40 protein-coding genes (2 of these 40 running past the window's edge) are annotated in these 57,671 nt (G+C 60.6%); 15 read left to right on the top strand and 25 right to left on the bottom strand.

The window, feature by feature from the left end:
• The 6 genes from ccoO (J1D76_RS05085) to ccoN (J1D76_RS05060) form a co-directional block, all read right to left on the bottom strand.
• Window positions 1-475: the 5' portion of a cytochrome-c oxidase, cbb3-type subunit II gene (ccoO, locus tag J1D76_RS05085; protein WP_421137315.1), read on the bottom strand. 134 nt of this gene lie to the left of the window's left edge; 475 of the gene's 609 nt are visible here — the first part of the coding sequence; it begins with the start codon at window positions 473-475; its stop codon lies off the left edge, out of view.
• Entirely contained in the window at window positions 475-1,917 is a 1,443-nt protein-coding gene (gene ccoN / locus J1D76_RS05080) for a cytochrome-c oxidase, cbb3-type subunit I (RefSeq protein WP_421137314.1), read from the bottom strand. Before ccoN (J1D76_RS05080) ends, ccoO (J1D76_RS05085) begins: the two co-directional genes overlap by 1 nt.
• 482 nt (window positions 1,918-2,399) lie before the next feature.
• A complete protein-coding gene (gene ccoP / locus J1D76_RS05075; protein ID WP_421137313.1) occupies window positions 2,400-3,353 on the bottom strand; it encodes a cytochrome-c oxidase, cbb3-type subunit III in 954 nt (317 codons plus the stop codon).
• Entirely contained in the window at window positions 3,350-3,541 is a 192-nt protein-coding gene (locus J1D76_RS05070; RefSeq protein ID WP_421137366.1) for a cbb3-type cytochrome oxidase subunit 3, read from the bottom strand. The genes ccoP and J1D76_RS05070 overlap by 4 nt, the downstream gene beginning before the upstream one ends.
• Before the next feature lie 18 nt (window positions 3,542-3,559).
• The gene (gene ccoO / locus J1D76_RS05065) at window positions 3,560-4,168 is read right to left on the bottom strand and encodes a cytochrome-c oxidase, cbb3-type subunit II (protein WP_421137312.1); all 609 of its coding nucleotides are present in this window, start codon (window positions 4,166-4,168) and stop codon (window positions 3,560-3,562) included.
• Between the two features lie 10 nt (window positions 4,169-4,178).
• Window positions 4,179-5,603 carry a cytochrome-c oxidase, cbb3-type subunit I gene (gene ccoN / locus J1D76_RS05060; RefSeq protein ID WP_421137311.1) on the bottom strand — a complete coding sequence of 475 codons (1,425 nt, stop codon included), beginning with the start codon at window positions 5,601-5,603 and terminating at the stop codon, window positions 4,179-4,181.
• A gap of 94 nt (window positions 5,604-5,697) precedes the next feature.
• Between ccoN (J1D76_RS05060) and J1D76_RS05055 the strand changes: the two genes are divergently transcribed.
• A complete protein-coding gene (locus J1D76_RS05055) occupies window positions 5,698-6,375 on the top strand; it encodes an alpha/beta family hydrolase (RefSeq protein WP_421137310.1) in 678 nt (225 codons plus the stop codon).
• 130 nt (window positions 6,376-6,505) lie between these two features.
• Here J1D76_RS05055 and J1D76_RS05050 read toward each other — a convergent pair whose 3' ends face one another.
• Window positions 6,506-8,071 (bottom strand): methyl-accepting chemotaxis protein, encoded by a 1,566-nt coding sequence (locus tag J1D76_RS05050; RefSeq protein WP_421137309.1) that lies wholly within the window; start codon window positions 8,069-8,071, stop codon window positions 6,506-6,508.
• 387 nt (window positions 8,072-8,458) lie between these two features.
• Here J1D76_RS05050 and J1D76_RS05045 point away from each other — a divergent pair, with 387 nt between their 5' ends.
• Both J1D76_RS05045 and J1D76_RS05040 read left to right on the top strand, forming a co-directional pair.
• The gene (locus J1D76_RS05045) at window positions 8,459-16,021 is read left to right on the top strand and encodes an SDR family NAD(P)-dependent oxidoreductase (protein ID WP_421137308.1); all 7,563 of its coding nucleotides are present in this window, start codon (window positions 8,459-8,461) and stop codon (window positions 16,019-16,021) included.
• Between the two features lie 8 nt (window positions 16,022-16,029).
• Window positions 16,030-17,379 (top strand): aminotransferase class I/II-fold pyridoxal phosphate-dependent enzyme, encoded by a 1,350-nt coding sequence (locus J1D76_RS05040; protein ID WP_421137307.1) that lies wholly within the window; start codon window positions 16,030-16,032, stop codon window positions 17,377-17,379.
• 712 nt (window positions 17,380-18,091) lie between these two features.
• On the opposite strand, the gene J1D76_RS05035 is transcribed toward J1D76_RS05040, so the two are convergent.
• The 7 genes from J1D76_RS05035 to J1D76_RS05005 all read right to left on the bottom strand — a co-directional run bounded on the left by J1D76_RS05035 (window position 18,092) and on the right by J1D76_RS05005 (window position 26,449).
• The gene (locus tag J1D76_RS05035; RefSeq protein ID WP_421137306.1) at window positions 18,092-18,550 is read right to left on the bottom strand and encodes an REP-associated tyrosine transposase; all 459 of its coding nucleotides are present in this window, start codon (window positions 18,548-18,550) and stop codon (window positions 18,092-18,094) included.
• 298 nt (window positions 18,551-18,848) lie between these two features.
• Entirely contained in the window at window positions 18,849-20,255 is a 1,407-nt protein-coding gene (locus tag J1D76_RS05030; protein ID WP_421137305.1) for a capsule biosynthesis protein, read from the bottom strand.
• 11 nt (window positions 20,256-20,266) lie between these two features.
• The gene (locus J1D76_RS05025) at window positions 20,267-20,878 is read right to left on the bottom strand and encodes a GNAT family N-acetyltransferase (protein WP_421137304.1); all 612 of its coding nucleotides are present in this window, start codon (window positions 20,876-20,878) and stop codon (window positions 20,267-20,269) included.
• Window positions 20,871-22,376 carry an LTA synthase family protein gene (locus J1D76_RS05020; protein WP_421137303.1) on the bottom strand — a complete coding sequence of 502 codons (1,506 nt, stop codon included), beginning with the start codon at window positions 22,374-22,376 and terminating at the stop codon, window positions 20,871-20,873. Before J1D76_RS05020 ends, J1D76_RS05025 begins: the two co-directional genes overlap by 8 nt.
• A gap of 4 nt (window positions 22,377-22,380) precedes the next feature.
• Entirely contained in the window at window positions 22,381-23,157 is a 777-nt protein-coding gene (locus J1D76_RS05015) for an SDR family NAD(P)-dependent oxidoreductase (protein WP_421137302.1), read from the bottom strand.
• Window positions 23,154-24,416 carry a capsule biosynthesis protein gene (locus tag J1D76_RS05010; protein ID WP_421137301.1) on the bottom strand — a complete coding sequence of 421 codons (1,263 nt, stop codon included), beginning with the start codon at window positions 24,414-24,416 and terminating at the stop codon, window positions 23,154-23,156. Before J1D76_RS05010 ends, J1D76_RS05015 begins: the two co-directional genes overlap by 4 nt.
• Window positions 24,416-26,449 (bottom strand): capsular polysaccharide biosynthesis protein, encoded by a 2,034-nt coding sequence (locus tag J1D76_RS05005; RefSeq protein ID WP_421137365.1) that lies wholly within the window; start codon window positions 26,447-26,449, stop codon window positions 24,416-24,418. The genes J1D76_RS05010 and J1D76_RS05005 overlap by 1 nt, the downstream gene beginning before the upstream one ends.
• A 403-nt stretch (window positions 26,450-26,852) precedes the next feature.
• On the opposite strand from J1D76_RS05005, the gene J1D76_RS05000 reads away from it, so the two are divergent.
• Together J1D76_RS05000 and J1D76_RS04995 are read left to right on the top strand one after the other, a co-directional pair.
• The gene (locus J1D76_RS05000; protein ID WP_421137300.1) at window positions 26,853-27,788 is read left to right on the top strand and encodes a KpsF/GutQ family sugar-phosphate isomerase; all 936 of its coding nucleotides are present in this window, start codon (window positions 26,853-26,855) and stop codon (window positions 27,786-27,788) included.
• A 155-nt stretch (window positions 27,789-27,943) separates the two neighbouring features.
• A complete protein-coding gene (locus J1D76_RS04995; RefSeq protein WP_421137299.1) occupies window positions 27,944-28,573 on the top strand; it encodes an acyltransferase in 630 nt (209 codons plus the stop codon).
• 160 nt (window positions 28,574-28,733) lie between these two features.
• Here the strand turns inward: J1D76_RS04995 and J1D76_RS04990 are convergent, their stop codons facing one another.
• From J1D76_RS04990 to acnA, 7 genes are all read right to left on the bottom strand, one after another.
• Window positions 28,734-32,204, bottom strand: a complete 3,471-nt coding sequence (locus J1D76_RS04990; protein ID WP_421137298.1) for an HAD family hydrolase — start codon at window positions 32,202-32,204, stop codon at window positions 28,734-28,736.
• 219 nt (window positions 32,205-32,423) lie between these two features.
• A complete protein-coding gene (locus J1D76_RS04985; protein ID WP_421137297.1) occupies window positions 32,424-33,506 on the bottom strand; it encodes a polysaccharide biosynthesis/export family protein in 1,083 nt (360 codons plus the stop codon).
• A gap of 40 nt (window positions 33,507-33,546) precedes the next feature.
• Window positions 33,547-34,653 carry an ABC transporter permease gene (locus tag J1D76_RS04980; RefSeq protein ID WP_421137296.1) on the bottom strand — a complete coding sequence of 369 codons (1,107 nt, stop codon included), beginning with the start codon at window positions 34,651-34,653 and terminating at the stop codon, window positions 33,547-33,549.
• A gap of 48 nt (window positions 34,654-34,701) precedes the next feature.
• Window positions 34,702-35,355 carry an ABC transporter ATP-binding protein gene (locus tag J1D76_RS04975; protein ID WP_421137295.1) on the bottom strand — a complete coding sequence of 218 codons (654 nt, stop codon included), beginning with the start codon at window positions 35,353-35,355 and terminating at the stop codon, window positions 34,702-34,704.
• A 13-nt stretch (window positions 35,356-35,368) separates the two neighbouring features.
• The gene (locus tag J1D76_RS04970; RefSeq protein ID WP_421137294.1) at window positions 35,369-36,163 is read right to left on the bottom strand and encodes an ABC transporter permease; all 795 of its coding nucleotides are present in this window, start codon (window positions 36,161-36,163) and stop codon (window positions 35,369-35,371) included.
• A gap of 237 nt (window positions 36,164-36,400) precedes the next feature.
• Window positions 36,401-37,192 carry a CPBP family intramembrane glutamic endopeptidase gene (locus tag J1D76_RS04965; protein WP_421137293.1) on the bottom strand — a complete coding sequence of 264 codons (792 nt, stop codon included), beginning with the start codon at window positions 37,190-37,192 and terminating at the stop codon, window positions 36,401-36,403.
• An 854-nt stretch (window positions 37,193-38,046) separates the two neighbouring features.
• Window positions 38,047-40,788: an aconitate hydratase AcnA gene (gene acnA / locus J1D76_RS04960; protein ID WP_421137292.1), complete on the bottom strand. Its 2,742-nt coding sequence runs from the start codon at window positions 40,786-40,788 to the stop codon at window positions 38,047-38,049.
• 221 nt (window positions 40,789-41,009) lie between these two features.
• Here acnA and rlmM point away from each other — a divergent pair, with 221 nt between their 5' ends.
• Both rlmM and tusA read left to right on the top strand, forming a co-directional pair.
• The gene (gene rlmM, locus J1D76_RS04955) at window positions 41,010-42,083 is read left to right on the top strand and encodes a 23S rRNA (cytidine(2498)-2'-O)-methyltransferase RlmM (RefSeq protein ID WP_421137291.1); all 1,074 of its coding nucleotides are present in this window, start codon (window positions 41,010-41,012) and stop codon (window positions 42,081-42,083) included.
• A gap of 175 nt (window positions 42,084-42,258) precedes the next feature.
• Entirely contained in the window at window positions 42,259-42,510 is a 252-nt protein-coding gene (gene tusA, locus J1D76_RS04950) for a sulfurtransferase TusA (RefSeq protein ID WP_421137290.1), read from the top strand.
• 109 nt (window positions 42,511-42,619) lie between these two features.
• On the opposite strand, the gene J1D76_RS04945 is transcribed toward tusA, so the two are convergent.
• Entirely contained in the window at window positions 42,620-44,023 is a 1,404-nt protein-coding gene (locus J1D76_RS04945) for an MATE family efflux transporter (protein ID WP_421137289.1), read from the bottom strand.
• A 321-nt stretch (window positions 44,024-44,344) separates the two neighbouring features.
• Between J1D76_RS04945 and pdxB the strand changes: the two genes are divergently transcribed.
• On the top strand, window positions 44,345-45,487 hold the full coding sequence (pdxB, locus tag J1D76_RS04940) for a 4-phosphoerythronate dehydrogenase PdxB (protein WP_421137288.1): 1,143 nt from the start codon (window positions 44,345-44,347) through the stop codon (window positions 45,485-45,487).
• 172 nt (window positions 45,488-45,659) lie between these two features.
• Here pdxB and J1D76_RS04935 read toward each other — a convergent pair whose 3' ends face one another.
• Window positions 45,660-45,839 carry a PA1571 family protein gene (locus J1D76_RS04935; RefSeq protein WP_046041374.1) on the bottom strand — a complete coding sequence of 60 codons (180 nt, stop codon included), beginning with the start codon at window positions 45,837-45,839 and terminating at the stop codon, window positions 45,660-45,662.
• 256 nt (window positions 45,840-46,095) lie between these two features.
• Between J1D76_RS04935 and J1D76_RS04930 the strand changes: the two genes are divergently transcribed.
• On the top strand, window positions 46,096-47,877 hold the full coding sequence (locus tag J1D76_RS04930; protein WP_421137364.1) for an ABC transporter transmembrane domain-containing protein: 1,782 nt from the start codon (window positions 46,096-46,098) through the stop codon (window positions 47,875-47,877).
• A 99-nt stretch (window positions 47,878-47,976) separates the two neighbouring features.
• Here J1D76_RS04930 and J1D76_RS04925 read toward each other — a convergent pair whose 3' ends face one another.
• Window positions 47,977-49,905 carry a transglycosylase SLT domain-containing protein gene (locus tag J1D76_RS04925; protein WP_421137287.1) on the bottom strand — a complete coding sequence of 643 codons (1,929 nt, stop codon included), beginning with the start codon at window positions 49,903-49,905 and terminating at the stop codon, window positions 47,977-47,979.
• Window positions 49,906-50,118: 213 nt separating this feature from the next.
• On the opposite strand from J1D76_RS04925, the gene J1D76_RS04920 reads away from it, so the two are divergent.
• Entirely contained in the window at window positions 50,119-52,038 is a 1,920-nt protein-coding gene (locus J1D76_RS04920; protein ID WP_421137286.1) for an ATP-binding cassette domain-containing protein, read from the top strand.
• Window positions 52,039-52,187: 149 nt separating this feature from the next.
• On the opposite strand, the gene J1D76_RS04915 is transcribed toward J1D76_RS04920, so the two are convergent.
• Window positions 52,188-52,628 carry a universal stress protein gene (locus tag J1D76_RS04915; RefSeq protein WP_421137285.1) on the bottom strand — a complete coding sequence of 147 codons (441 nt, stop codon included), beginning with the start codon at window positions 52,626-52,628 and terminating at the stop codon, window positions 52,188-52,190.
• Window positions 52,629-52,732: 104 nt separating this feature from the next.
• Between J1D76_RS04915 and J1D76_RS04910 the strand changes: the two genes are divergently transcribed.
• The 5 genes from J1D76_RS04910 to topA form a co-directional block, all read left to right on the top strand.
• Window positions 52,733-53,170, top strand: coding sequence for a hypothetical protein (locus J1D76_RS04910; RefSeq protein ID WP_421137284.1), 438 nt, complete (start codon window positions 52,733-52,735; stop codon window positions 53,168-53,170).
• A 604-nt stretch (window positions 53,171-53,774) separates the two neighbouring features.
• Entirely contained in the window at window positions 53,775-55,922 is a 2,148-nt protein-coding gene (gene fadB / locus J1D76_RS04905; RefSeq protein WP_421137283.1) for a fatty acid oxidation complex subunit alpha FadB, read from the top strand.
• 32 nt (window positions 55,923-55,954) lie between these two features.
• The gene (gene fadA / locus J1D76_RS04900) at window positions 55,955-57,130 is read left to right on the top strand and encodes an acetyl-CoA C-acyltransferase FadA (protein WP_008023006.1); all 1,176 of its coding nucleotides are present in this window, start codon (window positions 55,955-55,957) and stop codon (window positions 57,128-57,130) included.
• Between the two features lie 98 nt (window positions 57,131-57,228).
• The gene (locus J1D76_RS04895; protein ID WP_421137282.1) at window positions 57,229-57,465 is read left to right on the top strand and encodes a DUF1653 domain-containing protein; all 237 of its coding nucleotides are present in this window, start codon (window positions 57,229-57,231) and stop codon (window positions 57,463-57,465) included.
• 114 nt (window positions 57,466-57,579) lie between these two features.
• Window positions 57,580-57,671 carry the 5' portion of a type I DNA topoisomerase gene (gene topA, locus J1D76_RS04890; protein WP_421137281.1) on the top strand. The gene runs 2,536 nt beyond the window's last position, so only the first 92 of its 2,628 coding nucleotides appear in the window; its start codon is at window positions 57,580-57,582; the stop codon falls past the right edge of the window.

Genomic DNA, 57,671 nt, shown 5'->3' with positions numbered 1-57,671 from the left:
AGACTTCCATTTTCTTGGCGGTGTCTTTGCCGTCGAGCTTGTTTTCCACGAGGAACGGGTAGGCCGGCATTTTCGACTCGGGCACGACGTTGCGCGGGTTGTACAAGTGCGCACGATGCCAGTCATCGGAGTAACGACCGCCGACACGGGCCAGGTCCGGACCGGTGCGCTTGGAACCCCACAGGAACGGGTGGTCCCAGACGCTTTCACCGGCGACCGAATAGTGGCCGTAGCGTTCGGTTTCAGCACGGAACGGGCGGATCATCTGCGAGTGGCAGCCGACACAACCGTTGGCGATGTAGACATCCCGGCCTTCCAGTTCAAGGGCGGGGCGCGGCTTCATACCCTCGACCGGCTTGTTGGTGACATCCTGGAAAAACAACGGAACGATCTGGGTCAGGCCGCCGATGCTGACGGCAATGACCATGAAGAAGGCCAGCAGGCCAATGTTCTTCTCGACTGCTTCATGCTTCATCAGTGAGCTCCAACTACGGCAATCTGGGCGGCGGCTTCGGCTTCAGCCGGATCCGAGGCACGTACGGTACGCAAGACGTTGTAAGCCATGAACAACATGCCGGTGGCGAAGAACGCACCCCCCAGGGCGCGGACGATGTAGCCCGGATGGCTGGCTTGCAGCGCTTCGACGAACGAGTAGGTGAGGGTGCCGTCGTCGTTGATTGCACGCCACATCAGGCCCTGGGTAATGCCGTTGACCCACATCGAAGCAATGTAGAGCACGGTACCGATGGTCGCGAGCCAGAAGTGGGTGTTGATCAGGCCGGTGCTGTGCATCTGCGCACGACCGAACAGTTTCGGGATCATGTGGTAGACCGCGCCGATCGAGATCATCGCTACCCAGCCCAAGGCACCGGCGTGTACGTGGCCGATGGTCCAGTCGGTGTAGTGAGAGAGCGAGTTGACGGTCTTGATCGCCATCATCGGGCCTTCGAAGGTCGACATGCCGTAGAACGCCAGCGATACCACGAGGAAGCGCAGGATCGGGTCGGTGCGCAACTTATGCCAGGCGCCCGACAGGGTCATCATGCCGTTGATCATGCCGCCCCAGCTTGGCGCCAGCAGAATGATCGACATTGCCATGCCCAGCGATTGCGCCCAGTCCGGCAGCGCGGTGTAGTGCAGGTGGTGGGGGCCGGCCCAGATGTACAGGGTGATCAGTGCCCAGAAGTGCACGATCGACAGGCGATAGGAGTAGATCGGACGCTCGGCCTGCTTCGGCACGAAGTAATACATCATCCCCAGGAAGCCGGTGGTCAGGAAGAAACCGACGGCGTTGTGGCCGTACCACCACTGGATCATCGCGTCAGTCGCACCCGAGTAGGCGGAGTAGGACTTGAACAGGCTGACCGGCAGCGACATGTGGTTGACGATGTGCAGCATCGCGGTCACGACGATGAAGGCGCCGTAGAACCAGTTACCGACATAGATGTGCTTGGTCTTGCGCTTGACGATGGTGCCGAAGAACACCAGCGCGTAAACGATCCAGACAATGGCCAGCAAAATGGCCAGCGGCCATTCCAGTTCGGCGTATTCCTTGGTGGTGGTGTAACCCAGTGGCAAGGTAATGCCTGCACCGACGATCACCGCTTGCCATCCCCAGAAGTGGAAGGCCGCGAGGCTGTCGGAAATCAGTCGCGTTTGGCAGGTTCGCTGCACGACGTAGTAAGAAGTGGCAAACAGTGCACATCCACCGAAGGCAAAAATCACCAGGTTGGTGTGCAACGGGCGAAGGCGTCCAAAGCTCGTCCACGGCAAACCGAAGTTCAACTCCGGCCAGACCAGTTGCGAGGCGATGAAGACACCAAGCCCCATGCCAAGGATCCCCCAGACCACCGTCATGATGGCGAACTGGCGGACTACCTTATAGTTATAAGCAGTCGGACTGATTGCTGTGCTCATTCTAAGGTTCCACGGTTTGGGTGTTTTATTAGGATTAAAAATCGGCCGCAAGTATGTAGAAAGCAGGGGGTCATTGCAACGCGCCATGACCTGGGTCAATGCTTTCAAATGCTGATTCTGCGGCCTTTCCATGCGCCGCGTAAGGACAAAAATGCCCGTGGGCAAAATGTCCCGGCGAACTAAAAAGGCGAGGGGTTCAGGTCACATGTAACGGGGTGTGTTCAAACGCAACGATTGGCTGACCAAAGGCAATTAGCGCGACAGCCGGTATTACCGGCCTTTGCGGCCTGTCATCGGGCAGAATCGTCGGGCACCTCGCTTCTGGTCGACCTGGAACCGGTGCTTGCCGGTCCGCATCGGGGGAAGCTTAGACCCGAATCCGGGGAACCGAAAGGAAGAGTCTCAGAGGGTGCGACAATGCGTCGCAAAGAGGCAGGGAGGCTGCCGCATTCGGGTGAATGCGGCAGTAGAGCGGTCGAAATTTATTCGCCCTGGCCTTCGTTCGGCGAATCCTTGGCGCCGGCCGCGTGCGACAGGCTGTAAACGTAAGCGGCCAGCAGTTGCACCTTATCGTTACCGAGCAGTTCGTTCTGCGCCGGCATATGGCCCTGGCGGCCATGACGAATGGTTTGTTCAAGCTGCGTCAGGCTGGTGCCGTAGATGAACCCCGCCGGGTGCGTCAGGTTCGGCGCGCCCATGGCTTGCGTGCCCTGGCCGTTTGCCCCATGACAGGCGACGCAGGTGGTGTTGAACGCTTGTTGTCCGGCCTGCAAGTCAGCTTTGTTGTCGGCGGGCAGCGGCAGGCCGGCCAATTCGTGACGCACATAGGCGGCGACATTCTTCACGCCGTCTTCACCCAGGACTTCACCCCAGGCCGGCATCATCGCGATCCGGCCACCCATGATGGTGGTCTTGATGGTGTCGGCATTGCCGCCCCAGCGCCAGTCGCTGTCGGTCAGGTTGGGGAAACCGTACGCACCCTTGGCGTCCGAGCCATGGCACACCGAGCAGTTGGAGGCAAACAGGCGGCCGCCCATTTTCAGCGCTTGCGGGTCCATCGCCACTTCTTCCACCGGCATCGCGGCGAATTTGGCGAAGATCGGCCCGAACCTGGCGTCCGCCTTGGCCATTTCCTTTTCCCATTCGTGCACGCCGGTCCAGCCGTTCTCGTAGCCGGGCAGGACGCCTTTCCAGTTGCCCAGGCCCGGGTAAAGGATCAGGTAGCCGACGGCAAACACCAGTGTGCCGGCGAACAGCATGAACCACCATTGCGGCAGTGGGTTGTCGTACTCCTCGATGCCGTCGAAGCTATGGCCCATGGTCTGGTCGACGCTGCCCTTGGTTTCGCCCTTGCGGGTGGCGATCAGCAGCCAGGTCAGGCCGATCAGGCTGCCGAGGGTCAGTACGCAGATCCACGTACTCCAGAAGGTGGTCATGGCCGGGTACTCCTTGTGTCTTCGGTGATATCGGGTTGCGGTTCGTCGGCGAACGGCAGCAGGCGTGCTTCGGCGAATTGCGCACTGCGCTTGCCGCTGAACACCCACAGGGCCAGGCCGACGAAGGCGATGAAGACGACGACTGTGCCCAGACCACGGATCATTCCAGTGCTCATTTCACTCTCTATAAAAGTCATGGGCACGGTTCACCTCTTGCTCTTGATGGCAGTGCCGAGGACTTGCAGGTAGGCGACCAGCGCGTCCATTTCGCTCTTGCCCTTGAGTGATGCCACGGCGCCGGCGATGTCGTCGTCGGTGTACGGCACGCCGAGGGTGCGCATGGCGCGAAGCTTGATTTCGGTGTGGCTGCTGTCGAGTTGATTGGCCACCAGCCACGGGTAGGCCGGCATCTTCGATTCCGGCACGACGTTGCGCGGGTTGTACAAGTGCGCGCGGTGCCAGTCGTCCGAGTAACGTGCGCCGACTCGTGCTAGGTCTGGCCCGGTGCGTTTCGACCCCCACAGGAACGGGTGATCCCAGACGCTTTCACCGGCGACCGAGTAGTGCCCGTAGCGTTCGGTCTCGGCGCGAAAGGGGCGGATCATCTGTGAATGACAGCCGACGCAGCCTTCACGGATATAGATGTCGCGACCTTCCAGTTGCAGCGCGGTGTAGGGCTTCATGCCTTCCACCGGTTTGTTGGTCACGTCCTGGAAGAACAGCGGGACGATTTGGGTCAGGCCGCCAATGCTCACGGCCAGGATCATCAGCAGCAGCAACAGGCCGACGTTTTTCTCGATAGTTTCGTGTTTCATGGCGGACTCCTCAGGCCATCTGCGCGGCTGCGGCGACGTCGGCAGGCCGGGAGGCCCGCACGGTACGCCAGGTGTTGTAGGCCATCAGGAACATGCCGCTGAGGAAAATCGCGCCACCCACCAGCCGCACGACGAAGCCTGGGTGGCTGGCCACCAGGGTTTCGACGAAGGAGTAAGTCAGCGTGCCGTCCTCGTTCACCGCACGCCACATCAGGCCCTGGGCGATGCCGTTGACCCACATCGAGGCGATGTACAAAACGGTGCCGATGGTGGCGAGCCAGAAGTGCGCGTTGATCAGGCCGATGCTGTGCATCTGCTCGCGACCGAAGACTTTCGGGATCATGTGGTACAGCGCGCCGATGGAAATCATCGCCACCCAGCCGAGCGCGCCGGCGTGAACGTGGCCGATGGTCCAGTCGGTGTAGTGGGAGAGGGCGTTGACGGTCTTGATCGCCATCATCGGACCTTCGAAGGTCGACATGCCGTAGAACGCCAGCGACACCACAAGGAAGCGCAGGATCGGGTCGCTGCGCAATTTATGCCAGGCGCCCGAGAGGGTCATCATGCCGTTGATCATGCCGCCCCAGCTTGGCGCCAATAGAATCAGCGACATCACCATGCCCAGCGACTGCGCCCAGTCGGGCAGCGCGGTGTAGTGCAAGTGGTGGGGGCCGGCCCAGATGTACAAAGTGATCAGTGCCCAGAAGTGCACGATCGACAGGCGATAGGAGTACACCGGGCGCTCGGCCTGTTTCGGCACGAAGTAGTACATCATCCCGAGGAAACCGGCGGTGAGGAAAAAGCCCACGGCGTTGTGGCCGTACCACCATTGCACCATCGCGTCGGTGGCGCCCGAATACAGCGAGTAGGACTTGGTGAAGCTGACCGGCAGTTCCAGGTTGTTGACGATGTGCAGGATCGCCACGGTGATGATGAACGCCCCGAAAAACCAGTTGCCGACGTAGATGTGCTTGGTCTTGCGCTGCATGATCGTGCCGAAGAACACGATGGCGTAGGCGACCCAGACGATGGTGATCAGGATGTCGATCGGCCATTCCAGCTCGGCGTATTCCTTGGAACTGGTGTAGCCCAGCGGCAGGCTGATGGCCGCCAGCAGGATCACCAGTTGCCAGCCCCAGAAGCAGAACGCGGCGATTTTCGGCGCAAACAGTTGGGTCTGGCAGGTGCGTTGCACCGAGTAGAACGAGCTGGCGAACAGCGCGCAGCCGCCGAAGGCGAAGATTACCGCGTTGGTGTGCAGCGGGCGCAAGCGACCGAAACTGGTCCACGGCAAATTGAAATTGAGTTCGGGCCAGACCAACTGGGCAGCGAGAAAAACCCCGAGCCCCATGCCGACGATGCCCCACACCACCGTCATAATGGCGAATTGGCGGACCACCTTGTAGTTGTAGGCGGTACTGATAGAAGTGTTCATGGTTCCCCATCCACGGTTCAGCCGGAATGAGTGCGCAGCGTTTGGCAGCGCACCCTTCGGCCGGAGTTATAGGCAGACTTAAAGCGAGGCAAGCATGGACAAAGGGCACAAGGCCGGTATTGACGGGGATCAATGGGCGCAATGTGTGCGCGATCACGGATGGCTCTGGAACGCGGAATCCGGCCCGGCTTCGGCGACGCTCATCCTCGCCCATGGTGCCGGCGCACCGATGGACAGTGACTGGATGAACGACATGGCTGCACGCCTCGCAGCCCTTGGCGTGAACGTGTTGCGCTTCGAGTTTCCCTACATGGCGCAACGGCGCCTCGACGGTGGCAAACGCCCACCGAACCCGGCACCGAAACTGCTGGAATGCTGGCGCGAGGTGTATGCCCAGGTGCGACGCCATGTCACTGGGCCGCTGGCCATCGGCGGCAAGTCCATGGGCGGACGCATGGCCAGCCTGTTGGCCGATGATTTGGAGGCGGATGCGTTGGTGTGCCTGGGCTATCCGTTTTATGCGGTGGGCAAACCACAGAAGCCACGGGTCGAGCATTTGGCGGGCTTGAAGACGCGGACGTTGATCGTGCAGGGCGAACGGGATGCATTGGGTAATCGGGAGGCGGTCGAAGGGTACGCGCTATCGCCGAGTATCGAGGTGTTCTGGCTGGCGGCGGGGGATCATGATCTGAAGCCGTTGAAGGCTTCGGGGTTTACCCATGAGCAACATCTGGCGTCTGCGGCGCAGAAGGTGGCTACATTCCTGTCGTGAGGTTTTGGGTTGGCTGGCAGGGCCCTTTCGCCGGCAAGCCAGCTCCTACAGGGTTATGTGGCATTTCCGGCATTTGCGTCCGGCCGCAATCCTGTAGGCGCTGGCTTGCCAGCGAAGGCGATCTCCCGGCTCAGCGGTTAAACCGTTCCACCAACGAATACTGGGTATTCGCCGTCTTGGTCAGCTCTTCACTCAACAACGCCGAGTTCTGCGCCTGTACCGAGGTCTGGTCTGCCAGTTCCGAGATGTTGCTGATGTTGCGGCTGATTTCCTCGGCCACCGCACTTTGCTCTTCGGTCGCGGCGGCGATCTGGGTGGTCATGTCGGTGATGTTGGCCACCGCTTCGCTGATCCCCACCAGCGCCTGGTCCGCTTCCAGTACCCGCGCCACACCTTCTTCGGCCTGGCGATGCCCGGCTTCCATGGTTTGCACCGCGGTGCTGGCGGTTTGCTGGAGCTTGGCGATCAGCGCATGAATCTGTCCGGTGGACTCGCTGGTGCGTTGCGCCAATTGGCGGACTTCATCGGCCACCACCGCAAAACCACGGCCCATCTCGCCGGCGCGGGCCGCTTCGATGGCGGCGTTCAGCGCCAGCAGGTTGGTCTGGTCGGCGATGCCTTTGATCACATCGACCACGCCACCGATTTCATTGCTGTCCTTGGCCAGTTGGGTCACGGTCACACCGGTTTCACCGACCACCACCGACAGGCGCTGGATGGCTTCGCGGGTTTCCCCGGCGATGTCCCGGCCACGACCGGTCAGGCGATTGGCTTCCTGGGTGGCGTCAGCGGTGCGTTGCACGTGGCTGGCGACTTCCTGGGTGGTGGCCGCCATCTGGTTGACGGCGGTCGCCACTTGCTCGGTCTCGACGCGTTGGCGTTCCAGGCCGCTGGAACTGTTGTGCGCCAGGGCGTCGGATTGCCGGGCCTGGTCGGTCAGGTGTTCGGCGGTGTCCTGCAAACGCGTCAGGCAGGTTTTCAGGCGTGCTTCCTGGCTGAGGATGGACATTTCCAGGCGCGCCTGGGCGCCACGGCTGTCGGTGTACATCTGCGCGATCAGCGGGTCGGACGTGGTCTGCTCGGCCAGGCGCAGCAAACGCTTGAGGCCGCGCTGCTGCCATTGCAGGCCCATCAGTCCCAGCGGCACCGACAACCCCGCCGCCAGGGCAAAGCCCCAGTGGGAGTTGAGCGTCGCGCCGATCATGAAGCTCAACTGGCTGACCAGGATGAACGGCAGCCAGTCCTGCAGGATCGGCAGCCACTTGTCAGTGGAGGGGATCGCCGACTTGCCCTGGTTGATGCGTTGGTAGAGCGCTTCGGCACGGCGGATCTGCTCGGCGCTGGGCTTGACCCGCACCGACTCGTAACCGATCACCTGATTGCCTTCGAAGACCGGTGTCACATAGGCGTTGACCCAGTAGTGGTCACCGGACTTGCAGCGATTCTTGACAATGCCCATCCATGGCAAGCCTTGTTTGAGTGTGCCCCACATGTGCGCGAAGACGGCCGTCGGGACGTCGGGGTGACGCACCAGGTTATGCGGCGCGCGGATCAGCTCCTCACGGGAAAACCCGCTGATGTCGACGAAGGCGTCATTGCAGTAGGTGATCACACCTTTGGCGTCGGTGGTGGAGATCAACCGTTGCTGAGCCGGGAAGGTCCGCTCGCGTTGTGTGACTGGCTGGTTGTTACGCATGGCTTTTTCTGTCCGCAAGGCTTTGACGGGTTGTCGGCCGTGGGACGGTTTAATTGAATTTATTTTTTGTTGTCAGATGCGCGGCCTACCGCCTGTAGGAAATATGGATCCAACCAATAGGATTACGGGCTCATCAGGGTTTCCCTGAAGGGCCGCTCCGCGTATCATTTCGCGCCCCTCGCCATGGCTCCCGTGTGTAACCCCATGAAGGTTCGCGGTCGAGACGGCGGGGGTTCCGGCGACTCCCTAACGATAAGAACAGAGTTATCAACTAACTGAATTCAGTAAATTTCCTGCGCTTTTATCGGACATCCGCAGCTGTTCGATGCACCCATCGCACGAGGTGATGGCGTTGGCGCCAGGAAAATAAAAATGGTGGATCAAGTCATGCGTAGAAAAGTTGCAATTATTGGGGCTTCCTTCCGGTTTCCCGGCTCCACTCACGCAACTTTTTGGCAGAACCTGCTGGAAGGGCATGACTTCATCACGCAGGTCGACCCTTCCCGCTGGTCCCGCGATGCGTTTTTCCACCCGGACAAGGCCAACCCCGGCACGTCCTACACCTTTGCTGCCGGCACCCTGGGGGATATTTCCACCTTCGACGCAGGCTTCTTCAGCATTTCGCCCCGCGAAGCCGCGATCATGGATCCTCAGCAGCGCCTGTTGCTGGAGCTGGGCTGGGAAGTGTTCGAGAACGCCGGCGTCAAGCCGTCCAGCCTGCGGGGCAGCCGCTGCGGCGTGTACCTGGGCATCGCCAGCACCGATTACGCGTATCGCCTGTCCCATGACCTGTCGCTGGTGGATGCGTCCACGGCCACGGGAAACACTTTCAGCATTGCCGCCAATCGCCTGTCGTACTTCTATGACCTGCACGGCCCGAGCATGGCCGTCGACACCGCCTGTTCTTCGTCACTGGTGGCGTTTCACCAGGCCTGCCAGGCGATTCAGAGCGGCGAGATCGACGAGGCACTGAGCGGTGGCGTCAGCCTGCACTTGCACCCGTTCGGCTTCCTGATTTTCTCCAAGGCCTCGATGTTGTCGCGCAAAGGGCGCTGCAACGTGTTCGACGAAGCCGGTGACGGCTACGTGCGTTCCGAAGGGGCAGGGCTGTTTTACCTCAAGGACTACGACAAGGCCGTGGCCGACGGCAACCAGATTCTCGCCGTGGTCGCCGGCAGTGCGGTCAATACCGACGGGCGCAAGTCCGGCCTGACGGTGCCGAGCGCCGATGCCCAGGCAGCGCTGATGACCCAGGCCTACGCCAGTGCCGGGATTTCCCCGGCCGACATCGATTACCTGGAAGCCCACGGCACCGGTACCCCGGTGGGCGATCCGATCGAGAGCCGTGCCATCGGCCTCGCCCTGGGCCAGGTGCGCGGCGCCGACAAGCCGCTGCTGATCGGTTCGATCAAAAGCAACATCGGTCACCTGGAAGCGGCCTCCGGGGTCGCCGGCTTGATGAAGGCGCTGTACTGCGTCACCGAGCGCCAGGTTCCGGCCACCATCGGCATCAAGAACCTCAACCCGCGAATTCCGTTCGCCGAACTCAACCTCAATGTCGCCACCCGCAACCACGCCCTCAAGCCTGACGGCACGCTGGTGGTGGGGGTCAACTCATTCGGTTTTGGCGGGGCCAACGCCCACGTCATCCTGCAAAGCCACACGCCTGAAACGCCGCCACCGGCCGCTGCATCGAAGGCCGTGCCATTGATGGTCACCGCCAAGGACAGCGTGGCCCTGGCCGCCATGGCCGAAGGCATCGCACAGCATCTCAGCGATCACCCGGCCTCGAGCCTGTATGACGTGGCCTATCAGGCGATGATCCGTCGCGACCTGCATGCGCAGCGTGTGGTGGTGTTCGATCACGATACACAGCACAGCGCCCAGGCCTTGCTGGATTTCGCCCTCGACCCGGCCGTCTCGGCCTTGAGTTCGGTGGTCGAGAGCGGCCGCGCACTGGACCAGGCCAAAGGGCCGGTGTTCGTGTTCTCCGGCAATGGTTCGCAGTGGCAGGGCATGGGCAAGAACCTGTTCACCGATCCGGTGTTCCATGCCGCGGTCAGCGAGATCGATGCCGTGTTCCAGCCATTGGCCGGTTATTCGCTGCTCGGCGATCTGGCGGGCGAGTACGGCGAGGACCGTTATCACCTCACCGAAATCGCCCAGCCTGCGCTGTTTGCCCTGCAAGTCGGCGTGACCCGGATGCTCGCCAGCCTTGGCGTGGTGCCGCAAGTGGTGATGGGCCACAGCGTCGGTGAAGTCGCCGCGGCCTGGGCCAGCGGTGCGCTGACGCTGGAGGACGCCACCCGGGTGATCTTCCATCGCAGCCGCCTGCAAGGGTTGACCGCCGGCTCCGGGCAGATGTCCGCCGTGGGTCTGTCGGGCAGTGCCACCGCCGACTTGTTGCAGGAGCTCGGCCTGGAAGACGTGGTGGTCGCCGGGGAAAACAGTGCCCGCGGCGCCACCGTGGCCGGTTCGCTGGCCGGCCTCGAACGCCTTGAGCAGGTGTTGACCGAGCGCCAGGTGTTCGTCCGTCGCCTGGGCCTGGACTATGCCTTCCATTCGCCGGCCATGAACGTCATCGGCGAGCCAGTGGTAGAGGCACTGCGTGACATCGTCCCGCGTGCCTGCCGGATCCCGATGATTTCCACGGTCACCGGCGGCGCCCTGGACGGCGAGCGTCTGGACGCCGAGTACTGGTGGCAGAACATCCGCTTCCCGGTGCTGTTCCAGTCCGCCAGTGAAACCCTGTGCGAGCAGGGTTACAACGTATTCGTCGAAGTCGGCCCGCACCCGATCCTGCGCAGCTACGTCGCCGATGCCCTGGCCGCGCACGATCAGCAAGGCGTGGTCATCGGCACACTGTCGCGTGGCGACGATGCGCCGTCATTGATCACCCGCGCCGTCGCCAAGGTACTGATCAGTGGCGCGCAAACCGACCTGTCGTGCCTGTTCCCGCACACCGGCGGCTTCGTCCGCCTGCCCAATTATGCGTGGCAGCGTGAACGGCACTGGCACGGCGACACCCCGGAATCATCCCGGGCGTTGTACCAGGACCGCATTCATCCGCTGCTCGGGCACCCGGTGCCGGGGCATGAGCAGACCTGGGACAATCGGCTCGACACCCAACTGTTCCCGTCGCTCGAAGACCACAAGGTCGGCGACGCGGTGTTGTTCCCAGGCGCCGGTTTCACCGAGCTGGTGCTGGCCGCGGCGCAGTGCTGCCAGCCAGGCGAGTTCGTCGATATCGAAGAACTGGAAATTCACAGCCCGCTGGTGCTGCATGCCGATTCGAGCAAGCGCGTGCGGGTACAGGTCGACAGCGCCGACGGTGCGGTGACCATCGCCTCGCGCAGCATCACCCAGGAAGAGCCGTGGGCCAAGCACGTGGTCGCGCGCCTGCCGGGCGAGGCCCGCGGTGTGTTGCTTAATGAGCCGGCGCCGGTGCTGCCAAGCCGTGCCCCGGACTTCACCCGTACCGAACATCTGCAACTGACCTGCGCCGTAGGCCTCAATTACGGCCCGGCCTACCAGGCGATCGAAGCCGGCTGGATCGATGGCGACCAGGTGTTGGCGCAACTCAGTGCGCCCAGCGAAATCAGCATCGAACTGGCGACCTTGCACCTGCACCCGGCGCTGCTGGACAGTGCCTTCCAGCTCATCACCCCATTGCTCAGCCGCGACCCCAAGGCGCGCAACGGCCTGGCGTTCATCCCGGTCAAATTGGGGCGGATCAATTTCGCCGCCGGCAGCCTGCCGCCGTCACTGGCCAAGGTGCGGTTGGTGCGTCGTTCCGAGCATTCGTTGCTGGCGGACTTCACCTTGTACGACGCCCACGGGCGTACCGTGATCTGCATCAAAGACGCACGCTTCCGCGCCGTCAAACTGCACAAGGATCGCAGCGGCGACCAGAAACTGGTGGATTTCGCCGGCGTTGCCAAACCGTATCCGCAGCGCGCTCGGGCGCTGGCATCGTCACCGTTGCGCACTGCGCTGGCGCAAAGCCTGGCAGCGGTGGCCGACGAGCCGACCTTGTTGCGTTACAGCCAGGAAGTCGACCCGCTGCTGGACAGCCTGTGTGGCAGCTTCGTGCTGGAGGCCATCGAGTCACTCGGTGGGCAACTCAGCGCGGCCCAGCGTGCCACCTGGCTAGCCGATGCACAGTCGTTGTCGGAGTATCTGGATCATCTGCTGGAACAGGCGCTGGATGACGGCGAGCTGGTCGCCGTGGGCGATGCCTGGCAAGTGGCCGGACAGGACGAGCGGGCCAGCGCCCAGGACATCTGGCAGGAACTGTTCCGCAGTTATCCAGAGCACTTCCAGATCATTCATTCGGTTGGGCGCGTCGGCATTCACCTGCTGGGCTTGCTCAGCGGCACCGTGCAACTGGAAACGTTGCTGCCGAGGGAAACCTCGCCGGCGCAGTTGGCGCGCCAGGTCATCGGTGCCAGCGGTTATCACGCCCTGCTCGACGCGATCAAACAGCACATCGCGCAACGCCTGGCGGTGTTGCCGGCAGGCCAGCGCCTGCGGATTCTCGAGCTGGGTTTCGGCGGCGCGCCGTTCGCTGCGCAGCTGTGTGCGCAGCTGGATTTCGACCGCGTCGATTACCAATACAGCGCCGACGATCTGGACCCGGCCAGCCTGCTTCAGGCCGAATACCCGGACTTGCAACTGCTGACGCTGGCCGAAGCCGGTCAATTGCCGGCGGTGCCTGCCCTCCAGTTTGACCTGGTCCTGGCGGCCACCGACCTGGCTGCGCTGGACGTGATCAGCGAAGGCCTGCGCCATGGCGTGGCGCGCTTGTCGGCCGGCGGCCAATTGATGTTGCTGGCGCAGCACCCGGCGCGCTGGGCCGACTTCGTTTTTGGTGCTCAATCGTCGTGGTGGCTGGAAGGGCCAGCGCAGCAGCGTCTGTCGCTGCAACAACGCCCGGGTTTCTGGCAGCAAGAGTTGCGTCGTCACGGCCTGAGCGTCGATGACGCGCTGGAGTTCACCCCGGCAACTTCCAGTGGCGGCTATGTGCTGGTCGGTGTCGCCGATAGCGCCGCGAGTGTCGATCCGCAACCGGCGACTCAATCGCAAAACTGGTTACTGGTGGCTGACGGGCAAAGCAGCGAAAGCGCCTTCGCCCGGCAACTGGCCTCGGCCCTGATCGAGCAAGGGCAACAGGTCGAATGGCTGGCACCGGCAGCCGTTGAATCCATGGCCATGCAGTTGCGCGAAGGCCCGGCTCCGCAGCATGTGTTGATGCTCAGTGGCCTGTTCGGCACCCAGGGGCTGGACGATCAGGCCGAGCGCTGCATGCTCGCGGCACAGTTGACCCAGGCTTGCGAGCAGGCGGGCGTCGCGCCGGATTGCTGGTTGCTGACTCGTGGCGCGGCGGTGCATTTGTTGCCAACGGCTGAACAAGTCGTCGGCGGCATGACCTCGCTGGCCGATGCCGCGCTGTGGGGCTTTGGCCGCACGCTGGCCAATGAATCGGTAGCCTGCCGCGTGCGCCTGCTGGACATGGCCGAGGGTGCTGGCGTCGAGGCGCTGCTACCGGCATTGCTCAATGCCGATGACGAAACCGAACTGGCGATCAGCGCCGGTGGCGATCGTTACGTGGCGCGTCTGCGCGTGCGTCCCGATCAAGCGCCGGGCCCTGTTGAACAACAGGGCACGCGCCAGGTCAGCCTCGGTTTCGAACTGCCGGGCCAACTGCGCAACCTGCGTTGGGAAGCCCACGAGGCGCAGCTGCCGGCGGGCGATGAGCTGACAGTGGAAGTGCGCGCCACCGGCCTGAACTTTCGCGACGTGATGTACGCGCTGGGCCTGCTCTCCGATGAGGCCATCGAAAACGGTTTCTCCGGGCCGACCCTGGGCTTCGAGTTCGCGGGCGTGGTGCAGGGCAAAGGTGAGCGGGCCGTCGGTGATTTCCAGCCAGGCGACCGGGTGGTGGGTTTCGGCCCGTCGAGCTTCGCCAACCGCCTGACCACCAATGCCAACGCCGTGGCGTTGATCCCTGAAGGCATGTCGTTCGAGGCCGCAGCGACCATCCCGAGCACGTTCTTCACCGTGTACTACGCGTTGCATCACCTGGCACGCCTTGAGCCGGGTGAAAAAATCCTGATCCACGGCGCCGCCGGTGGCGTCGGGATTGCCGCGATCCAGATCGCCAAGTGGTGCGGGGCCGAGATCTACGCCACCGCCGGCAGCGACGAGAAACGCGACTTCCTGCGCCTGCTCGGGGTCGAGCACGTCTTCGATTCGCGCTCCCTGGCATTCGCCGATGAAATTCTGGCGATCACCGCCGGCCGTGGCGTCGACGTGGTACTCAATTCCCTGGCAGGCGAGGCGATCAATCGCAACCTGCAAGTGCTCAAGCCTTTCGGGCGTTTCCTGGAGCTGGGCAAGCGCGACTTCTACCAGAACACCAAGATCGGCCTGCGTCCGTTTCGCAACAACATCAGCTATTTCGGCATCGACGCCGACCAGTTGATGAGCGAGCGCCCGGAGCTGACTCGACGCCTGTTCGGCGACATGATGCAGCTGTTCCGCGACGGCATTCTCAGCCCGTTGCCGTACCGCGAATTCGACGCCAACGACGTCGTCGAATCCTTCCGCTACATGCAACAGGCCCGGCAGATCGGCAAGATCGTCGTCACCTACCGCACGCCGATCCAACAAGTGTTCCAGGCGCCGGCGGCACAGGCTCAAGTCTTGCAACTGGCCGCCGAGGGTACCTACCTGGTGACCGGCGGGCTCAGCGGTTTTGGCTTGCGCACGGCGCAATGGCTGGTGGAGAAGGGTGCGCGTCACCTGGTGCTGCTCGGCCGTCGCGGTGCGGCGACCGAAGAGGCGCAACCGGCGCTGGCCGAGTGGCGCGAGCAAGGCATTTCGGTGCAGGCGCTGGCATGCGATATCACCGACCGCGCTCAATTGCGCAGCGCGCTGGCGAGCATCGAGGCCTCGGTCAAGCCGCTGCGGGGCATCGTGCACGCCGCCACCGTGTTCGACGACGGCCTGATTCGCAACCTCAGCCAGGAGCAATTGCAACGGGTGCTGGAACCCAAGGCCAAGGGCGCGCAATACCTGCACGAACTGACCTCGCACCTGGCGCTGGATTTCTTCGTGCTGTTCTCCTCGGCGACCACCCTGTTCGGCAATCCGGGGCAGGCCAACTACGTGGCGGCCAACCATTGGCTCGAAGCATTGGCCCGTCACCGCTTGTTGCAAGGGTTGCCCGCGACCGCGGTGCTGTGGGGCGCCATCGATGACGCCGGTTTCCTCGCCCGCAACCAAGACATCAAGGACGCCCTGCAAAGTCGCATGGGCGGCGCAGCCCTGCAGTCGCAAGCGGCCCTCGATACCCTCGAGCAACTGTTGCTGCAACGGCGTTCCGGGCTGGGCGTGCTGGAACTCGACTGGAAAGCCCTGTCGCGTTTCCTGCCGGCGGCCGGTGCACCGAAGTTCACAGAGCTGGCGAGGTTGCACAGCGGCGAGCAGGACGAGGAAAGAGACAGCGATGACATTCAGCGCCTGTTACTGGAAATGAATGATCAGGAACTCACCGAGCTGTTTGCCGAAATGCTCAAGCAGGAAATCAGTGAGATCTTGCGCATTCCGGCCAGCAAACTCGACAGCAGCCGTCCGCTGCAGGAACTGGGGCTCGACTCGTTGATGAGCGTGGAGTTGGTGGTGGCGGTGGAAGAACGCTTCGGCATTCGCTTGCCGGTGATGGAGCTGAGCGAAACCTCAAGCATCGCCAAGCTCACCGTGCGCATCCTCGAACTGCTGCGCAGCCAACACGACAGCGACGCTGAACCCGCCAGCGAAGACAACTTGCAGGCACTCACCGCCGATGCGCTGGCGCGCCATGGCGCCCAATTGTCCGAGGCCGAACTGGCCCAGGTCAGCGACGGTGTGCGCAACCACGACTCCGACCTTACTCGCTTGATCGACTGACACTGACTATGACCACTAAAAGTTCATCCGGGCTTGGCGCTTCAATGAAAGACAAGCTGATCCAGCAAGCACTGGAGCGCCGTCAGCGGCAAGGCAGCGAGGGCGCGCAACCGGCCTCGCTGGCGCAGGTTGGCCGCAATGCCCGGGCAGTGCCGGAACAGTTCTATCGTTTCGATCAGCACCCCGGTTACCAGCAGTTGCGGATCATGCGCGACGGCGCGGCACGCTTCGGCCTGGCCAACCCGTTCTTCAAGTTGCACGAAAGCCTGGCGGGAGCCGAAACCACGATCCAGGGGCGGCGCTTCGTCAACTTCGCCAGCTACAACTACCTGGGTTACTCCGGCCACCCGGCGGTTGCCGAAGCGGCCAAGGCGGCCATCGATCAGTACGGCACGTCGGTGTCCGCCAGTCGCCTGGTGTCCGGCGACCGGCCGATCCATCGTGAACTGGAGGCCGAGCTGGCCAAGCTGTATGAGGTCGATGACGCGATCACCTTCGTCAGCGGCCATGCCACCAATGTCACGACCATCGGCTACCTGTTCGGGCCGCGTGACCTGGTGGTGCACGACGAGCTGATCCACAACAGCGTGCTGCAAGGGATTCAATTATCCGGTGCGCGCCGGCTCAGCTTTGCCCACAACGATTGGGAAGCGCTCGACCGCTTGCTCAGCGATCAGCGCCAACATTTCGAGCGGGTGCTGGTGGTGCTGGAAGGCATCTACAGCATGGACGGCGACTACCCGGACCTGCCGCGATTCGTCGAGCTGAAAAACAGGCACCGGGTGTTCCTGATGGTCGACGAAGCGCATTCGCTCGGCGTGATGGGCGCCAGCGGCAAGGGCATTCGCGAGCACTTCGGCTTGAAAGGCACCGACGTGGACATCTGGATGGGCACCCTGAGCAAGACGCTGGCCAGTTGCGGTGGCTACATTGCCGGTGAATCGGCGCTGGTTGAGCACCTGAAATTCATGGCGCCGGGGTTTCTTTACAGCGTCGGCATGCCGGCCTCGGTGGCGGCTGCCGCGTTGGCGGCGGTGCGTTGTATGGCCGGTGATGCCGAGCGCGTGGCGACCTTGCAGGCACGCGGCCAACAGTTCCTCGCCTTGGCCCGCGAGGCCGGGCTCGATACCGGCACCAGCACCGGGCTGGCGGTGATTCCGGTGATTACCGGCAGCTCGCTCAAGGCCACCCAATTATCCGGCGCCCTGGCCCAACGCGGGATCAACGCCCAACCGATCCTGCACCCGGCCGTCCCGGAAAAGTCCGCCCGCGTGCGCTTCTTCGTGTCGTGCCTGCACACCCCCGAACAAATCGCCGAAACCGTCGCCATCGTTGCGCAAGAGCTGCGAAAGCTCTGACCCACCAACGAATGTTGCCACTTTTTGTGTAGGCGCTGGCTTGCCAGCGAAGACGGCCGCAAGGGCGATGCAAGATTCAAGGAAGCCTTCGCCGGCAAGCCGGCTCCTACAAGGTCCGCGTCGTTACGAAAAATGGCGGCACGAATCCATTTTTTGTAGGAGCTGGCTTGCCAGCGAAAGCGGCCGAAAGGGCGATGCAAGACTCAAGGAAGCCTTCGCCGGCAAGCCGGCTCCTACAAGGTCCGCGTCGCCACAAGAACGGCGACACGAAGCCGTTATTTGTAGGCGCTGGCTTGCCAGCGAAGACGGCCGAAAGGGCGATGCAAGATTCAAGGAAGCCTTCGCCGGCAAGCCGGCTCCTACAAGGTCCGTGTCGTTACAAGAACGGCGACACGAAGCCGTTATTTGTAGGCGCTGCCTTGCCAGCGAAGACGGCCGCAAGGGCGATGCAAGATTCAAGGAAGCCTTCGCCGGCAAGCCGGCTCCTACAAGGTCCGCGTCGCCACAAGAACGGCGACACGAAGCCGTTATTTGTAGGCGCTGGCTTGCCAGCGAAGACGGCCGCAAGGGCGACGCAACATTCAAAGACGCCTTCGCCGGCAAGCCGGCTCCTACAAGGTCCGCGTCGTTACGAAAAATGGCGGCACGAATCCATTTTTTGTAGGAGCTGGCTTGCCAGCGAAAGCGGCCGCAAGGGTGCAGCAAGTTTCAACTACAACCAGATGGCATCCCACAACGGGTAGTCATGTACCCGTGTGACCAGTCCTGCGCGTATCGGGTTGGCAACGATGTACCGGGCGACGGCCTGCAAATCCTCTTCACGACGAATCGCCCGGTCGTGGAAACCTTTCTGCCACAACTTCCCCTCGCGGGCGGTGCCTGCGTTCACGGCTCTGGCGCTGCGGGATTTGGTGGCCAGCATTAATCCCGGCAATGTGCTGTCCCTGAGTTCGAGCAACCAGTGAAAATGATCGGGCATGACCACCCAGGCCAGGGAGTTGGCCCGTTCCTCCTTCTGCGCCTGGCGAAATTGATCCACCACCAGACGGCCTACGCGCCAGTCACGAAAAAGCGGTTCGCGTCGATGGGTCACCGCGGTCAGCAGATAGATCTGCCCGGTTTGTGAATAGCGTCCGGTGCGCAGGTGGTTGGCGTGTGAGCGAGTGGGCAATCCGTTGCCCTCCTTTTTTTGGTCGAAAAGGATAAGGCTAGTGCGCGCAGGGAAAGGCATTGCAAAGGTTTTGGTCTGGATGTGACAGGACCACCGCCTTCGCCGGCAAGCCGGCTCCTACAAGGTCCGTGTCGTTACGAAAAATGGCGGCACGAATCCATTTTTTGTAGGAGCTGGCTTGCCAGCGAAGACGGCCGAAAGAGCGATGCAAAATTCAAGACTGCCTTCGCCGGCAAGCCGGCTCCTACAGGGGCTGCGGCGTGCACAGGCTTTTTTGTACGCGGCCAAATAGGCACCATCACACCAAGCGCGTAAGGTATCGGCGAATCTGTCGATAACGAGGGCAACTGTCGAGCAGGGAACGGGCTTTATGTTGCTGTGCCTGTTGCGGGCTGCAAGGCATGCCACGAATCTGCGTCAGAGGTTGTTCATCACCGTCCGGTGATTGCAGCACGCCGGGGCTGATGCGCCATAGCGGAACGCCGTGGGGTTGCAGATGGCCAGTTTCGCTGGCGTGCCACACCAGCAGCTTGTCTGTGTCGCCAGCCACCGATTGCATCACCCCGGCGCTATCGCTGGCGAACGTCACCCGGCCCCAGCGGCTTTTGAGCTGGGCCTTGATCAGCGGTCGCTGCCGACGCGGCACACCGACCACGGTCAATGCCCCCGCGAACTGGCTGTCCTGGTGTTTTTGCCGGGCCAGTTGCCGGGCCACGGTCATGACGTCGCAACGCTGGTCAGTCAACGGATCGACGTAACGGCAGTAGCGGATGTACGCCGCCGCCACCAGTTGCTCAAGGCTCGGACGGGCCTGGCGGCGCGGGATGTCCAGGCGATCATCAGTCAGGCCCCAGCCGGCATAGAACGGCAAGCCAAAGCAGGTGACCGGGATCCCCTGAATCAACGCCTCAAGCCCGGCCTGGCTGGTGCCGACATACACCCGCTGCGCCCGTCGCGCCAGCGAGGCCCAGGACACATGGCGGCTTTCCAGTGTCACACCGCGTTCGCGGGCGGCGTCGAGCAGGCAACTCTTCTTGTGCCCATCGATGCAGTCCGGGTGAATCCGCACCCGCACGTCCGCCTCGGGGTGTTGCGCCAACGCTTCGTCGAGCATGCGAATGAAGTCCGCTTCACACAACCCGCCGCCGGGAATCGAGAAGTCGCCATAAGTCTGGTCGACCACCAAAATCAGCGGCTTGTCACGGCCCAGCGGATCGTCGTCGCTCAAGTCCGGCGCGTTATTGTATTTGCCGATGCCACTGCTGCGCATCAGGGCAATCAACTCCCGCGCCGTCGTCAACTCCGAAGCACTCAAGGTGTGCGGCGTTTGCAAAATGTTTTCCAGTCGCGACGGGCGATCGGCCAGGTAGTGAATGCCGATGGGATCGACCACCATCGACATCGGCGTATCACCCTCAACGCCCAGCGATGAAGAACGCAGGAAGCCATCCTCCAGCGCAACGTAGGGAATGCCCCAGCGTTTGCACAACACCCGCGCATGATCAGACGAGCTCTTGTAGCCAATCCCGGCAATTGCCTTCAAGCCTTCGGGGCGCCGCTGGCCACGGCGCCACAGCCATTGCGGCGCACCCTCGGGGTCAAGAAACTCTTCCAGATGATGGACTTTCCACATCACCCATTGCGACATGATGCCGACCCAGCCGGGGCCCTCGACCAGTGATTCAAAGGCTGTGGCTCGATTCATATCGGAATGGCTCATGGCAGGGGCGACAACGTGCGGCGCAGGTTGATGACGGCCGGGAAGGGCAACACGCGGCTCAGCCCGTTCGTTGGAAAAGTGTGCATCGACCTGAAACCGTGGCGCGCATAAAACGCCTGGGCAGGCGTGTTCTTCACCTGGACTTCCAGCTCGATTTTCGTGTGGCCAACACTCAATGCCTGATCAGTCGCCCCCTGCAGCAAGGCGCTGGCCACGCCCTGGCGTCGAGCGCCTTTGCGCACGTGCAAACCGTACAGGTAAAAACCGTAGTACCACTCGCGGCATTCGCTGATCAGGAACAAGCCATAGCGCAATGCGCCGCCCAGTCGCCCGAATTCGCGCAAGAAGGGTTGAATGCCCGGGGAAAACGGCCCGCGGCGCTGATGTTTGAAGGAGGCGTAACCCACCGCGGTATCCGCGCGATAGGCCAGTAGCACCCGGTCCCAGTTGATCGCGTGGGCGAGCAGGCGATGGCGGCAGTCTTCATCGCCAAGGATGAACGCCAACGAACTGCGCCCGGCGGTGATCCAGCGCGCTACCGCAGCGTCGGGCTGCGCGAGGCTGGACGCGAGGACCACGCGCACCGGCCCACTCCGGGTTTCAGTCATTGGCAGTGCCGGCCAGATGATCGACGAACGCCTTCGCCAGATGCTCGACACCCAGGTCCGCGGCGTCACTGGCACGCGGCGTTACGTTGGACCAGATGAAATATTCGGTATCGCCATCCGGTTCACCGAGGGCGCCATACACGTCGGGCAAAATCGGCACATGGTCACCGAAGAAACACAGCCCGGTGGGCGTACTGCGTGCGAGGAAATGCTCGCGCAATTGGCCGAGCATGCGGTCGGCATTGCTCAAGTGGCGCACGTACGGCGCCAGGTCGCGCAGGCCATCCGTTAATGGGCGGTCGAACCACTGCGGCAGGTCGTCGGCGTCGACGTTTTCCAGGTGCAGCGGGCCGTGGTTTTCCATGGTGATGGCATGGATAAACAGCGGTTGGGTGCGCGAAGGGTCATCGAGCAGCGCGCTGATCTTGTCCGCCACCGCACAATCGCCAATAAACGGACCGGCCTTCTGCTGTTCGGTGAAGCGGCGAACGTCGATGAACTCATCGAAGCCCAGCGCTGGCAGCACCTTGTCGCGACCATAAAAGCTGCCGACATAAGGATGCACGCAGACCGTGCGATAGCCCTGGCGCTTGAGCGCCTTGGCAACGCTCGCCACACCTTGGCGCGCCAGATGACGATAAGGGTTGAAGCGATGCACGCCGAGTTGATCGACCTTGATCCCGGTGAGAAAGGCGAACTCGGTGCGAACGGTGTTGGCGCCCCAGGCGGCCACTTGCAGGCGCCCGTGGGCCAGCGCTTCACCGCGCAACGTGTCGAAGTGGCTGAGCACCTGCGCACGAATGCCCGGCCACACGCGGCGCGCATCGAAAAACGATTCGCTTTGCACCGAAACCAAGTCCGGTAATACACGGTCAGGCGCCGGGCGCGGCAGGTCTGCGGCAAACGCCGAGTCGAGTTGCTGGATCGGCACCGGGCGTCGGGCGGCGAAAAAGTACGTCCACAAACTGGCCGCCAAACCCCAGCGACCGAGGTCGTGGCTGGCGTCGAAGGTCGGCCGCAGCGGTTGCCGTCCACCGACCATCAACAGCGCTAGCCCGACCAGCAGCGTACCGCCGGCGACGAGGCGAGCGTTGTTGCCCACCGGTTCGAAATACAACCCGCACGCCAGGTAGGCGATAAACAACAGCGCCAGGCCAATGGCCTTGCCGATACCGAAAAACGGCAGGTACAGGCGCGGAAAGCGCACGGCATCGCTGAAGTATTCGAAGTCGGCACACACGAACGGTTCGCGCAGCGAATGGTATTTGGCGTTGCTCACCAACACGATCAACAGCCACAGGGCCAAGACATTGACCGCACTGAACCAGGCGCGACCGGTGATCAGGTACAGCACGCCCACAGCGAACAGCCACACGCCGCCATGCAGCAGCCAGCTGCGCAAGGGGCGAGACCAACCGGTGCGCGGCACCAGCAACATTTCGATGGCGCAGGACAGGACAAAACCCACCGTGACAACCAGATAAAAAGCGTTATTCAAAAAATCAGGCACCGTAATCCAGCCACCGCAAAATGATCGACGACAGTCGTGGCGGGATAACCCCCAGAGCCCAGCACCCGAGGTTCAGCGGGAACGGAAAGCTGATGCGCGCCTGGTTCTTCGCCAACCCGCGCTGGATTCGCCGCGCCGCCTTGTCCGGTGTCCACAGCAGCGGTTTTGGCCCGGGCATTTCAAAGCACATTTTCGATTCGACGTAGCCGGGCATGATCACGTTGATCTTCACGTTGTCCGGTGCCACCAGGTCGCGCATGGCTTCGCCATAAGCCTTGATCGCGGCCTTGCTGGCGCTGTAGCTCGGCGTGGCCGGCAGCCCGCGCCAACCGGCCAGCGAACTGAACACGGCGATCTGCCCGGACTTGCGCGCGCGCATCGCCGGCAATGCCGCCTGCACCGTGGCAAGGGCGGCCAGCACGTTGATTTCGATCAGCGCCTGGGACAACTCCCAGACTTCGCCTTCGCCATTGTCGCCGGTGGAGGTGTTGACCCCGGCGCCGACGATGATCAGGTCTGGTTGCTCAGTGGCGCTGATCTCGGTGATCCAGCGGCGCAAGGCCTCCAGGTCCTGAACGTCCAGCGGTTGCAGCAACACGCGGGCACCGGCGGCGCGGCACTGGGCGGCCATTTCTTCGAGGCGGTCCAGACGACGGCCCTGCAGGATCAGCGTGACCCCCGGTTGTGCGTAGGCGGGTGCCAGCGCACCACCGATGCCGCCCGTGGCACCGGTGATCAGAATGCAGCGTGGAGAGTGTTGCGAGGTCATAGGTACTGTTCGATTTTCGAGGTTTTGGCCATCAACACTTCCAGGGAATTGTTCACCGCCATGTCGATGCCGCAGCGCGTGTAGAAGCCGCCGTTGACCTGCGTGGTGTGAATGACCGTGCTGCGAAAGCGTTGGAACAGCGTGGAGTCGGGAGGCTCCGGGTTGTCCCAGAACTCATCGAGGCCGCCTTGGTGGGTCAGGCCCTTGAGGTTGTAGATCGGATCGCTCAGGGCGATGGTCGGCACGTTGTGCATCAGCGACGAACCGCCCACGGTGCTATTGACCGTGACCACGCCGGCGACGTGCGACAGCAGCGTCGGCATGTGCCCGCTTTCGAGAAAGTCCACGCGGTCGGCAATGCCGAACTTGTCGGCGATCCGTCGGGTGATGCGGTGATAGTTGATGATGCCCGGCGTCAGCGGGTGGTTCTTGACCACCAGCCGCGCATCGCTGCCGGCATGGCGAGCGAACGAGCCCATCACGTGTTTCAACACATCCTTCATGTGCTTGAACGGCGAGTGATCGCGGATCTGCGCATCACTGTCCAGTTGCAGCGGCAGCAGGAAGGTGCGCTGACGGTTGCGCGCCACCTCGCTGATCACCTCCGAATCACGCCCGCGGGCATTCACCAGGCGCAGGCCCTGGCGGATGTAACCGGCGTACTCCACGGCCGCGTTGAACGGTGCGTGGGTCTTGTAATGGGGGAATGCCACTTTGTTCAGCGCGCCGCCGACGTGATACATCACATCGTGAAAAGCCCGGGAGGCAAAGGACAGGCGGAACGAATTGCCGTTGTGATAGCGCGGGATGTACTTGCCCACTTCGCGATACCAATCCGGGTCGCGCGGCAGCAACGAGTGATTGTTCACGCCATTTCGTTCAAGAGTGATCCAGTACGGGCGGAAGTAGCCTTCCTCGAACACGTGCACACGAATGCCCAGGGCCTTGGCCAGTTCCACCGCCGGTTGATGCACCGGGCGGCAGTCGCCGAACAGCACTACGTCGGTGATCTGGTCGGCCTTGAAGCACTGGCTGTAGAAGTCTTTCAACTGCTCGGGGCGCGCCGAATAAAACACGCGCGCGCCGCTGCCGTACAGGGTGTCGCCCATGTTGAAGTTGACCGACTTGACCCACTGGCCCTCGGCCCGCAGGGCTTTGACCAGGCGTGCGAAAAACGGCGAGCTGACGCCCTGCAAAAACAGGAACGAGTTGCGCGGTTTAACCGAAAACAGGTGTCGGGAACGCTGCTGCGAAGGCACTACGATTTCCTTGGCAACGGTCTCAAGACGGTAAGGAGCAAACGCTGAATCATCTCTCGCCATGTTGGAGTTCTTCCTTGCGTAGGTACTTCATCCCAGTTCTGAATCTCGATAAGCGTACGTTCGGGGGTGGTAAATCTTCGGGTCTTGCGGCTGACATACACCGGGTAACGAATCAGCGTGGCCGCCACCAGTTCATCCAGGCTCAGGCGCCGGGTGCGACGCGCCTGGACCTGCGGGCTGAGGTCGTGATCGCGCGTCAGCCCCCAACCGGCATAAAACGGCTGGCCGTAGGTGGTCACCGGCACGCCACGCAACAACGCCTCGAAACCCGATTGCGAGGTCAGCACATGCACCTCGTCGACCTCGGACAACAACTCGTGAAACGGCACGTCACCCACCACCTGATTGCACCATCGGTTGGTGTGCGCTTCGTCCTCGCCAGCCTCGCGCGTGCCGGCCAACACCTCCGGGTGCGGCTTGTACAACAGCCACGCCATCGGATGGCGCTCGCGCACCGCCTTGAGCAAATCCAGATTGCGCCGGATGCGATGCGCGCCATAGCGAATCGAGGCATCGGACTCAACCTGCCCCGGCACCAGAATCACCTGCGTCACCCCCGCCGGACGTTTCCACGTCGTGCCCGGCAGGTTGTATTTGGTCACCCCGGCCGTGCAAATCGCTTCGCGCAGCGCCGCTGCCCGCTGCAACAACCCAGGCGAGCACGGCTCGTTCTGCAAGAGCTGTTCCAGACGCGATGGACGCGTGGCGTCGTAGTAGATACCGAGGTCATCGAACACCCAGGACAGCGGCCGGGTTTTGTTGGCGCCCAGGCCGACGGAGCGCAGGAAACCGTCTTCGACGCGGCCCAGGTGAGTGGTGTTGTGCTGTTGCGTGAGCGCCAGGTCGTGCTGGCAACCCCAACTCACCACCATTGCCGGCGGCTTCGAACGCTTGGGGCGGGCGGCAAACCGCGTGGATGAGCCGTTGAAGAAGTCCTGCACCAATGGCTGCTTCCACTTGCTGAAGCCCACCATCTGCAAGTCGTGCGGCAGGCGACTGCGCATCCGCCGCTGCAAACCAAGCCAGGCCATGACAGTCTCGGGCGGGCAGGGCGCACCCGTCTCCGGGTCGACATAACGCGGGTATTCCACCAATGCTGCGTGCAGCAATTGCTCAAGGCTGACGGGCTGGCGACGTTCGGGCGCCGGCAAGGCATCGACGGTCAAACCCCACCCGGCATAGAACGGCATACCGAAAGTGTGCACCGGCACGCCCCACAACAGCGCATCAAAACCCAGTTGCGAAGTCATCACGTACACCGCCTGGACCTGCTCCATGAGCTCGGCCGGGTGCACGTTTTCGCTGATCAGATGCACCCGCGGATGCTTGCGCAGCGCCGCCAGGTCAAAGTGACCTGGCTTGCGGCCGGCCACCACATCGGGATGCACCTTCACCGCCACAGTGCTGTGCGGATGTTCACGCAGGGCAGCTTCAAGCATGCGCTGAAAGTCAGCGGCGGTAGCGCCTTGCAGCGAGGCATCGCCGCGTGTCTGATCGGCGACCAGCACGCAGGGCTGCGGCAAGTGGCAGGTTTCGATGCGAGCGTCGTTGTACTTCGACACGCGCTCCGCGCACCAACTGGCTTGCAAGGCAACGGCTCGCAAACGCTGCGCTTCAGTGAGCGGCGTCGGGATCAGTTGTTCAAGACGGGAAGGGTGACGGGCGTCGTGATAGATGCCCAGCGGATCGACAATCAGTGACAGCGGCGGCTCGTCGGCACCCAGGCCCACCGAACGCAGGAAACCATCCTCGACACTCAGCAGCGGCAAACCGGCTTCACTCGCCACCACCTGCGCCCGCAACGCACTCGGTTTACGACCCCACGCAAGCACCTCATCGGCCTGGCCGACGTCACCCACCGAGCCACACAACAGCCGGTACTCAGGCAGCAGGGCTGGGAGGGTAGGGATTTGTTGCGCGCCTTTAGACAAAATCAATAAAGCGCGGCGGGGGTGAGCGGCATTGTCCATAAAAAACAGCGGATATCCATAACGAGCGCGCAAAGCTATCAGGCGCAATCAGTGCGTACCTGATGAAAAATGCTCAATAAATTTGGCGCAGATGATAATACAAATGGCACCTTGCCACGCAGGAAAAGTAGGAGGTTTCCGACATTTTTTTCACATTTCTCACGGGTGTAAACGTGCGATGACGTGGAGGGATTAAACGCTCCGATGAGCGGTCGTTGGCTGGCGTAATACGCAATTGACAAGTGTCGGGAAACTCCGGTCTTGCAGGCGCTTGTTCGCAAATTCAGGCAAGGGGAGGGAAGGATTCGCACGGTGCTAGTCGGAAAGGGCCCACATCACGTTTCCTGCACGCGACCCAACCGGTAACATACGCGCCACTAAATCAAGGAACGATAGCGTCCCCATGAATCACCTCCCCATCGCCAAAGAAGCCCTCAGCGCCCAGGCGCAAGCCATCAGCCAACTCGCCGAACGCCTGGATGGCGAATTTCAACGGGCTGTAGAACTTATTCTCGGTTGTAAAGGCCGGGCAGCCGTCTGCGGTATGGGCAAATCCGGATTGATCGGCCAGAAAATGGTCGCCACCTTCGCCTCTACCGGTACCCCAAGCCTGTTCCTGCACCCAGCCGAAGCCTTCCACGGCGACTTGGGCATGCTCAAGCCCATCGATGTAGTGATCCTGATTTCCTACAGCGGTGAAACCGAGGAAGTCATCAAGCTGATCCCAAGCCTGAAATCCTTCGGCAACCCGATCATCGCCATGACCGGCAATGGCCAATCCACGTTGGCCAAGCACGCCGACATCTGGCTCGACATCTCCGTAGAGCGCGAGGTGTGCCCGAACAACCTGGCACCGACCACTTCTACCCTGGCCACCATGGCCATGGGCGATGCACTCGCGGTGGCGCTGATTGCCGCACTCGACTTCAAGCCTATGGACTTCGCCCGCTACCACCCCGGCGGCAGCCTCGGCCGCAAATTGCTCACCCGCGTCAGCGACGTGATGCACACCAACATCCCCAAAGTCAGCCGCGACACCTCGTTTCACGACTGCCTGCTGGTCATGACTTCCAGCCGCCTGGGCCTCGCCCTGGTCATGGACAACGACAAACTGATCGGCATCGTCACCGACGGCGACCTGCGTCGCGCCTTGCTGGAAAACCCAGGCGTGATCAACGAAAACGTCGCCAGCTTCATGACCGCCAAACCTCATACCGTGAAAGCCACAGCACAATTGTGTGAGGCAGAAGCGTACATGCAGGATCACAAGATTCGGGCGTTGCCGGTGACGGCAGAGGGGAGTGATGAGGTGGTGGGGGTTGTTGAGATTTTTGATTGATTAAACCGATTTAGATGGCCGCGAGTGGTAGCAATGGAGTGCCTATTACTTATCGTTAGTGCTGGTTGGTGGCGTTTTTAGATGCCAGGGTACTAGAGCCGCAAATGTTTGTGGAAAATAATAAATACGCCGTTGTTACCCATTGCGAGGTTTAAGTGCTTTCCGAACACCCAAGCGTTATCAATAATGGCGAGAATAATGTCATTGAAATTCACCCGGCCGTGCGGATCGAGTCCACAGTCAGGATCCAGATCGATGGTAATAATCACGTTTTGCGAATAGGTGAGAACACTGTAATTCGCAACATGAACATTATTTTTTCCGGCGCCTATAACGTTGTCGAGATAGGCAAAGGATGCAATCTGAGAGGTGCTATTCATGCGCGCCAGGCAGAGTCAAAACTGCTGATTGGGGCAGGGACGACGTTCGTCGGGGCGCACCTGTTCGCAATGGAAGGCAAAAGTATAGTGATTGGAGAGGATTGCATGTTCTCCAGTGGGATATTCGTCCGCACCTCTGATGAGCATCCTATTTACGATCTGCTTGGGGGGGAGCGGTTGAATGACGCACAAGACGTTGTTTTGGGGCGACATGTATGGGTAGGTGAAGGTGCAACGCTTGGAAAGGGCGCTAACATTCCAGAAGGCTGTGTGATTGGTGCGAGGTCTTACGTAAGCAAGCGCCTTGCAAGAGCCAATTCGATTTATGCAGGCGCACCTGCACGCCTTATGCGGGAAAGTGTCGTTTGGGATCGTCGTTTGAAAAAGACACCACTCGAGCCTTGAGAGTGGTAGTCGCAGGGTGAATTCCAGTTCGGATTCTTTACTGCGATTAAACGTTTCTGAGGCGGCAAAGCGATAGTTTGTCACGGATTGCTTTCTAGAGATTAAAACGGACCCGGCCCATGATTCATTGGTTTTCAATGAGTCATGGGCCAGGCTTTTTTTACTGGTTAGCGGCCCGGATCAGATACAGACGCCCCAGCAATCGAACGTGCGGACTTTTTGAGTCGCTAAAGAATTTCGCTGGCGTTAGTTCAAATTTTTGAAACTTTCTATCGTTCGAGGTTTTTCTAACCACCCAGCGAACCAATCGTTGTTCAATGCGATTGAAGCTCTTTGTTTGCGCGGCAGGTTTGGATGCAGACGCTTTTAGCGAAGTGGCTTTGGGCGCTACAGCTGAGCTGTTTGCCTTATTGTCGTTCTTGGCTCGTTGCAAAACCACTGCGCCCACTTTCCAGACGCAGTTCACTTCTGGATTGCCGTCTATTGGCAAGATTGTTTTAAGGCCAGCACCGCCGTAGGCATCTTCAAAAACCAGACCAGCGAACATCTGAGCGTCAACCGGATGCGGCTCGCTAAAGAATTTCTCAAGCACGCGCAGTGATTTGACCGGCTCGATATCGAGGTTCTTCAAGCGGGGGCCAAAAATGCTGGCTGTTTCTTCAATGAAGCTCAGTGCTCCCTTGTGGATTTTATGAACCACTTCTTCGCGTTTTGCCTCTGCCGCAAAGCGATCCATAAAGATCGGCGTCAGTCGACCATTCCAGTCACGATCCATGCGCACGAAGGAAGTATCCACGCTGCTGAACAGTGTCTCGTAGAGAGGGACGTTTCGGCAGAATGGATGGTGGGTGTCGTGACGATCCACAAATTCACCGAGATAGCCTCTGATCGGCATTCCATACGCGTCTACGCGTTTCAGTGCCTGGCGGAAGGTCATCAGGTAATAACCGCCAAACAGCTTTTGGCGATCAGTCAGCAAGTACAGGGATTCTTGCATGGTGCCGGCATACCCTATGTCAACCAAGGCCACTTCGCCGTCATCCAGCAGGCCGGTTCCTTCAAGGTATTCGAGGTAATTTGTCCGTTCCTTTTTCGCCGCACTGACAATGAGTGGCAGCAGATCAAGGAAAAATGGCTTGAGCATTTCCTGATGTTTGTTAGTGACAATTGTCTCAAGCGAGAGGTCGTGTTTTGCGAGAATGTCCATCGGGACATTGGCTGGGTAGACACCAAAACGAGACGAGAGCAGGTGTTGGATGCTGGTGCGGGCAAAATCCACCTGAAGCAGGTCCATGACGCCATGTTCATCGCGTACCTTTGCCAGGTTCACTGCTCTGCGAGAGCAGAGGAGGTAGTGGCTGCTTGGCGCGTCGGGATAATTCTGCGCGATGCGGTCATAGGCTTCCTTCATGATCAAGCCATCACGAGACAGGAAGTAGAGACGCTTGACGCCGTCGCGGATGGCTTTTTCCATTAGCCATTTCGTGTAGCCCAGCAGCATCGGGCCTTGGCCGTAGTAACCCAGGCGCCAAGGGTCACCGCAGAACAGGGTGCCGCGTCGATGTGGCAAGTAAGGGTTGTCGTGGAATCGGTTGCCTGCGACAGCCAGGATCATTTTCCAGTCGAGAGAATGGCGTTCTTCGTCGCGAGACCAAGGGTTCTTGAAGCTGTCGCACTCCGCGAACACTTCCGAGGCTTTGACCAAGTGGAACGGTTTGATGCCACGATCTTTGGCGCGAACCACGTCCGCCGCAACGTTATCTCCAACGTGGAGAATCGTTTTTGGATCAACATTCAGGTCTTCAAGTACGTGGTCGAACAATCGTCCGTTGTGTTTCTTCACGCGTGCTTCAGACGATACGTAAAAGCGGTCGTAACCTTCATAGCCATTCTTTTTGAGGATGGCCTCGAGGAAATCGCGAGGCAGATACATGTCGGAAATGATGATGATGCGCTTGCCCAGGCTACGGGCTTCATTGAATGCCTTGAACCCCGACAACCTTGGGTAAAGGATGTCCATTTCCATCTGCATTTCCAGCTGTTTAACGCGCTCGGCGAGTTCTTCGCCAACACCGGTCTGTTCTGCGAATGCCTGATAGATCTCATCGATGTGGGTTTCGCCATCACCACGTGCGATTGCTTCTTCGAAAGCGGCTTTTTCTGCAGCGCGTCTTGCGGCACGGAAATCAAGGGAAGGAAGATTGCAGATCTGCCGTACTTCTTCGGACATGAATTCGAACATGTCGGAAGGCGACTTGAATGGGCGGTAAAGCAGCGTGTCGAACACATCGAACGAGATGATCGGGTGCCGAAGAATCTGCTGTGAAAGCTCACGGCAATGATCCATCGACGACTCTTCTCGTACCTGATTGAAGTAGCCGAGTTGCTTGAGATATTCGGGCTCGCGCCGCAACTCCATCAGTGCATCGGCGACCGGCACTTGTTCGTTCCAGAGTGGAAAGTCACCGGCGGGACGAGAGGCAACTTCTGCCAGCCAACGAGCATAGCCTTTACCATCTTCGGCGAGCATTTGTGCAGGCAGGTGCTTTGTACGAATTGCAGAGATGATCAACTCATCGCGCACTATCGGTTGACCCGCGGTGACCTGCGCAAAGAACTCATCCCAGTCGTTGGTGGTAGCGAATGGAGTGATATGACTGGCGCCAAGTGTCAGCAACGGTTTTTGCCAGAATGCTGCCTGATAGCCGAGAGAAGACGAGATCGAAATGACCCCGTCCATTTCCGGAACCAGTAGCTGCGATACCGATGGAATTTTGTCGAAGCTTTCGAAGTAGGCAAAGTTCGGGAAGCGCGAACGCAGGTAGCTGATGTTCTGCGCAGTCAGGACCGCACTTCGCGTCTGGCCTGACCAGTAGTTAGTCACGACCAAGGCCTGATTGGCCGGCATGCGGCCCATGATGTCTACCAGTACATCGAACTGACTGCGTCGCCCCAACACAGAGTCGATCATGAAGTAGCCGTCGATCTGCAGCGGCAACAGCACAACGCTGCGAAAGCGTTGTTTCAAGTCATTGATGGAGACTTGAGTAGGGGCTATCGAACTCAAAAAGCGAGCTTCATGATCCCTCAAGGCATCAAGGGCCGATATTTCCGCGGCACTGACAAGCTGATTGGCAGGGACCGTACTGTCACCCAGCAGGCCGGTATCAAACGCAACCAGATTGGCAAACGGGGCGCGCGAGAAGAAGCCTGGCATCTGATAAATGATGCGTGCATTTGGGAAAATTTCCGCGAGACAAGACATCGGGGCTTCCCAGACAAGAATGACGTCTGGTTCGAATCCGGATGGCAGATCTGCTGTCAGCAGATCTGCGAGGCGAGTGTGCTCGCCCTCTTTGTAGTCCTTGGCTTGATGCCGGAGTGAGCGCTCAAGCGTGTTTTCGCCTTCGGTCCAGGTCAGTGGATCAATCGTTGACAGCGAACCAAGTGCTTCGACATGGCCATCTCGTAGCGCTCGTTCAGCAATGACCTGGCTTACGATGCAGTGGGTGTTTACGCCTGCGCCGCGAAGCGCGGTGACCTGTGGAACGATGGAACTGCGAAGCGTGGCGTAGCGAAACTCAGGGTTACCCAGCTCGATGGCGGGCTCCAGGTAGAAAAGGACGTTCATTCAATTTCCTTGAATTCTGCTGAAGTGTTTCTTACCGGGCAATCCTTGAGTCAGCTTATATAAAGACCAGTATGTGACATCCCTGTCTTTTAACTTGTTCGCGCTGTACAAAATTCACTGGCCGCCCAACAAACACTCCACTCATTATAAATATCGATTTGGCATGCCGCCGCGACAGGGGCCGTGGCGGCGAGCATGAAGTCCAATGGACGTTCCTGCTTAGTTCGGGCTTACGCCCACAGCGCGACCCAATACAAGGGTCTGAACGATTGGCCCAATAATTTTTTGCCATTCGTACACGGCTGCGTTGGTTACGTAGATCGTATCGTCTGGCTTGAGCATGACTTGCCGGGCATAAAAAATGGCGGCGGGGTCACGCATGTCAATACGCATGACAATTGGCTTGGCCGCTTGTGTAGCAGTGGCTTCACCCATGCGGAACACGAATACGCCTTGCGGATTAGCGTTGGCCTCTTTCAAGCCACCAACAGAGCCCAGTGCATCCAGCAAACTGGCGTTCTGGGAGGGCAAATCGTGCAAGCCAGGCTCACCCACAGCACCCATCGCTACAAAGCGTTGGCGTGCGCGGTCCAGAATCACTTCGGAATTGGGCTTCAGTACGAAGTTGTTACCGGCGAGGATATCTTCGTAGTTGTAGGTATTCGCTTGAGCGCCATTGCGTACAGTGACGTTGACCAGATGTGGTTCCATCACCGGACCGCCAGCCTGATTGACAGCGTCGAGCAGTGTCAGTGGACCTTGCAAGGTAGAGAAGCGCCCGGGCGCCTTCACAGCACCTGCCACCAGCACCGAGCCGGACAGATCGCCAACCAGGTCAACGTGCGCTTGCACGTCCGTGGTCACGCCCTTGAGCTTCAGACGAATCATGTCCTCGACCTGAATCAGGGTCATGCCGGCAACGAACTGATGGCCAACATACGGCAGGGAGATCATCCCTTTGTCGTCGATGCGTACCTTGAGCTGGGTGCCGCCCGTTGCCAATGGGGCGAACAGGCCACTGCCGTCCGGGGCGTTGTCAGTGATCAATACGCTGATCACGTCACCACCCATCAGTCGCACGCTCTGAGCCATAGGCGTGGTGATTTTGGCTTTGGCTGGTTTGGCGGCCGGGCGCATGTACGGTGCGATGGTGTCGGCGTTGATGTCCACCAGGTCATATGCAGTGCTTTGGTGTCGGCTTTCGATATCGCCTTTGTATGGGCCAGCGCCAGACATCACGCCACTGCAGCCGGTCAAAGTGAGGGTCACCAGCATCAAACCCGCAACAGCGCTGTTTCGCATGCTCAAGTTCAGGGGGCGAAGGGGCAGGCCAGTAATGGATTTAATCACGATGATCCTCGATCGATGCAATAAGGAAGCGGGCAATACCGTAGAGCAACAGCAGGGCCATGAAGAGGGTCGCCAGGTTGTACAGGCGCTCTGGGTACAGGGCCAATTGCGGTGTGTTCGGGCTGACCACGGTGACCAAGGTGCGGATTTTCTTGCTGGCCTCAATACGGGCGTTGTCCAGTGCGGCAACGGCGGTCTTGTAGGTTTCTTCGGCGATGCCGGCGTCCAAGGTCAGTTGTTGGAAGCGCGAAGCGACAACGTTCAGTTGGTCACCATCCGGCGCGGAAACCAGCAGGCGCTTCTCGGCAACCAGTTGTTCACGAATGGCATTGACGCGTTGTTGTTGCTGCTTGACTTGCGGTGAGTCCGGACGAAGCTTGTAGAGCATCTGGGTCAGCACGGCGCGCTCTTTGGAATGCTCGGCTTCCAGCGTGTCAATAATGCTGGCACGGCCCTGGGCCGAGCTTTTACCGTCCAGTACCTTGTTGCGGTCCTGGAAGGTCAGCAGTTCTTCCTTGCGTTGGGTGTAGTTCTTTTTCGCGCCTTCCAGTTCGACTTGGGCGAAGCGCATCTGCTCACGGGCGATGCTGTGGGAGACTTCGTTCACGAAGTGTTCGCTGGCCTCGAGAATGGTCTTGACCATTTGCTCGGCGAGTTCCGGACTGAAGGCTTGTACTTCAACTTTCAGCAGGCCGGTGGTTTCGTCGTAGTGCGCGGTGACCATGCGCTGGTAGTACTCGAGCAGGTCTTCGCGCTCGGTGTCGGTGTCCAGCCAGAAGAACGGGTCGCTGCGTTGCTTGCTGTATTGCTCGACCCAGTGCAGGCGATCTTCCAGCAGTTGCATCATGTCCATCGACACAATGTATTCGCGCAGGTACAGGGTCTCTTCGCGGGAGGCCGGGTTGGTGCCGGTCAGCAGCATGCTCAGGCCGGGCATCTGTGCCGCCGAGTTGTTGCCGTCCTGGCGTACCACCACTTGCGAGGAGCTGACAAAGCGGTCCACGGCGAAAAAGCTGTAGTAGACGGCGGCCAGTACCATCGGCAGCACGATCAGCCCCAGTGTCAGGCGCCAGCCCTTGAATTTACCCGTACTGCTCATATGCACACGCATCCTTGAAATGAAACTGTTCACGCCCCAGTCAGGCGATCAGGTGTTGTAGGCCTTGATGCCTTCATCGACATCGTCATAGATCTGCACCCCGCCATCGCGCACCAGCAGCACGACGTCACAGAGCTTTTTGATTTCGGGCATGCTGTGGGAAACCAGCACCACCTTGGATTGCTGCAGGCGTGTTTCGAACACGTCTGTGCACTTGCGCTTGAAATGCGCGTCACCCACCGACATCACTTCGTCGATCAGGTAATAGTCAAAGTCGAAGGCCATGCTCAGGCCAAAGGCCAGGCGCGAGCGCATGCCGGAGGAGTAGGTCTTGACCGGCTCGTCGATCCAGCTGCCGATTTCCGCGAAGTCTTCGACGTAGCTGATTTTCTGGCGCATGGCGTCACCCTCGGCGCCGTAGACCCGGCTGACGAACTTGATGTTTTCGCGCCCGGTCATGGTGCCGTGCAGGCCGCCGGACAAACCGACCGGCCAGGAAATGCTCTTGTTGGTGACCACCGTGCCGGAGTCCGGAACATCGGCGCCGCCCAGCAGGCGCATCAGGGTCGATTTGCCCGAGCCGTTGCGACCGATCAGGCCAATGTTCTTGCCCGGTGGAATTTGCAATGACAGGTCGCGGAACACGTGCCGGCGACCTTTGGGGGTCAGGTAAGACTTGGTGATATTTCTGAGCTCGAACACGGGAAGCCTGCGGTTAGCCGTTCTTGGAAGAGATCAAATGCAGTCGACGAACCCGGTAGGTGCCCAGGGAGACGAACAGCAAGACCAGGGTGAACGCGATGACGTAGTGAACCGAAATGCCATCGACCGTCACGTAGTGCGGGAAGATTTCGCCGCGGATCAGTTCCAGCAGATGCAGGAATGGGTTGAGCAGCAGCACGGGCAGCATGGCGTGCGGCAGGTAGGCGGCGGGAATGAGCACGCCCGAAAGGAAGTACAGCGGGAAGAACATCATCCGCAGAAACAGGGCACTGCTGGGCATGGCATGGGCAATCAGCGACAGCAACATGCCCAGGCCAAAGGAAAACAGCACGCCCAGCAGGATGGTCAGCATCCATTCGATGGGGGCCTTGATGGACATGTCGAAGCCGTACCAGGCAAAGCCGAACACCAGGATGGCGTAGGCGCTGGCGGAGATGCTGAACTCCACCAGTACCCGGGCGATGTAGGTGTCGAGTGGCTTGATCTGTTTGTAGGCAAACAGCGAGCGGTTTTCCTTAGGGCTGTTCATCAAGCGCAAGGCGGTGTTGCGAAACAGCAGGAAGGGCGCCAACCCGACCAGGACGAACACCGGGTAATCGATCCCGGCGACGGTGCTGCCACGAATCAGGCTGAAGGCGACGCTCAGAATCAACAGGTGGGCAATCGGTTCCAGCAGCGTCCAGCTCGCGCCCATGCGCCGGTCGCCGAAACGCGAACGCGCTTCACGCAGCACCAGGGCAAAAATGACGGATTTTTTGATTTGGAGGGAAGAACGGGGCTTCAGCATGATTTACCGCACAGCACAACGGCGCGATAAACGCGTTGTTTGAATTCATTTTCAGAGGAACCGTCTGTAGGACGGGTCGCTTCCATTCGTGGGGCGGGAGGGTAAACGGTGTGGGAGACAGGAGTCAAGCCGCTTAGTTCCCTACCGATAATCGGGCGTTGGTGCCAATGTTTACGGCGTTTTGATCGGTTATGACTGCTCGGGCAGGGTGTTGAGGTTGTTCGAAATGATCGGTCCTTAGCCGGCCAGCATCGGGTAGGTAAACAAGCCGAAATGCAGCAGGTTCAACCCGAAGTGGGTGGCAATGGCGGCCGCGAGGCCGCCGTAGCGATAAGCCAGGCCATAACCGGTGCCGGCCATGCTCGCCAGCATCACCCATTGCCATCCGGCGCCCCAGTGGACCAGGCCGAACAGTAGTGCTGCGATCAGCCAGGCCAGGTGTTCGCCGTGGGGCAGGTGTTTCAGGCGTCGGCCCAGGCCGCCCTGTATATAGCCGCGGAACAGCGCTTCTTCCACGACGGTCACCAGCAGCAGGTTGTTGTTCACCCACAGCCAGGCCTGCGGCGGCCATTTCGGCGACCATTCGACGATGCCCAGCAGGCAAGCCGCACCGAGGGTGGTGAGGGCGGTCAGGCTCAAGGCGAGGATGGTTGCCTTTAATGTCTGCGCCGGGGAATGACGACCGATGATCCACGGGCACACGATCAGCAGCCAGAAACCGATCAATGGCTTGTCGAGGTTGAGGTTCATCGAGAAGGGGACAGCGGTTTCGGTGAAGCGCGCCTGGTCGATCATCCTGGCGTTGTAGAAGCCCGGCCAGAGGTGAAGCGCCAGGGGCAGCGCCATGCCGATGAACTGGGCATGGCCGAGGTAGCGGCCAACGCGATGGTGGGGTTGCCGGACGGCGTAACCAGCGAGCGCCAGCACAAGGATTGCAAGGCCGACCAGCGGGGTCAGTTGCCCATAGGTGAGTGCGAGGACGTAACCGGCAGCGAGCAGTGTCAGGTACGGCCAGGGCAGCACGAGCATGGTGGATCCTTGGTTCGGTTGGGGCTTTCCTTAAATGTGGGCTATTTAGGCAGAAATGACAGTCGCTCGGCGAGTGCAATTCCATTTTTTGTGCGTATGTCTATGGGTAGGAGCTGGCTTGCCAGCGAAGGCGTCCGAAAGGCCGATACATGGCTCGAGATTGCCTTCGCCGGCAAGCCGGCTCCTACAGGGTGTGCGTTGCCACAAGGATGGTCGTGCGACCCGGTTATTGTAGGAGCTGGCTTGCCAGCGAAGGCGTCCGAATGGTCAATGCATGGCTCGAGATTGCCTTCGCCGGCAAGCCGGCTCCTACAGGGTATGCGTCGCCACAAGGATGGTCGTGCGCCCCGGTTGTTGTAGGAGCTGGCTTGCCAGCGAAGGCGTCCGAATGATCAATGCATGGCTCGAGATTGCCTTCGCCGGCAAGCCGGCTCCTACAGGGTGTGCGTCGTCATGGAAATGGTCGTTCGTGTCGAATTGTAGGAGCTGGCTTGCCAGCGCAGGCGTCCGAAAGGCCGATACATGGCTCGAGATTGCCTTCGCCGGCAAGCCGGCTCCTACAGGGTGTGCGTCGTCACCAGGATGGTCGCGCGCCCCGGTTATTGTAGGAGCTGGCTTGCCAGCGAAGGCGTCCGAATGGTCAATGCATGGCTCGAGATTGCCTTCGCCGGCAAGCCGGCTCCTACAGGGTATGCGTCGCCATGGAAATGGTGGTTCGTGTCGAATTGTAGGAGCTGGCTTGCCAGCGAAGGCGTCCGAATGGTCAATGCATGGCTCGAGATTGCCTTCGCCGGCAAGCCGGCTCCTACAGGGGGTGGGGATGTTGATCCCTGTTTGGGAGCCGGGCCAAGCACTCAAGACGCAATCAATTGCCGCAACACATAATGCAAGATCCCTCCCGACTTGAAGTACTCGACCTCGTTGAGCGTATCGATGCGGCACAGAACATCGACTTTCTCGTAGCTGCCGTCCTCGCGGGTGATGACCAGTGTCAGGTTCATCCGTGGCGTGAGCTCGACGCCGGTCAGGCCGAGGATGTCCAGGGTTTCGCTGCCGTTGAGGTTCAGGCTCTTGCGGTTCTGGTCCAGTTTGAACTGCAACGGCAACACGCCCATGCCGACCAGGTTGGAGCGGTGGATCCGTTCGAAGCTTTCGGCGATGACCGCTTTTACCCCCAGCAGGTTGGTGCCCTTGGCCGCCCAGTCGCGGCTCGAACCGGTGCCGTATTCCTGGCCGGCGATCACCACCAGCGGTGTGCCCGCTGCCTGATAACGCATGGCGGCGTCGTAGATCGGCATTTTCTCCCCGGTGGGAATGTAGCGGGTATTGCCGCCTTCTTCGCCACCGAGCATCTCATTGCGAATGCGGATGTTGGCGAAGGTGCCGCGCATCATCACTTCGTGGTTGCCGCGCCGTGAGCCGTACGAGTTGAAGTCCCGCGGCTCCACGCCTTTGTCGCGCAGGTATTGGCCTGCCGGGCTGTCGGCCTTGATGTTGCCGGCGGGGGAGATGTGGTCGGTGGTCACCGAGTCGCCGAGCAGGGCGAGGATGTTGGCGCCGCTGACATCCTTGACCACCGGCGGCGGGCCGCCGATGTCGTCGAAGAACGGCGGATGCTGGATGTAAGTCGAATCGTCCTGCCAGACATACGTCGCTGCCTGCGGCACTTCAATCGCCTGCCACTGTGCGTCCCCGGCAAACACCTCGGCGTACTCCTTGTGGAACATCGCGGTGTTGACCTTATTGACCGCGTCGGCAATTTCCTGGCTGCTGGGCCAGATGTCCCGCAGGTAAACCGGTTTGCCGTCCTTGTCTTCACCCAGCGGCTCGCGGCTGAGGTCGGTGCGCACCGTGCCGGCCAACGCATAGGCCACCACCAGCGGCGGGGAAGCCAGCCAGTTGGTTTTCACCAGGGGATGCACCCGGCCTTCGAAGTTGCGGTTGCCGGAGAGCACGGACGCCACGGTCAGGTCGGCTTGCTGAATGGCTTTTTCAATCGGTTCCGGCAGCGGCCCGGAGTTGCCGATGCAGGTGGTGCAGCCGTAACCGACCAGGGCGAAACCCAACTCATCGAGGTAGTGGGTCAGGCCGGCCGCCTTATAGTAATCGGTGACCACTTTCGAGCCGGGCGCCAGTGAGCTTTTCACCCAGGGTTTGCGTTTCAGGCCTTTTTCTATGGCCTTCTTCGCCACCAGCCCGGCCGCCATCATTACGCTCGGGTTAGAGGTGTTGGTGCAGGACGTGATGGCGGCGATTACCACGGCACCGTTTTTCAGCCGGTAGGTCTGGCCTTCGTAGTGGTAGTCCGCCTCGCCGGCGAGGTCGGCGTTGCCGACCGCGACGCCACCGCCACCCTCACTTTCCAGGCGTCCTTCTTCTTTACTGGTAGGCTTGAATTGCAGGTCGATGAAGTCGCTGAAGGCTTGCGCGACGTTCGGCAGCGATACCCGGTCCTGCGGGCGTTTTGGCCCGGCGAGGCTGGCTTCGACGCTGCCCATGTCCAGCGCCAGGCTGTCGGTGAACACCGGTTCCTGGCCGGGCAGGCGCCACAAGCCCTGAGCCTTGCTGTAGGCCTCGACCAGTTGCACGGTCTCGGCGGGGCGGCCGGACAGGCGCAGGTATTCCAGGGTCACGTCGTCCACCGGGAAGAAGCCGCAGGTGGCGCCGTACTCCGGGGCCATGTTGGCGATGGTCGCGCGGTCGGCCAGCGGCAGGTCGGCGAGGCCGTCGCCGTAGAACTCGACGAATTTACCCACCACGCCTTTCTTGCGCAGCATCTGGGTCACGGTCAGCACCAGGTCGGTGGCGGTGATGCCTTCCTTGAGCTTGCCGGTGAGCTTGAAGCCGATCACTTCCGGAATCAGCATCGACACCGGTTGCCCGAGCATCGCCGCTTCCGCCTCGATGCCACCGACGCCCCAGCCGAGTACGCCGAGGCCGTTGATCATGGTGGTGTGGGAGTCGGTGCCGACCAGGGTGTCGGGGAAGGCGTAGGTGCGGCCGTCCTCGTCTTTGGTCCAGACCGTGCGACCGAGGTATTCGAGGTTCACCTGGTGGCAGATGCCGGTGCCCGGCGGCACCACGCTGAAGTTGTCGAAGGCGCTTTGGCCCCAGCGCAGGAACGCGTAGCGCTCGCCATTGCGCTGCATTTCAATGTCGACGTTTTGCTCGAACGCGTTGCTGCTGGCGAACTTGTCGACCATCACCGAGTGGTCGATCACCAGGTCCACGGGTGACAGCGGGTTGATTCGCTGCGGATCGCCACCGGCCTTGGCCATCGCCGCACGCATGGCGGCCAGGTCGACCACGGCCGGAACGCCGGTGAAGTCCTGCATCAGCACCCGCGCCGGGCGGTACTGGATTTCCCGGTCGGAGCGGCGCTCCTTGAGCCAGGCGGCCAGCGCCTTGAGGTCGGCGCCGGTGACGGTTTTTTCGTCCTCCCAGCGCAGCAGGTTTTCCAGCAGGACTTTCAACGACATGGGCAGCTTGTCCAGATCGCCCAGGCTCTTGGCAGCGTCGGGCAGGCTGAAATAGTGGTAGGTCTTGCTCCCCACTTGTAGGGTTTTCAGGGTGTTCAGGCTATTGACGGAGGGCATTGCGATCACTCCTTTGAGTCCGCACGGCTACGGACGGAGGGGACGGGCAGAGCATTAAACCTAGCCCTGTTTGAAGTAGCTGGCTAATAACTGGACTCTATCGACAAGTCCGAGGTTCCGAAGTCGGCTATCATGCGCGGGTTTTCGTGACAGGCTTTGCTTCAACGCAAGCCTGGGCATCGCGCAGTGGCCGAATTCCTCGCCATTGCCCAGGAGTAAGAATGAACACCCTTTTTATGCATTGCCGACCGGGCTTCGAAGGCGAAGTCTGTTCCGAGATTTCCGACCTGGCGGCGCGGCTGAACGTGGCCGGTTATGCCAAGGCCAAGGCAGCCACGGCCTGCGCCGAGTTTGTCTGCGCCGAAGAAGACGGCGCCGAGCGCCTGATGCGCGGGCAGCGTTTTGCCGAGCTGATCTTCCCGCGCCAGTGGGCCCGGGGAATTTTCATCGATCTGCCGGAAACCGACCGCATCAGCGTGATCCTCGCACACATGGCCGATTTTCCGCTGTGCGGCAGCCTGTGGCTGGAAATGGTCGACACCAACGACGGCAAGGAGCTGTCGAACTTCTGCAAGAAATTCGAAGGGCACCTGCGCAAGGCGCTCATGGCTGCTGGCAAACTGGTGGAAGACGCCCACAAGCCGCGTCTGTTGCTGACTTTCAAAAGCGGTCGTGAAGTGTTCATGGGCCTGGCCGAGGCGAACAATTCCGCCATGTGGCCGATGGGCATCCCGCGCCTGAAGTTCCCGCGCGAGGCGCCGAGCCGCTCGACGCTAAAGCTGGAAGAGGCGTGGCACCATTTCATCCCGCGCGATCAGTGGGACGAGCGCCTGCACAGCGACATGACCGGCGTCGACCTGGGCGCTGCGCCCGGCGGCTGGACTTGGCAACTGGTCAACCGCGGCATGCTGGTGACCGCCATCGACAACGGCCCGATGGCCGAGAGCTTGATGGACACCGGGCTGGTGCAGCACTTGATGGCTGACGGTTTCACCTTCAAGCCCAAGCAACCGGTGGACTGGATGGTTTGCGACATTGTCGAGAAACCGGCGCGCAACGCGGCGATGCTCGAAGAGTGGATCGGCGAAGGGCATTGCCGCGAGGCGGTGGTCAACCTCAAGCTGCCGATGAAGCAGCGTTACGCCGAAGTGAAACGCTTGCTGGAGCGGATTGCCGACGGCTTCAAGGCCCGCGGCATCAAGGTCGAGATCGGCTGCAAACAGCTGTACCACGACCGCGAGGAAGTGACCTGCCACCTGCGCCGCCTGGACATCAAGAAACCCAAATCCCGCTAACCCCACACCACCCTGTAGGAGCTGGCCTGCCAGCGAAGGCGGTCTATCAGTCACTTTCAATGTTGAATGACCCACCGCTTTCGCTGGCAAGCCAGCTCCTACAAGGGCCGTGCGAGCCAGAGATGACTTGGCACCCGGCATTGCGCGACAATGCCGGCCAGTTTAGGAGTCCATCATGAGTGAAATGCTTGACACGCCGGTAGACGGCACCCTCGACGCCACCGGCCTTAACTGCCCGGAGCCGGTGATGATGCTGCACCAGCACATTCGTGACCTGGTGCCCGGCGGCCTGCTCAAGGTGATCGCCACTGACCCGTCGACCCGTCGCGACATTCCCAAGTTCTGTGTGTTTCTCGACCACGAACTGGTGGCGCAACACGAAGAGGCCGGCACCTACCTCTACTGGATCCGCAAAAAATCCAGCTGACCCCCCTGTAGGAGCTGGCTTGCCAGCGAAGGCGGTGTTTCAGTCACTATCAGTGTTGAATGACCGACCGCTTTCGCTGGCAAGCCAGCTCCTACGGGCCTAGTGGTGCCTAACCCGTGCTCAGGCGAATCCGTTTACGCGCACTGCGCGTCAATCGGATCGACAGCATCAGCGCCGCGCAGCTCAGGCCGGCGATCAAGCCTTCCCAGAGCCCGCTCGGACCACTGGCCGGGCCGAACAAATCGGTCAGCCCCAATACGTAACCCACCGGCAAGCCAATGCCCCAATAGGCGAACAGGGTGAGGATCATCGTCACCCGGGTGTCCTGGTAACCACGCAGTGCGCCTGCGCAAATCACCTGGATCGCATCGGAAAACTGATACAGCGCGGCATAGACAATCAGCATCGACGCAATCTGGATCACGTTTTGGTCAGGGGTGTAGATCGAGGCGATTGGCTCGCGCAGGCACAGGATCAGCGTCGCCGAAAACGCTGCGAACACCAACGCGGCGCCGAGCCCGACCTTGGCGGCGAAGCGTGCCTGCCAGGGGTTGCCAGCCCCCAGCGCCTGACCGACCCGCACGGTCACCGCCATGCCCAGCGAGTAAGGGATCATAAACAGCAGCGAACTGATATTCAGCGCGATCTGGTGCCCGGCTACCACGGTCGAGCCGAGGCTGCCGATCAGCAGGGCGATCACGGCGAAGATGCTCGATTCGGCGAACACGGCGATACCGATCGGCAGGCCGATGCTGACAATGCGCTTGATCTCGGCCCATTTCGGGCCATCGAAGCGCACCAGCACCCGGGTGCGGGCATAGAAGGGCGCGAAGAGCGTCCACCCGGCCATGCTCAACGCCATGAACCACATCACAATGCCACTGGCCCAGCCGCAACCGACGCCACCGAGGGCCGGTGCGCCGAAATGGCCATAGATCAAGGTGTAGTTCAGCGGGATGTTCAGCAGCAGGCCGCACAAGCCAATGACCATGCTCGGGCGAGTCCGCCCCATGCCATCGCTGTAGCAGCGCAACACGTAATAGAACGCCATGCCGGGAAAGCCGAAGGCGATACCGTGCAGGTAACCCATGCTTGGCTCGATCAATAGCGGGTCGACTTTCATCCAGTGCAGGATCGGCTCGGCGCTGAGCAGCAGGCCGCTGCCCATCAATCCGACACACAGCGCGAGCCACAATGCCTGGCGGACCAGCGGGCCGATTTCGTCGAGCTTCCCGGCGCCAAAGCGTTGCGCGACCTTGGGCGTGGTCGCCAGCAGGATGCCGGACATCAACAGGTAGACCGGAATCCAGATCGAGTTGCCCAGGGCCACCGAGGCCAGGTCCCGTGGGCTGACTCGGCCGGCCATCACCGCATCGACGAAGCCCATGGCGGTGGTGGCCAGCTGCGCGACCATGATCGGCAGGGCCAGGCTGAGCAAGCCCTTGAGCTCGACGCGAACCGGCGTGGTGCGCGCAGGCGCCAGGGCGGCAGTGTTGTCAGTTACAGAATTCAATGGCGAAACGTCCGAAAGGTGTTGAAGCACAGGCGCGCATTCTACGCGTTGACGCGCCAGTCAGGAAAAGACCCGTGTTAGCGATTTGTAATCGATGCTTGTGCAGGACCCCATGTGGCGAGGGGGCTTACCCCCGTTCGGCTGCGAAGCAGTCGCAAACCTGGTTAGCACGGTGCATCTGGAGGACTGCGGTGGACAATTTAGGCCGCTGCGCAGCCCAACGGGGGCAAGCCCCCTCGCCACACGGGAAATGACGGTGCTTCTGGCTGGTCGTTCACCCGCATCTACGCCTACACTGCCGATCCGCCAAAGGAGCCTGCCATGCTGATTGTTGCCGACGAAAATATCCCCCTGCTCGATGCCTTCTTCGAAGGTTTCGGTGAAATCCGCCGGGTGCCGGGGCGCTCCATCGATCGCGCCACGGTCGAGCAGGCCGATGTGCTGTTGGTGCGCTCGGTGACCAACGTCAATCGCGCGCTGCTCGAAGGCAGCAAGGTGCGCTTTGTCGGCACGTGCACGATCGGCACCGATCATCTGGACCTCGATTACTTTCAGCAGGCCGGTATCACCTGGTCCAGCGCGCCGGGCTGCAACGCCCGTGGTGTGGTCGACTATGTGCTAGGGAGCCTGCTGACCCTGGCTGAAATCGAAGGTGTCGACCTCACGCAGCGAACCTATGGCGTGGTCGGTGCCGGTGAAGTGGGCGGGCGGCTGGTCAAGGTATTGCAAGGCCTGGGCTGGAAGGTACTGGTGTGTGATCCACCACGGCAGGCCGCTGAAGGCGGTGACTATGTCAGCCTTGAGCAGATCATCGAAGCGTGCGATGTCATCAGCCTGCACACGCCATTGACCAAGCAGGGCGCGCAGTCGACTTGGCATCTGTTCGATGAAAAACGCCTGAACCAACTGCGCCCCGGCACCTGGCTGATCAACGCCAGCCGTGGCCCGGTGGTGAACAACGCGGCCCTGCGTGATGTGTTGCTGGAGCGCGAAGACCTGCAAGCGGTGCTCGATGTCTGGGAAGGCGAGCCGGAAGTCGATGTGGCGTTGGCCGAACTGTGCGTGCTGGCAACGCCACACATTGCCGGTTACAGCCTCGACGGCAAACAGCGCGGCACAGCGCAGATTTATCAGGCGTACTGCGATTTCCTCGGGCAACCGGCGCAGGTGAAACTCAGCGATTTGCTGCCGGCGTCGTGGCTGTCGCACATCACCCTCAACGCGCAAAGCGACCCGGCCTGGGCGCTGGCGATGCTGTGCCGTGGCGTGTACGACCCGCGGCGTGACGATGCGGATTTCCGGCGCAGCCTTGTGGGTAGCATCAGCGACCAGCGGGCGGCGTTCGACGCGCTGCGCAAGCAATATCCTTCGCGGCGTGAGATCGACGGGTTGCAGGTGCGGATCGAGGGTGAGTCGGATGAGTTGCGCAGGATGGTGGTGGCGTTGGGAGCGACGGTGGTCTGATCACCTTGCTGGCACAATCGCGAGCAGGCTCACTCCTACAGGTTTTGTGAACATCACAAATCCCTTGTAGGAGTGAGCCTGCTCGCGAAGGGCACCCCCCGTTCCATCATTGGAAAAACAGGCATAAAAAACCCGGTCAACAATGGGCCGGGTGAAGAAGACGGTGGCTATATCACTTTTGTTCGGCAGGCTTGACCAATCGCTTTTCCAGTTCGCTGCACGCTTTCTGGATCATTTCTTCAGTGATCGGTACTTCGCGGCCTTGCTCGTCGATAATCGAGCAACCCAGAGACTGGTCTGGTTGCGTGCGGATCACTTGAATCTTGTCATCGCTGCTGTGTTGCAAGGACATGGCCTGTCTCCTCATCAGGTTGTGTGCTCACTGTAGAACCGCCAGGTGACCGGGCTATGACAACGTCCTGCGATCGTTCCGGGTGGGACAGAACCAGTCCACCAGAAATGCCTTCAACTGGCTACCCGAACTTTAGACCATTAGCGTCTAGCCTCTAGTCGTGGTGGACATAATTAACCTGACTCATTGTGATTTGCGCCGAGCCACCCCATTGAGCGGAGTAGGCTGACCCTATTGACCGTTTTTTTTGTCCTGGATGATTGCGATGCTCTCTGCTCGTCACCGCCGTGCCATTCGCCTGGCCAGTCGTTTCATCGCACCGTATCGTTGGCACGCCTTGGGTGCCCTGCTTGCGTTGATCGTCACCGCCGGTATCACCTTGTCCATGGGGCAGGGCATTCGCCTGCTGGTGGACAAGGGGTTCATGACCCAGTCGCCGCATTTGCTCAACCAGTCCATCGGCCTGTTCATGCTGTTGGTGGTGGGGTTGGCGATCGGGACATTTGCGCGATTTTACCTGGTGTCGTGGATCGGCGAGCGCTGCGTGGCCGATATCCGTCGTCAGGTGTTCAACCACCTGATTTACCTGCACCCCGGGTTTTACGAGGACAATCGCAGCTCGGAAATCCAGTCGCGGCTGACCGCCGACACTACGCTGCTGCAATCGGTCATCGGTTCTTCGCTGTCATTGTTCCTGCGCAATTTGCTGATGGTGATCGGCGGCATCGTCCTGTTGTTCATCACCAATCCCAAGCTCACCAGCATCGTGGTGGTAGCCTTGCCACTGGTGGTTGCGCCGATCCTGATCTTCGGTCGCCGGGTGCGAAACCTGTCGCGCCTGAGCCAGGACCGCATCGCCGACATCGGCAGCTACGTGTCGGAAACCCTGGGCCAGATCAAGACCGTGCAAGCCTACAACCATCAGGCCCAGGACGAACGCCGCTTTGCCGTGACGGTGGAAGAGGCGTTCGACACCGCGCGCAAACGCATCTTCCAGCGAGCCTGGCTGATCACCCTGGTGATCATTTTGGTGTTGGGTGCGGTCGGGGTGATGCTCTGGGTCGGCGGCATGGACGTCATCGCCGGGCGAATCTCCGCAGGTGAGCTGGCGGCTTTCGTGTTCTACAGCCTGATCGTCGGCAGTGCCTTCGGTACGTTGAGCGAAGTGATCGGTGAGTTGCAGCGGGCTGCCGGCGCGGCCGAGCGGATTGCCGAGTTGCTGCGTTCGGAAAACATCATCCTGCCCCCCATTGCCAGCACAGTGAAACTGCCGGAGCGGGTCGACGGCAACCTGCAACTACAAAATGTGCGTTTTTCCTACCCGTCGCGGCCAGAAAGTTATGCAGTCGACGGTTTGAACTTGACGATTCATGCTGGCGAGACGCTAGCGCTGGTCGGGCCTTCAGGGGCCGGCAAGTCGACGGTGTACGACTTGCTGCTGCGATTCTACGACCCGGCCGAAGGGCGCATCCTGCTCGATGGCGTGCCATTGACTCAACTCGATCCGCTGGATCTGCGACGCTGTTTCGCCCTGGTGTCGCAAACCCCGGCGCTGTTTTTCGGCAGCATCGAGGAGAACATCCGCTACGGCAATCCCAATGCGACGTTAGCCGAGGTTCAGGAAGCGGCGAAAATCGCTTACGCCGACGACTTTATCCAAGCCATGCCCAACGGCTACCAGACGCACCTCGGAGATGGCGGTCTCGGCTTGTCCGGTGGCCAGCGCCAACGCCTGGCCATCGCCCGAGCGTTGCTGGTGGACGCGCCGATCCTGCTGCTCGACGAAGCCACCAGCGCCCTCGATGCTCAAAGCGAACACCTGATCCAGCAGGCATTGCCGAGCCTGATGAAAAACCGCACCACCCTGGTCATCGCCCATCGCCTGGCCACTGTCAAAAACGCCGACCGCATTGCCGTGATGGACCAAGGCAAGTTGGTGGCGGTGGGCACGCATCAGGAGCTGATTGCCAGCAACGCGTTGTATGCAAGGTTGGCGGCGTTGCAGTTCAGTGATGGCAGGGTTGCCGCCGAACTGTAGGAGGTTGATCTTTTGTAGGCGCTGGCTTGCCAGCGAAGGCGTCCGAAAGGTCATGCATGACTCATGACCGCCTTCGCCGGCAAGCCGGCTTCTACAAGGTCATTGGTCGTCGAAAAACCGCTCATGCCAATCCACGATCGGCTGCGGCGAGTTGAGTTTGTCGCCGTAGATCACCGAGTACGACAGCACGTTTTGCACATACTGGCGGGTTTCGTCGAACGGGATGCTTTCCACCCAGACATCGAAACTCAGGTGGTTGGCGCCGCGCAGCCATTGGCGCACGCGGCCGGGGCCGGCGTTGTAGGCGGCGGAGGCGAGGACGCGATTGCCATTGAACTGGCTGTGCACCTGGCTCAGGTAGGCAGCGCCGAGCTGGATGTTTTTGTCCGGGTCGAACAGTTGCTGTGGCGAGCTATACGGAATGCTGAATTTGCGCGAGGTTTCCTTGGCGGTGGCCGGCATCAGTTGCATCAGGCCCGAGGCGCCGACACCGGAGCGGGCGTCATCCATGAATGCGCTTTCCTGGCGGGTAATGGCGAATGCCCAGCTCGGATGGATGCCACGCGACTTCGCTTCACGGACCAGGGCTTCGCGGTGGGCCATCGGGAAGCGGATATCCAGGTCATCCCAGTACTGCGCCTGACTGATGGTGCGGATCGCCGGGAAGTACCATTTCAGGTCGTAGGCCAGTTTGGCCTGGGCGACCATTTCGTCGCGACTGAAGTGACGGCTGACGTAGTACCACTCGCGGCGACCGTCGACGATCTGCCCGCGGGCATGCAATTCCAGGGCGCGACGCACGCCCGGCGTATTGCGGACCTTGTTGATGGTGGCCTGGCTGAGCGGCAGCGGTCTGTTCAGCAGCGAATAGGGCGACTGTGAGCGGTCGGCGGCGAGGAAACCATAGAAGTCGCGCTCGCGGGCGAGGTTTTTATAGAGCGTCTGGGCTTGCGGGTTCTGCGGTTGCGCCAGCTCCAGGCTACGGGCCTGCCAGTAGCGCCAGCGGTTGGTGGTGGCCAGGTCCTGCGGCAAGCGTCGGGATAATTGATAGGCATCGTCCCAGCGCGCCAGGCGCAGCAGCAAGCGCATGCGCCATTCGGAAACGGTGTTGTCGCGCAATTCCGGGTCGTATTGGGTCATGACGTCCAGCGCGCGACCATCATAACGACGTGCGAGGGTCAGGCCGATTTCCCGGGCGATCGCGACTTTTTCATCGCGAGAGAAGTGCATGCTGCTGGCGTAGCCGTCGAGCAGGTCCATGGCCTTGTCCGGGTCCTGGCGGGCCAGGCGACGCAGGCCGAGGCTGACCACGTCCGACATGGCTTCATCGGCCGGGGTGAAGCGCGACGGTTGGTTGAGCAGCTCGGGTTTCTGTGCGACATCGACCAGCAGGCGACCGCGAGGGGCGAGGGTGGTCATGCCGTTGACCAGGCTGTTGGCCAGTGGATAGTTGCGCGCCTGGGCCGCGAGCTTGGCGCGCTCCCAGCGTTTTTGTTCGGTCAACTGGCCATCGGCGGCCCACATGCCGAACAGCGTGTCACAGGCCTCGGGTTGGGACTTGCCGGTCAGCCAGAGTTTTTCCGCGTTGGCGTTGCCTTCGGCCTTGAGACCGTGGCTGAGCTGGTACTGCGCGTTCAGGCAGTCCAGTTCGGTGAAGTTCATCTTCGGGTCGTAATACCTGACGAAGGTCGCCCAGTCGCCGCGGTCCGCCAGCCAGCGCAACCAGCGCAACTTCATCCAGTTGGCTTGCGGCAGGTCGCCATGTTCGGCGAGAAATTTTTCGATTTCTTCGTTGCTGGCGGATTTCAGGCGCGCGGTCAGTTCGTCATAGGCCAGGTACGGTTCCAGGGGATAATCGGCCAGGGCCTGGCTGTAACGGAAATACGGGCCGGTATCGCCCTTGGCGAGGGCGCGTTTGGCTTCATCGTAATACTGGCGTTGGGTGGAAAGGTCCACCGCCTGGACGGATTGAACGGCAGCGGCAGACAGTAAAAAAGCAGACAAAAGATTGAAAAGGCGACTGCGCATGAGACATCCGTGCAGAGAAATCATGACAAGTGCGGGGCAGGCCCGCACTGATTTGTCTGTAGCTTAGCCTTTTGCCAGCAACGGGCGAAAGCTTTGCGGACCTTACTGCATCAGTTCGCAACATTTGTCATGCAGAGTGCTACGAGAGTGAAATTGCCGGCCTTCTGGAGCCTCAAGTCAGGTAGAATGCGCGCCCGGTTTTTGGAGAAGCTCATGACCCTGCTCAAATTCAGCGATGTGTCCCTTGCTTTCGGCGCTATGCCGTTGTTGGACAAGGTGTCCTGGCAGATCGCCCGTGGTGAGCGGGTGTGCATCATCGGCCGCAACGGCACTGGCAAGTCCAGCATGATGAAGCTCGTCAAGGGCGACCAGAAGCCCGATGACGGCTCCGTTTGGCGTGCGCCCGGCCTCAAGATCGGCGAATTGCCGCAAGAATTGCCGGTGGCCGACGAGCGGACCGTGTTCGACGTGGTGGCCGAAGGCCTCGATGGCGTTGGCGCCTTGCTCGCCGAATATCATCACCTGAGCCAGAACATCGTCACCGATGCCGACCTGGACAAGCTGATGCACGTCCAGCACGACCTCGAAGCCCGCGACGGCTGGCGCTTGCAGACCCTGGTCGACAGCACCCTGAGCCGCCTGCAATTGCCGGCCGACAAGACCCTTGCCGAGTTGTCCGGTGGCTGGCGTCGTCGCGTCCTGCTGGCCCAGGCCCTGGTGTCCGAACCCGACCTGCTGCTGCTCGACGAACCGACCAACCACCTGGACATCGGTGCCATCGCCTGGCTCGAAGAAGCCCTGAAAGATTTCCAGGGCGCCGTGTTGTTCATCACGCACGACCGTTCTTTCCTGCAAAACCTGGCCACCCGCATCCTCGAACTGGATCGCGGCGGCCTGATCGACTGGAACGGCGACTACGCCAGTTTCCTCGTGCACAAGGAAGCGGAACTGGCTGCCGAAGCCACTGCCAATGCGCTGTTCGACAAGCGCCTGGCCCAGGAAGAAGTTTGGATTCGTCAAGGCATCAAGGCTCGTCGTACCCGTAACGAAGGCCGCGTACGCGCCTTGAAAGCCTTGCGCGTCGAGCGCAGCGAGCGTCGTGAGCGTACCGGCAAGGCCAACATCCAGCTCGATACCGCCGACAAGTCCGGCAAGCAGGTGATGGTGCTCGAGGACGTGAGTTTCGCTCACCCGGGCGGCCCGTTCCTGATCAAGGATTTCTCGATGGTGCTGCAACGCGGCGACCGTATCGGTCTGCTCGGCGCCAACGGCACCGGCAAGACCACGTTGCTGAAGCTGATGCTCAACGGCCTGCAACCGACCAGCGGCAAAGTGGAAGAGGGCACCCGGATCGATGTCGCCTACTTCGACCAGTTGCGCCATCAACTGGACCTGGAAAAGACCGTGATCGACAACGTCGCCGAAGGTCGTGACTTCATCGATATCGACGGCCAGAGCCGCCACGTGCTCAGCTACCTCGGCGACTTCCTGTTCAGCCCACAGCGTGCCCGCACGCCGGTCAAGGCGCTGTCCGGTGGTGAGCGTGCCCGTTTGTTGCTCGCCAAGCTGTTCAGCAAACCGGCGAACCTGCTAGTACTCGACGAACCGACCAACGACCTCGACGTTGAAACCCTCGAACTGCTCGAAGAGGTCTTGCTGACCTTCAACGGCACCGTGCTGATGGTCAGCCACGACCGGGCATTCCTCGACAACGTGGTCACCAGCACCCTGGTCTTCGAAGGTGAAGGCAAGGTCCGCGAATACGTCGGTGGTTACCAGGACTGGCTGCGTCAGGGCGGCTCGCCGCGCCTGCTGGGCGTGACCGAGAGCAAGTCCGGCAAGGCCGACCTGAACTCCGCGGTGGTGAAGGCTGAGCCTGCACCAGTGGCGGCGGCGGCAGAAGCGCCGGTGGCGAAGAAGAAGCTCAGCTACAAGTTGCAGCGTGAGCTGGAAGCGTTGCCAGGCCAGATCGAAGCCATGGAGCAGCAGATTGCTGCCGTGGAGGCGCAAATGGCCGATGCCGGGTTCTACTTGCGCCCGGCGGCGGAAACCGCGTCGGTGATCGCTCAGTTGGCGCAGTTGCAGGCAGAACTCGAGGTGATGGTCGAGCGCTGGGCTGAACTGGATGCTTGATTGATCCTGCAATAAAAAGCCCGGCGCTCAGTGATGAGCGCCGGGCTTTTCATATGTGACGCATTCCCTTTGTAGACGCTGGATCATTCAATAACGTCGCTGAACGTTGAATGGCTTTCGCTGGCAAGCCAGCTCCTACAGGGGGGGCGTCAGGCTTTGGTTTGCAGGCGCACCGCCAGCACGTCGCAAGGCGCGCCATGCAATACGTCGTTGGCGGTGGAGCCCAGCAACAGCGCCAGGCCGTGGCGGCCGTGGCTGCCCACCACGATCAGGTCGCAGGTTTGTTCCTTGGCCAGATGGTGAATCTCCTGGCGGGGCTGGCCGTAGGTCAGGTGGCTGTATTCCTTGGAGAGTTCCGGATACTTGAGAATCAAGCGGTCCAGGCGTTCCTTGGCCTGATCGAACTGCTGTTGTTGCAGTTGTGACAGGTCCATCGGCACGTCGCCACCGAAGGCCATGGCCATCGGTTCAACGATGTGCACCAGCGTCAACTTGGCGCCGTTGCTCACGGACAGCTCGCGAGCGCGGTGAATCACAGGGTCGCACTCTTCGGTCAGATCTACAGCGACCAGAATATGGTTGTAGGGCATGAGGTGCTCCTCCTGAGGATTGCAATATTGGTAAGTATGGCTGGTTTCAAGCGCATTGGTTCCAAAGTGACACAATGGGCTCATCAAGAATCGGGAGTACAGATATGACGGTCTGGATAGTGGTGTCAATCCTGCTGGTGGTGCTCAGCCCCCTGGCATGGTTGCGCCCCTCGCGTGCCCAGAGTGGCCGCATCGCCCTGCGCATGGAGGCCCGGCGCATCGGCCTGGCCATGCAATTGGCGCCTCAGGAGTGGCCGCATTGGTTGAGTGAAGAGCCGCCGAGCCCTTGTGCCCAGTACCATCGCCCGCGACGTGGCAGTCAGCCGGCGTGCTGGATTTACTGGCAAAAATCACCGGGGGTCTGGGTCAATCAGTGGCAGGAAACCTGTGAAGATCAGGCGCTGCTCGACCATTTCGAAAAATTGCCAGGCAATGTCTACAAGGTCGAGGCCGACAAGCAAATGATCGCCTTGTACTGGGGCGAGAAGGGCGAGGCCGAGGTGTTGCAACAGATCGATGCCACCCTCAAGGCACTCGCTTAAGCCGATTCCCCCTGTAGGAGCTGGCTTGCCAGCGAAGACCTTTTCACATTCAACGAAGATGTTGAGCGAGCTACCGTCTTCGCTGGCAAGCCAGCTCCTACGAAAAGCTTTTTGCAGGCAATAAAAAGCCCGACAACATCATCGGGCGGGTTGGCCAGGCAGGCCGGTAAATCGGTTCGGGCTGATCTTGCGCTGGCATTCGTCACCTGCGCTCACATTTTTTTCCTGGGTTCCGCCAGCGTAGCTTGTTAAACACGGGCTGCAGCGAATTAGGGCGACTTTTCTAACAATTGATCCTATGAATGACTTCGCATGCTCAAACGTGTTGAAGGTCTTCGTTGTACGGATATGACCGGAAAGTCGCGTTTCAACCCGTGTTTCAGGCGATTGACAATTGTCGGAAATTCCGTGAAGGTGACGTACCCAAATCAAACGGGCGTATGAATTGAGCGTTTGTATTTCAGACCGCTCCTACAGAATCCCGACTATCGCGTTGGCGGGTGTACCGGGTGGATAGGCGTAGCATTGACGATCAACGTCCCTGCAAAGCCTTCGCCTGCGTCCGACGTGTACTGTTCAGCTTCCATATCGTGGAGATCAGTTGATGATTTACGAAGGTAAAGCCATCACGGTTAAGGCTCTTGAAAGTGGCATCGTCGAACTGAAGTTCGACCTCAAGGGTGAGTCCGTCAACAAGTTCAACCGTCTAACCCTGAACGAACTGCGTCAGGCCGTAGACATCATCAAGGCAGATGCTTCGATCAAGGGCGTGATCGTCAGCAGTGGCAAGGACGTGTTCATCGTCGGCGCCGACATCACCGAATTTGTCGACAACTTCAAGCTGCCGGATGCGGAGCTTGTTGCAGGTAACCTCGAAGCCAACAAGATTTTCAGCGATTTCGAAGACCTCAACGTCCCGACCGTCGCTGCCATCAATGGCATCGCGTTGGGTGGCGGCCTGGAAATGTGCCTGGCGGCGGACTACCGCGTCATGTCCACCAAGGCCAAGATCGGTCTGCCGGAAGTCAAGCTGGGCATCTACCCGGGCTTCGGCGGTACTGTTCGTCTGCCACGCCTGATCGGTGCCGATAACGCCATCGAGTGGATCGCCGCCGGCAAGGAAAACCGCCCTGAAGACGCGCTGAAAGTCGGCGCTGTCGATGCAGTCGTTGCTCCCGAGAAGCTGCAGGAAGCTGCCCTTGAGATGATCAAGCGCGCCATCTCCGGCGAGTTCGACTACAAGGCCAAGCGTCAGCCGAAGTTGGAAAAGCTCAAGCTGAACGCCATTGAACAAATGATGGCTTTCGAAACCGCCAAAGGTTTCGTGGCCGGTCAAGCGGGTCCGAACTACCCAGCGCCGGTTGAAGCGATCAAGACCATCCAGAAAGCCGCGAACTTCGGTCGTGACAAGGCGCTGGAAATCGAAGCCGCAGGTTTCGTCAAACTGGCCAAGACCTCTGCCGCGCAGAGCCTGGTCGGTCTGTTCCTGAACGATCAGGAACTGAAGAAAAAGACCAAGGCCTACGACGAAATCGCCAAGGACGTGAAGCAGGCAGCCGTACTCGGCGCTGGCATCATGGGCGGCGGTATCGCTTATCAGTCGGCCTCCAAAGGCACGCCGATCCTGATGAAGGACATCAACGAGCACGGTATCGAGCAAGGTCTGGCCGAAGCCGCCAAACTGCTGGTTGGCCGCGTTGATAAAGGCCGCATGACCGCCGCGAAAATGGCCGAAGTGCTCAACGGTATTCGTCCTACGCTGTCCTACGGTGATTTCGGTCACGTCGACCTGGTCGTTGAAGCCGTCGTCGAGAACCCTAAGGTCAAGCAAGCCGTTCTGGCCGAAGTTGAAGACAAGGTCAAAGAGGACACCATCCTCGCCTCGAACACCTCGACCATTTCCATCAGCCTGCTGGCCAAGGCCCTCAAGCGTCCGGAAAACTTCGTCGGCATGCACTTCTTCAACCCGGTGCACATGATGCCGCTGGTTGAAGTCATCCGTGGCGAGAAGTCCAGCGAGCTGGCGATTGCCACCACCGTTGCCTACGCCAAGAAAATGGGCAAGAACCCGATCGTCGTCAACGATTGCCCGGGCTTCCTGGTCAACCGCGTACTGTTCCCGTACTTCGGCGGTTTCGCCAAGCTGGTCAGCGCCGGTGTGGACTTCGTCCGTATCGACAAGATCATGGAGAAGTTCGGTTGGCCGATGGGCCCGGCGTACCTGATGGACGTGGTCGGCATCGACACCGGCCACCACGGTCGTGACGTGATGGCCGAAGGCTTCCCGGATCGCATGAAAGACGACCGTCGTACTGCCATTGACGTGCTGTACGAGGCCAAGCGCCTGGGTCAGAAGAACGGCAAGGGCTTCTACGCCTACGAGACCGACAAGAAAGGCAAGCAGAAGAAAGTCGCCGATCCTTCGGTGCTGGAAGTGCTCAAGCCGATCGTTTACGAGCAGCGCGAAGTCTCTGACGAAGACATCATCAACTGGATGATGATCCCGCTGTGCCTGGAAACCGTGCGTTGCCTGGAAGACGGCATCGTCGAAACCGCTGCCGAAGCCGACATGGGTCTGGTCTACGGTATTGGTTTCCCTCCATTCCGTGGCGGTGCGCTGCGTTACATCGACTCGATCGGTGTTGCAGAGTTCGTTGCCCTGGCTGACCAGTACGCTGATTTGGGCGCGCTGTACCACCCGACCGCAAAACTGCGTGAAATGGCCAAGACTGGCCAACGGTTCTTCGGTTAAGCGTCCCAACACTTGAGCGAGAGTGAAATTTTATGAGCTTGAATCCAAGAGACGTCGTGATTGTCGACTTCGGTCGTACTCCGATGGGCCGCTCCAAGGGCGGCATGCACCGCAACACCCGCGCCGAAGACATGTCGGCGCACCTGATCAGCAAACTGCTGGAACGCAACGTCAAGGTTGACCCGAACGAAGTCGAAGACGTGATCTGGGGCTGTGTCAACCAGACCCTGGAGCAGGGCTGGAACATCGCGCGCATGGCGTCGCTGATGACCCAGATCCCGCACACCTCGGCCGGCCAGACTGTCAGCCGCCTGTGTGGCTCGTCCATGAGCGCCCTGCACACCGCTGCGCAAGCGATCATGACCGGCAACGGTGACGTGTTCGTCGTCGGCGGCGTCGAGCACATGGGCCACGTGAGCATGATGCACGGTGTCGATCCGAACCCGCACATGTCGCTGTACGCGGCAAAAGCCTCGGGCATGATGGGCCTGACCGCGGAAATGCTGGGCAAAATGCACGGCATCACTCGCGAGCAACAGGACGCTTTCGGCGTGCGCTCCCACCAACTCGCCCACAAGGCGACCGTGGAAGGCAAGTTCAAAGACGAAATCATCCCGATGCAGGGCTACGACGAGAACGGTTTCCTGAAAACCTTCGACTACGACGAAACCATTCGTCCGGAAACCACCCTGGAAAGCCTGGCGGCTCTCAAGCCGGCGTTCAATCCAAAGGGGGGCACCGTGACGGCGGGTACGTCGTCGCAGATCACCGATGGTGCCTCGTGCATGATCGTGATGTCGGCGCAGCGTGCGCAGGACCTGGGCATCCAGCCTTTGGCCGTGATCCGCTCGATGGCAGTGGCAGGTGTGGACCCGGCAATCATGGGCTATGGTCCAGTACCGGCCACACAGAAAGCACTGAAACGCGCAGGCCTTGGCATCTCCGACATCGACTTCTTTGAGCTCAACGAAGCTTTCGCCGCACAGGCCCTGCCAGTGCTGAAAGATCTGAAAGTACTCGACAAGATGAACGAGAAGGTTAACCTGCACGGCGGCGCGATCGCCCTGGGCCACCCGTTCGGTTGCTCCGGTGCGCGTATCTCCGGCACTTTGCTCAATGTGATGAAGCAAAATGGCGGCACCTTCGGGGTGGCCACCATGTGCATTGGTCTCGGCCAAGGCATCTCCACCGTCTTCGAACGCGTTTAAGCGTCTCGTCGATGGAAGCCGGGGCCCAGTGCCCCGGTTTTTGTTTTTCCGGATTTATTTTATTTTTATTTTGAAAAAATTTGAGTGAGGGCCAAAGCATGCCGATACAACCTGGGCTCTACCAACATTACAAAGGTCCGCAGTACCGCGTATTCAGTGTTGCGCGGCATTCGGAAACCGAAGAAGAAGTGGTCTTCTACCAAGCCCTGTATGGCGATTACGGCTTTTGGGTGCGTCCCTTGAGCATGTTCCTGGAGTCCGTCGAGGTTGACGGCGAACAGGTGCCGCGCTTTGCTTTGGTGCAGGCTGAAGAAAGCCTTTTTACCGGGCGATAAGCCGAGTTCGCGCAAAACCCTGCGCTTGACCTCACCTTGTTGCCACTATATATAGCGGTGCCGCGTCAGGCGCCAATCGCCTTTCACTTCTCGAATTCAGGAATTTTCTGATCCATGGGCAAATCGCTGGTCATTGTGGAATCCCCGGCTAAGGCCAAGACCATCAACAAGTATTTGGGCAACGAATACGTGGTGAAGTCGAGTAT

The sequence above is a fragment of the Pseudomonas sp. NFX15 genome (assembly GCF_049132105.1).
Lineage (GTDB): Bacteria > Pseudomonadota > Gammaproteobacteria > Pseudomonadales > Pseudomonadaceae > Aquipseudomonas.
Note: the sequence above shows the minus strand (reverse complement) of the source record. Positions and strands in the feature narration are given on the sequence as shown.

Coding starts and splice junctions, on each gene's coding strand:
- ccoP (WP_421137313.1), bottom strand. CDS start 3,353: ATGACCACCTTCTGGAGTACGTGGATCTGCGTACTGACCCTCGGCAGC.
- J1D76_RS04985 (WP_421137297.1), bottom strand. CDS start 33,506: ATGCGAAACAGCGCTGTTGCGGGTTTGATGCTGGTGACCCTCACTTTG.
- J1D76_RS05045 (WP_421137308.1), top strand. CDS start 8,459: ATGCGTAGAAAAGTTGCAATTATTGGGGCTTCCTTCCGGTTTCCCGGC.
- J1D76_RS04920 (WP_421137286.1), top strand. CDS start 50,119: ATGACCCTGCTCAAATTCAGCGATGTGTCCCTTGCTTTCGGCGCTATG.
- tusA (WP_421137290.1), top strand. CDS start 42,259: ATGAGTGAAATGCTTGACACGCCGGTAGACGGCACCCTCGACGCCACC.
- J1D76_RS04915 (WP_421137285.1), bottom strand. CDS start 52,628: ATGCCCTACAACCATATTCTGGTCGCTGTAGATCTGACCGAAGAGTGC.
- J1D76_RS05055 (WP_421137310.1), top strand. CDS start 5,698: ATGGACAAAGGGCACAAGGCCGGTATTGACGGGGATCAATGGGCGCAA.
- ccoO (WP_421137312.1), bottom strand. CDS start 4,168: ATGAAACACGAAACTATCGAGAAAAACGTCGGCCTGTTGCTGCTGCTG.
- J1D76_RS05025 (WP_421137304.1), bottom strand. CDS start 20,878: ATGACTGAAACCCGGAGTGGGCCGGTGCGCGTGGTCCTCGCGTCCAGC.
- J1D76_RS04980 (WP_421137296.1), bottom strand. CDS start 34,653: ATGAGCAGTACGGGTAAATTCAAGGGCTGGCGCCTGACACTGGGGCTG.
- fadB (WP_421137283.1), top strand. CDS start 53,775: ATGATTTACGAAGGTAAAGCCATCACGGTTAAGGCTCTTGAAAGTGGC.
- J1D76_RS05040 (WP_421137307.1), top strand. CDS start 16,030: ATGACCACTAAAAGTTCATCCGGGCTTGGCGCTTCAATGAAAGACAAG.
- ccoN (WP_421137314.1), bottom strand. CDS start 1,917: ATGAGCACAGCAATCAGTCCGACTGCTTATAACTATAAGGTAGTCCGC.
- J1D76_RS04935 (WP_046041374.1), bottom strand. CDS start 45,839: ATGTCCTTGCAACACAGCAGCGATGACAAGATTCAAGTGATCCGCACG.
- J1D76_RS04990 (WP_421137298.1), bottom strand. CDS start 32,204: ATGAACGTCCTTTTCTACCTGGAGCCCGCCATCGAGCTGGGTAACCCT.
- J1D76_RS04895 (WP_421137282.1), top strand. CDS start 57,229: ATGCCGATACAACCTGGGCTCTACCAACATTACAAAGGTCCGCAGTAC.
- fadA (WP_008023006.1), top strand. CDS start 55,955: ATGAGCTTGAATCCAAGAGACGTCGTGATTGTCGACTTCGGTCGTACT.
- J1D76_RS04970 (WP_421137294.1), bottom strand. CDS start 36,163: ATGCTGAAGCCCCGTTCTTCCCTCCAAATCAAAAAATCCGTCATTTTT.
- rlmM (WP_421137291.1), top strand. CDS start 41,010: ATGAACACCCTTTTTATGCATTGCCGACCGGGCTTCGAAGGCGAAGTC.
- J1D76_RS05015 (WP_421137302.1), bottom strand. CDS start 23,157: ATGACCTCGCAACACTCTCCACGCTGCATTCTGATCACCGGTGCCACG.
- J1D76_RS04925 (WP_421137287.1), bottom strand. CDS start 49,905: ATGCGCAGTCGCCTTTTCAATCTTTTGTCTGCTTTTTTACTGTCTGCC.
- acnA (WP_421137292.1), bottom strand. CDS start 40,788: ATGCCCTCCGTCAATAGCCTGAACACCCTGAAAACCCTACAAGTGGGG.
- J1D76_RS04930 (WP_421137364.1), top strand. CDS start 46,096: ATGATTGCGATGCTCTCTGCTCGTCACCGCCGTGCCATTCGCCTGGCC.
- J1D76_RS05050 (WP_421137309.1), bottom strand. CDS start 8,071: ATGCGTAACAACCAGCCAGTCACACAACGCGAGCGGACCTTCCCGGCT.
- J1D76_RS04965 (WP_421137293.1), bottom strand. CDS start 37,192: ATGCTCGTGCTGCCCTGGCCGTACCTGACACTGCTCGCTGCCGGTTAC.
- ccoN (WP_421137311.1), bottom strand. CDS start 5,603: ATGAACACTTCTATCAGTACCGCCTACAACTACAAGGTGGTCCGCCAA.
- J1D76_RS05005 (WP_421137365.1), bottom strand. CDS start 26,449: ATGGACAATGCCGCTCACCCCCGCCGCGCTTTATTGATTTTGTCTAAA.
- J1D76_RS05030 (WP_421137305.1), bottom strand. CDS start 20,255: ATGAATCGAGCCACAGCCTTTGAATCACTGGTCGAGGGCCCCGGCTGG.
- J1D76_RS05000 (WP_421137300.1), top strand. CDS start 26,853: ATGAATCACCTCCCCATCGCCAAAGAAGCCCTCAGCGCCCAGGCGCAA.
- J1D76_RS04910 (WP_421137284.1), top strand. CDS start 52,733: ATGACGGTCTGGATAGTGGTGTCAATCCTGCTGGTGGTGCTCAGCCCC.
- pdxB (WP_421137288.1), top strand. CDS start 44,345: ATGCTGATTGTTGCCGACGAAAATATCCCCCTGCTCGATGCCTTCTTC.